Genomic DNA, 57,671 nt, shown 5'->3' on the forward strand with positions numbered 1-57,671 from the left:
CCCCGTTCTCGCGCGTGCCACCGACCGGCAACATCGCCGAGGTCTGGAACAGCGCCGCCAGCCGCAACCCCTACCAGCGCATCACCCTCGACCGTGCCCCGGACATCGACCCGACCGGCCCGACCGTCGGCACCTACGCGCAGTGGGCGCGGTTCGTCGAGGAGGTCGCCGAATGGCTGCACGAGGCCGGGGTCCGGCCGTGGGACCGGGTGGCGGTGCTCAAGGCCAACCACTTCGACGTCGCCCTGCTCGGCTGTGCCGCCGCCCGGCTTGGCGCGGTGCCCGCGCTGCTGGCCTGGACGCACCCGCCGGAGTTCGCCCAGCCGATGCTGCGCCGGCTGGAGCGCCCGTTCCTGATCGCCGACCAGGAACGGCTCAAGCTCGCCGGGATGGACCCCGAGGCGGTCGCCGCGCTGACCAGGCGCACGATCGTCGTCGACGGCGCCGGTGACCGCGCCGACCTGGTGTCGCTGGACGACCTCAAGGGCGCCGGGCGGGCCCCGTTCCGGCCGCGCGCCGACGACGAGCCGATGGTCGTCACGCACACCTCCGGCACCACCGGCGTGCCGAAGCTGGTGATGCACTCGGCCGAGTCGGCGCTGGCGCTGAGCCTGGTCGAGGCCGAGCGCTGGCCGCTGATCGGGCTGCGCGGCTCCGACGTTCTCGCCTACTGCGACCCGTTCTGCCACCAGCGCACCACCACCGGCATGATCGCCATGGCGACCGTGGCGCCCCGGATGACGATGCTGTCCGACCCGGACTCGCCCAAGGTCGCCGAGCTGCTGGCCGCCGACCCGCCGACCGCGGTGGAGACGCTGCCCAACATCTACCTGCACTGGGAGCCGCTGGCCCGCGATCCCCGCCGGCTGTTCCGCAACGTGCGGCTCTACGTCAACTCCTTCGACGCCATCCACACCCGCACCATCCGGACGTTCCTGGACGCCTCGTCGCGCCGGATGCCGGTGTGGTGGCAGTCGTGGAGCCAGAGCGAGGCCGGCGCGATGGTGATCCGCCCGTACCTCAGGGCGTCGGTGCGCCGGCGCGGTGTCCGCCCGCCGGTCACCCAGGTCCTCGGCTGGCCGGTGCCCGGCCTGTGCCGGGCGCGCGCGGTCGACCCGGACACCGGCCAGCCGGTCGCGCCGGGCGAGGTCGGCGTGGTGGAGATCAGCCAGCCCGGCCGCTGCCTGGGCTACGTCGGCGAGCAGCACCGCCACGACGCCAAGTGCCGGGGCTGGTGGTGGAACACCGGCGACCTCGGCACGGTCAGCCGGCTGGGCGCGATCCGCCTGGTGGACCGGGAGATCGACCGCATCGAGGGCGGCAGCGCGCTGGAGCTGGAGGACGTGCTGCTCGACCGTCTGCCGCAGGCCACGGAGATCGTCATCCTGCCGCGCGGCGGTGACCTGCCGGTGCCGGTGCTGAGCACCCAGGACGACCAGCCGCTCGACCAGCTGGCCTGGGCCCGCGCGGTCCGCGACCTGCCCCCGCTGGCCGACCCGGTGCACATCGACTGGCTGGACTGGGAGCGCACGGCCACCTGGAAGATCCGCCGCGTGGCGATGCGCGAGCGGCTGTTCGACGGAGCACGGGCCATCGGCACCGGCCGCTGGACCTGACGGCACGGCATCAAGGAGGACGGATGGACTGGCCTCGGCGGCGAGCGGTCGTCCCGCGCGTTCCGGACGGGCGCGGCGACGCCCCCGCCGAGGCCGGCCCACCACCGCCTTCCGTGCCACCGCCTTCCGTGCCGCCGCCGTCGGTGCCGCCGCCCAGGGATCCGCTGGCCGACCGGTCGCTGCTGGGCCGGATCGGGTCGTGGGTGTTCCGGCGGCGGCTGTGGGTGCTGGCCGGTGTGGTGGCCACCATGGCGCTGGCGGTGCCCTTCGGCGCGGACGTCACCGACCGGCTCACCGAGGGCGGCATCACCGCCGAGGACGCCGAGGCGACCCGCGCCGACGACCTGCTCAACCGCGAGTTCGGCACCGGCACGCCCCAACTGGTGTTCGTGGTGCACACCGAGGACACCGTCGAGTCGCCGGCGGCGACGGCGTTCGGCGCCGACCTCACCAGGCGGCTGGCCGGCGAACCGGGTGTGGTGGGGGCCGAGTCCTACTGGACGACCGGCGGGTCCGAGCCGTTGCGCTCGGAGGACGGCCGCTCGGCCATGGTCCTGCTCCGCCTGGCCGGCGACGAGGACCAGATCGGTGACACCGCGCAACGGCTGGTGCCGACCGTGGTCGGCGAGCGGGACGGGTTCCGCGTCGAGGCGACCGGGTCGGCGCAGGTGCGCAACGAGGTCAACGACCAGAGCGAACGGGACCTGATCAAGGCCGAGCTGATCGCCGCGCCGCTGTCGTTCCTGATCCTGCTGTGGGTCTTCCGCAGTCTGATCGCGGCGCTCACCCCGGTGGCGGTGGGGCTGTTCGCGGTCGTGGGGTCGCTGGTGGTGCTCAAGATCGTCAACGAGTTCGTGCCGGTGTCGGTGTTCGCGGTCAACATCACCACCGCGCTGGGGTTCGGTCTCGCCGTCGACTACAGCCTGTTCACCGTGACCCGTTTCCGCGAGGAGCTGGCGGCCGGTGCGGACGTGCGGCGGGCGATCGCCACCACCACCCGCACCGCCGGCCGCACGATCGTGTTCTCCGCGGTGACCGTCGCGGTGTCGATGTCGGCGTTGTTGTTGTTCCCCCTGGACTTCCTGCGGTCGTTCGCCTACTCCGGGATCGCCGTGGTACTGCTGGCGGCGTTCGGCGCGATCGTGGTGCTCTCGGCGCTGCTGGCCGTGGTCGGCCGGGGCATCGACCGGTGGAGCCCACAACGGTTGTTCCGCCGTCGGGACAAGGTCGCGGGTCACGGTTTCTGGCACCGGTGGACGCTGGTCGTGATGCGCCGGCCGTGGGCGTTCTTCGTCAGCACGGCGGCGGTGCTGCTGGTGATGGGCGTGCCGCTGCTGGGCATCCAGTTCGGTGAGAGCGACGACCGGGTCCTGCCGCCGTCCGCGCCCGCGCACGTCGCCGCCGAGCACCTGCGGGCCGAGTTCGCGACCCGCGAGGACACGCCGCTGAGTGTGGTGCTGCCCGACGTCGCCCCGGCCGCCGTCGGTGACTACCCGCTGCGGCTGTCGGGTCTGCCCGGGGTCATCCGGGTCGACGCGGCCAGCGGGTCGTTCGCCGGCGGTGAGCAGGTCGCGCCGGCCACCGAGCTGTCGCGGCGGTTCGTCGCCCCGACCGGGACGTGGGTGTCGGTGGTGACCGTCGACGAGCCGTACTCACCGGCGACCGCCGACCTGCTGGCGAAGGTGCGGGCGACCCCGGCGCCGGGCGAGGTCCTGGTCGGTGGCCAGGCCGCGCAGCTGGCGGACGCGAAGACCGGGATCGGGGAGGTGCTGCCGGAGGTGCTGGCGTTCATCGCGGTGGCGACGTTCGTGCTGCTGTTCCTGTTCACCGGGAGCCTGGTGATCCCACTACAGGCGATCGTGCTCAACCTGCTCAGTCTCAGTGCCGCGTTCGGGGCGATGGTGTTCATCTTCCAGGACGGCCACCTGCGGTCGCTGGTCGGCGATTTCACGGTGACCGACACGATCAACATCCGGATGCCGATCCTGATGTTCTGTGTGGCGTTCGGCGTGTCGATGGACTACCAGCTGTTCATGTTGTCGCGGATCAAGGAGCACTACCTGGCCACCGGTGACCATCGGGCGTCGGTCGCGTGGGGTCTTGAGCGTGTCGGGCGGCTGGTGACGGCGGCGGCCGTGCTGGTGGCGGTGGTGCTGTTCGCGTTCGCCACCTCGGGGCTGACGCCGGTGAAGCTGCTGGGAGTGGGCCTGGCGATCGCGGTGATCGTCGACGCGACGCTGGTCCGGGGGGCGCTCATGCCGGCGGCGTTGCGGCTGACCGGGCGGGCGACGTGGTGGCTGCCGGGCTGGTTGCGGCGGGTCCACGACCGGGTTGGCCTGAACGAGGCACGCTCGTAACCGGCCCGCCTCACCCCGTTCCTGGACAAAGATCGTTCCCGTAGGTGAAGCTGTTTCGGTCATCCTTCGTAGTCTGTTGCTTGTTCACAGTGTGGGAGGCCGTTCCGTGGGACGAAGCGATCTGAGTCGCCGTGGTTTTCTGGGCTTGGCCGGCGCCGGGGTGCTGGTCGGCGCGTTACCCGTGGCCGGGGCGTCGACCGCGTCGGCCTGGTCACGTCCGGCGTTCGCCGCCAACCCGTTCGCCCTGGGCGTCGCCTCGGGTGACCCGCGACCGGACGGGGTGGTGTTGTGGACGCGGCTGGCGCCGGACCCGGTCGCCGAGGACGGCACGGGCGGCATGCCCGACCGGCGGGTTCCGGTCGGCTGGCAGATCGCCGAGGACCCGGGCTTCCGCCGGGTGGTGCGCGGCGGCACCGAGCACGCGGTACCGGAGCTGGCGCACTCGGTGCACGTCGAGGTCGGTGGCCTGCGTCCGGGCCGCGACTACTGGTACCGCTTCCGGGTGGGCAACGAGGTCAGCGGGACCGGCCGGACGCGGACCGCGCCGGCGAGGGCGTCGAACCCGTCGGAGCTGTCGTTCGGTTTCGTCAGCTGCCAGAACTATCCCGAGGGCTACTTCACCGCGTTCCGCCACCTGGCCGAGGAGGACCTGGACGTCGTCATCCACCTCGGGGACTACATCTACGAGGGCGCGGGCCAGGGCACGATCGGCCGGGGGCATCTGCCCAACGCCGAGATCTTCTCGCTGACCGACTACCGCATCCGCTACGGCCAGTACAAGAGTGACGGGGACCTGCGCGCGGCCCACGCGGCGGCGCCGTGGGTGGTGGTGCTGGACGACCACGAGGTGGACAACAACTGGGCGGCCGACCTCGACGGCCAGGACAACGGCGGCGAGGCGTTCCTGGCCCGCCGCGCGGCCGCGTTCCAGGCGTACTACGAGAACATGCCGCTGCGCCGGGCGTCGATGCCCGCCGGCCCAGACATGCGCCTCTACCGCAGGTTGTCGTACGGGAACCTGGCCCAGTTCGACGTGGTCGACACCCGCCAGTACCGAGCCAACCAGGCCTGCGGCGACGGCCAGCAGATCGGCTGCGAGGACCGCCTCGACCCCACCCGCACCATGTTCGGCGCCGACCAGGAACGCTGGCTCCTCAATGGACTGACCAACTCCACCGCGACCTGGAACATCATGGCGAACCAGATCTTCGTCATGCAGGGCGATTCCGCCGCCGGCCCGGACCAGGCCTTCGGAATGGACACCTGGGACGGTTACGCCGGCGCCCGCCAACGCCTCTTCACCGAAATCCAGAACCGCGACGTGGACAATTTCGTCGTGATCACCGGCGACGCCCACCGCAGCGTCGCGGCCGACCTGAAAGCCGATTTCGACGACCCGGACTCGGTGACGGTCGGAACGGAGTTCCTCGGCACCTCGGTCAGCTCAGGCGGCGACGGCGAGGACCACGACAGCTGGGGCAGGACCTGGCTGGCGGAGAACCCACACATGAAGTTCCACAACTCCCAGCGCGGCTACGCCCGCTGCCGCGTAACCCCCACCCGGTGGACGACCGACTATCGCGTGGTGTCCCATGTCCGAACACCGGACGCCCCGATCACCACGAGGGCCAGCATTCACGTGGAGGCGGGCAGGCCGGGAATTCAACAGGTGGACCAGTAATAAAAGCGGCTCCCCGTGGTCGAGGTTCCGGTAACCTCGACCACGCCTGGGGAGGTGTCGCCATGGATTTCGAGGTCGACCCGGAGAACTTACGCACGGTCGGCTCCGCCATCACGGAAACCGGACTGACCGCGGCCGCGGATCTCGGTCGCGACCGCGCGCTCATCGAACCCGCCGGTGATTCGCCGTGGGGTTCGTCCCTCGGCGCCAACGCGGTGATCAGCGCGTTCTACGGGCAGTTGACCGAACTGACCGGCGTGGCACTCGACCTCGCCAGCAGCGGCATGGGCCACAGCGGCTCCGGCCTGCTGGCGATGGGTGAGTCCTACGAGCACGCGGACGAGACCGCCCACGACGGCTTCCAGCGCATCGAAGGCGAGTTCCGGGGCCTGACGTGACCGTGACGCTGCCCCCGGAACTCGCCGATCTCCTCGGCAGAACCGGACACCGCTGGCCGGACGGCAACGAGGACCACCTCCTCACCATGGCCGACGGCTGGCGTGCCCTGGGCGCCACACTCGACTCGACCCGCACCAGCCACCGCACCTCGGCCAGCGCCGTCCTCGACCACAACAACGGCCCCGCCGTCTCCGCCTACGGCGAATGGACCCGCAAGTACGACGACCTGCTGTTGCGGCTGGTGGAACTGTGCGCCCGGGTGGAGGCGTTGCTGCTGGCGATCGCCCGCTCGCTGCTCGCCGCGAAGAAGGCCATCCTCGACGCGCTGAAGAACCTCGCCCGCGCGATCGAGCAAGCGAAACGCGGCATCAGGAACGTGCCCGTCATCGGCCCCGGCATCGCGGAGATCCTGGAGGAGGTCATCCAGCCGCTCGTCGAGGCCGCCCGGACGGTGATCGGCGAGATCCTGGAGAAACTCAGCGCCCTGGTGGTCGAGGTGGTGGTGCCCCGGCTCACCGCGTTCATCGAGCAGGTCAAGACCCTGATCCAGGACCTGCGCAAGCTGATCAAGGACGAGTCCGGCGCCGACTGGCCAACCCCACCGTCGAACGACCCGAACCCGGAGAACCGACCAACTGGCAAGCCGGCGACATGGAGAAGCAAGGACGATCCTTCCACCAAGCGGGGACGCAAGCTGGAGAATGAGGCGGCGGTGACTCTTGCCCAGGCCGGCTACGACGTTGAACAGGGCCCGACGGTGCCGGGCACAAAGAAGCCCGACTACAGGATCGAGGGCAAGATATTCGACTGCGCGTCTCCGACCAGCCCGGACGCCTACAGCATCTGGTCGAACATCAAGAAGAAGAAGGTCGAGCGGGGGCAAGCGGACCGTATGATCATCAATATTGACGACCCGGCTGCGGAGGTCAGTGTTGAGGAACTGCGCAGGCAGTTCCAGCAGCATCCGATCGCCGGACTGAAAGAGGTCAAGGTGATCGGGCGCGGTGGTGCTGTCATTGACATCTATCCGTAGTGGACCAGCGGGCAACGTGAACGGAGGCGCATGGCGATCGAGTACGGGTTCGAACTGGGCGAACCAGCCACGGTTGATCGGGTCGTCGGCACGCTGGCCCGGACCGCTACCGCGTTCGGGATGTCGGAGCCGGACGATGTCGGGTTCGGTGGACCTGGTACGGAGCTGCGTGGCGGAATGCTGGTGTCAGTGGCCGGGTCGACACCGGCACCGCTCCCGGACCCGGTGGAACGGACGTTCGGCATCGTAGGTGTCCTGGATGTGTTGTTCCGCTTCGACAGGGACAGCGACTCGACAGCACAACGCCTCGACATGATGCGGTTGGTTGTGGCGGTGCTTGCCGACGTTCCGGGGGATGCCGTACTGGAGTTCGCCGGTGAGATCGTGTGGTTGGTGCGGCAGGGTGGACTGCTCAGGATCACGTCGGCCGAGGGTTACTGGACGCCGGAGTTGCGGGCGCTGCTTCCGGCGCACGAGTGCGCCGTGTTGCCGAATCTGTAGGAGGGCTGGCGTGGCACGTTTCGGTTTCACCGCGCCCGAGGACGACACCGAGGGCGAGCCCGACACGGCGGAGCGGGCCGCTGGTGTCGGGGTGGCGGTGGACGCGCGGATCCGGGCGGTGGTCGGCGTGGACGGGAGGCTGCGCGAGTTGGCCATCGATCCCGGGTTGCTGGGCCGGCCGGGCGACGCCGCCGCGCTGGCCGGCGCGATCATCGACGCGGTCAACGCTGCCATGGACGATCTCGTGCGGCAGGCCGTTCCCGGGACCGACGGGATCGCCGCGGTCGGGGTCGGCTTCGAGCGGGCGCTCGACGGGGTGCGGGCGGACCTGGAGCGCGCGGAACAGCGTATCGCCGATCGGTGAGTGGGGGCGCACCGCTCGTTGCTCCCTCGAACGACTGGCCGGCCTCCCCGGTCGGACACGGAACGTCGCGCACATGGCCGGATACGGTGAATCGGGAACCGGTGCGCGGGCTCGGGCGGTCACTCCATCGGGAAACTGTGTCGCATGTGGACCAGTGAATCCGTCGTGATCATCCACACTGGACACGCGCGGGCGTTCAGGGTTCACTCGGGTGGGTTGTTTCCCCTGTGTCGCAGCGATTTCCTGTTCGCCGGACCTGGTGGACGACGGCCGTGAGCACCTGCGGCACGCATCCTCCGGTCCTATGGTCGCCCTGTTGGCGGGGTATCGGCGGGAGGCGGATCATGGGGCAGGGCACAGGTAGCGGACGACTACGGCGTTTTCTCGGCCAGGGGCCGTTGCTCACCGGCGTCGCGCTCGCGTTGACGTTGGTGGTGCTGGTGGTGGTCGGCACCCAGCGGGACGACGTCGACGCCGAACGTGGCGCCACGATGTCGGACAATGACAAACAGTCCAAGTCGGACGGTGAAGTGGTCGAGGAGGACACCGCGCAGCCGGCCTGGATGCACAAGTTGGCACCGGGGGAGAAGCCGCCGCAGTTCGTGTTGTTCTCCTTCGACGGTGGCGGTTCGCACGACCACTGGAAGCGGGTGCTGCCGATCGCCGAGCGGACGGGGGCGGCGTTCACCGTCTTCCTGTCGGGGATCTACCTGCTCTCCGACGAGCAGCGTGAGCAGTACACCGGCCCGGGGCACAGCCCTGGGCGTGCCTCGATCGGTTTCGGCGGCACCCCGCAGGACGTGCGGACGCTCGTGGACGACCTGAACAAGGCCTCCGCCCTCGGGATCGAGGTCGGCACGCACTACAACGGGCACTTCTGTCAGGGCAGCGAACCCAGCGCGAACCGGTGGACCGCCGACGCCTGGAACGACGAGCTGAACCAGTTCTTCCGGTTCGTCACCAACGCCACCGGGCACGGCCTCAAGGTCGACCCGGCCACCATCAAGGGCGGGCGCACCCCCTGCCTGGAGGGCGACTTCGACATCGTCCTCCCCACCCTCGCCAAGCGGGGCATGACCTACGACTCCAGCCAGGTCTCCGACGGTGTCGCCTGGCCCGTGCAGAAGCACGGGGTGTGGGAGTTCGCCATGCCTGAGGTCAAGGTGCCAGCGCTGGGGCGCAAGGTGATCATGATGGACTACAACCTCTGGTACTCGTTCAACGGTGCACGCAACGAGCCGGCGCAGGCGGCAAAGTTCCGTGAGGACACCCTGGCGACGTACCGGGCCGCGCACCTTGCCGCGCTGCATGGCAACCGTGCGCCGCTGGTGGTCGGCAACCACTTCAACGAGTGGTCCGGCGGCGGGTTCAGCGACGCGGTGGAGACCTTCATGTCCGAGGTCTGCACCTCCAAGGACACCGTCTGCGCCACCTACTCCCAGGTCATCGAGTGGATGGCCCTGCAGGACAAGAAGACCATGGACGATCTTCGTGCCCTGCCCAACGCCCAGGTGTCCTGACCACACCGCACCAGCGCCGGCGGCCCCCGCGACAGGGGACCGCCGGCGTTGGCGTCACCAGGTCGAGTTGGTCAAACCGGTACCGATGAGGATGTCGTCGAAACCGTCCCCGTCGGCGTCGTCGGTGTAGGTCATCGTGATCCGGCCGAACGGGTCGACCGCCAACGCTGGCTGGGTCTGCCGGCCGGCCGTCACCGTGTTCGCCCGGATCCTCGGCTGACGGTCGGCGGTCGTGCCGTCCGGGTTGATGCCCTGGACGTACACGTCCTCGCCCTCGGTCCAGTACACCACCGCGTGCCGCTGGTCGCTCAGACCGGCCTGCGGATCACTTCCCGGCACGAACGCCTCCGCCGGGGCGGACCCGGTCGCGGTGAACGAGCGCACCGCCGTCTGCGGCGAACCGAGGTGGTCGGTCACCCACGCGGCGACGAAGTCACCGTTGAAGTTGGCCGCCACCGTCACGTTCGTCTGCTGCCCGCCGGTCGCCTGGTTCGCCACCCGCTTGGCCAGCTTCGCCCCACCGCTGGGCGTGAAGCTGGCCAGACCGATGTTGTAGTAGCCGTTGGCGTCACCGTCCTCGTCCCACACGACGATCGCGTTGCCGGCCGCGCCCATCGCGACGTCCGGGTGCCGGTTGGTGCCGCCCGCCGCGTGCACCCGCACCTCGTAGGCCTTGGACGTGATCGAGTTGAAGCCCGACAGCCGCACGGTCGGCTCCGCGTCGGTCTGCTCGTCCTCGAACACGACCGCGAAGCCGTTGCCGTCCGGGTCGACCGCGATCTCCGGGTTCACCTGCTGGCCGGCGGCGGTCGCGTTGGCCGTGGCCGACCCGGTCTCGGTGCCGGCGGCGTTGTAAGTCTTGACCTTGATCTGGTAGTAGCCGTTGCCGTCCGGGTCGTCGGCCCAGACCACGGCCACCCGGCCGTCCGGCCAGACCGCGACGTCGGGCTGGACGTGGCGCCAGTTGCCGGTGCCGCCGGGGGTCACCTTCTTCTCGAACAGCGACGTGCCGTCCTTGTACAGCCGGACGTAGACCTCGCTGTGGATGCTGTCGTCGGGGTTGGTGGCGTCCCGGTCGTCCTCCCACACGATCGCGGTGTGGCCGCCGCGCGAGGACGCGACCGAGGAGTTGTCCTGGTCACCGGTGGTCGTGGTGTTCGCCGGCGCCCAGGTGAGCGTGCCGTCGGCGGACGCCGCCGGTGCCTGCGCGAGGACCAGTCCGAGCGTGCTCAACAGCGACAGCGCCGTCAGGATTGTGCGTCTCATGGCGTCCGTTCAGGGGTTCTGGAGGCCGGGGGCGCCGGCCTGGATGACGTAGCTCTTGGCGGTCTTGACCGGGTAGTCGCGCACGGTGACCTTGTCCACCACACGGAAGTCCACGGTCATCTGGGTGGGCCGGGTGACCGTGCGGACGTAACCGCGCAGGTTCTTGTTGAACTTCACGTGCGGGTTGACGCTGGAGGTCCCGTCGTCGGCCGCGTTGCCGTCGCCGCCGGAGGTGATCGACGTGGTGACCAGTTCGGTGCCGATGACCTTGTCCTGGCTGGTGTAGTTGTTCATGATGTTGGCGGCCCAGTGCTTGTGCACGTCACCGGTGAGCACGACGGTGCTGGTGTTGCCGCTGGCCTGCCAGCCGTCCTGGAGCCGCTTGCGGTTGGCGGTGTAGCCGTCCCAGGCGTCCATGCTGCGGTTGCCGGCGGAGGTCAGCCGCTGGGCGAAGAACACCTGCTGGCCGATCAGGTCCCAGGTCGCCAGGCGCTGGCCGAGGCCGGCGAGCAGCCAGTCCTGCTGCGCGGTGCCGGTGAGGCTGCGCGCCGGGTCGTCGGCCTCCGGGCAGTTCTTGCTGCCGTCGCCGCAGGCCTGGTCGCTGCGGTACTGGCGGGTGTCGAGCATGTGGAAGGTCGCCAGGCTGCCCCAGCGCAACCGTCGGTAGAGCTGGAGGTTCTCGCCGCTGGGCGCCTGCGGGGAGCGCAGCGGCATGTGCTCGTAGTAGGCCTGGTAGGCCGCCGCCCGGCGGGCGCGGAAGTCGCCGGTCGGGGTGTCGTTCTCGCGCACGAGACCGGCGTAGTTGTTCTCCACCTCGTGGTCGTCCCAGATCACGACCCAGGGCGCGACCTGGTGCGCGGCCTGGAGGTCGAGGTCGTTGCGGTACTGGGCGTGCCGGACCCGGTAGTCGGCCAGGCTGGTGATCTCCTTGGTCGGCAGGTGGTCACGCACGCCGGTGGCGCCGCTCTCGTAGATGTAGTCGCCCAGGTGCAGGATCAGGTCGGGGTTCTCCTCGGCCATCCGCCGGTAGGCGGTGTAGTAGCCGGAGGCGTAGTGGGCGCAGGAGGCGAACAGCATCGTCAGCGCGGGGCTGGTGCCCACGGCCGGAGCGGTCCTGGTGCGGCCGACGGGGGAGAGCTGGCCGTTGGCCCGGAAGCGGTACCAGTAGGGCCGGCCGGCGGGCAGGCCGGCGACCTCGACGTGCACGCTGTGCGCGGAGGCGCGCACGGCGCTGACCCGGCCCGAGGCGACGACCGTGCCGAAGTACTCGTCGGCGGCGACCTGCCACTCGACGTCGACCGGGGTGTCGGGCATGCCGCCGAGCCCGTCGAGGGCCAGCGGGTTGGTGGCCAGGCGGGTCCACAGGACGAACCCGTCGGCGGTCGGTTCGCCGGACGCGACACCGAGGGTGAACGGATAGGACGCGTCGGCGCCGCTGGCGGATCTGAAGGTCAGGAGTCCCGCCCCGGTTCCGGCGAGACTGCCCAGCAAAAAGGTTCTTCTGCGCAGGGACATGCACGTTGTTGTACGACACCAGATTGCACGACAGCCATTAATCTGGTGAAAATCTGACAAAGAGGCGGCGAAGGACGTAGCGACGGTCCCCCGTTGGATGTAACAGTGCGGGAACGACGCACCCGAGTGGACGACTCCCGGGACGTCGTCGCGGTGTTAGGTTGGGCCGACGGCCAGTCACGCGGGGTGGTGATCGGTTCTTGGGGCAGGCGCGCGGAATCACCAGGTACGCACCACAGTTGACCGCCGTGCTGTTCGTGGTCGTCGCGCTGCTGCTGCCGCTCGCGCTGGTCACCGCCTCCTTCGCCCAGGGCGTCGGGGAACCGTTGGGGGAGGAGACCTGGCCGGCCGCGGTCCGCACGGTCGTACTGGCGGTGGGCGTTGCCGCCGTCTCGCTGCCGGTCGCGATCGTCATCGCCAGCACGCTGAGCCGGCGGGCGGCCTGGGTACGAGCCATGGGAATCCTGCTCTGCGGCGCGCCGCTGGTGCTCAACCTGCTGGTGGTCATCCTGTCCTGGCAGGTGATGCTCGAACAGGACGGGCTGGTCGGCCAGGTCTGGACGGCGCTGCTGCCCGGCGAGCCGCCGGCGATCCTGTTCACCCCGCTGGCCAGTGTGCTGGCCATGGCCTACGTCGTCGTGCCGGTGATGGTGCTGATCCTGCTGTTCAGCTTCCGGCGGATCGACCCGAGGACCCGCGAGGCCGCCCGGCTGCTCGGCGCCTCGCCCTGGCAGCGGTTCGTGCTCGTCGAACTGGGCAGCGTCACACCGTCGCTGATCGCCGCGTTCGTCATGGGCTACGCGATCTGCCTCAACCTCTACCTCGTCCCGGAGTACCTGAGCGGGCCGGACCTGACGATGCTCGGGTTGCTCGCCCACCAGGACGTGGTCAAGAGCTTCCGGATCGACCAGGCGGCCGCGCGGTCGGGCGTGCTGCTGCTGGTGGCGATCGTGCCGGTGTGCCTGGCGTCGGTGCTCGAGTGGAAGCAGCAGCGGCGGTGAGCGGGCGCTGGACCGGCCGGGTCGGGGCCACGCTCGCCCTGGCCTACGTGGCGGTGCCGCTGGCGCTGGTGGTGTGGATCGGCACCGGAACGGCGCGGTCGATCTCGCTGCCGGCCGGGGTGCCCGGCGTCGAGCCGGTCCGCCGGCTGCTGGCCGACCCTGGCTGGTTCGACGCCCTGGTCCGCAGCCTGGTGCTGGCCGGCTACGTCGCGGTGGTGGCGGTGGTGGTCGGCTCGCTGGGCGCCTACGCCAGCCTGCGCCGGGGACCGGTGGTGCGGGCGGTGGTGCTCGGCGTGCTGCTGGCGCCGGCGGTCGTGCCGACCGTGGTGTACGCGTTGGGCCTGGTACTGGTGTCCACCGAGGTGCCGGTCGACCCGGCCTACCTGCTGGTCGTCGGGCACGCGGTGCTGGCGACCCCGTTGGCGTTGCTGGTGATGCGGGTCGGTGTGGCGAGCCTGCGGCCGGAACAGGTCGAGTCGGCGCGGCTGCTCGGGGCCTCGCGCACGCTGACCCTCGCGACCGTGGTGGTGCCCCACCTGCTGCCCTTCGGGCTGGTCGCGGCGGCGCTGGCGGCGTCGGTCTCGCTCGCTGAACCGGTCCTGGCGATCTTCCTGCTCAACGACAGCACGGCGACCCTGCCGCAGAAATCGTTCCAGGGACTACGTTTCAGCTTCGACCCGCTCATCTTCACCGCGGCGACGGTGATCATCCTGATGGTCGGTGCCGTGGTGGCGACCGGCGCGGCCCTGCTGCTGATCCGGTCGAGAACGGCCGGTGGACCGAGGAACGGAGACCGCACGACGTGAACGACAAACCCCCGCTGATCGCGATCTCGGGCATCGACGGAGCCGGCAAGTCCACCCAGGCGCGGCGGGTGGTCGAGGCGCTCACCCCGGCCTACCCCGGGATCCGGGGGGTCAAGACCGAGTTCTACGGCATGTACGGGGTGTTCGAGCTGGCCCGCACGCTCACCGGCGACGCCCGGGGCTACCACCCGCTGATCCCCGCCACGCTGCGCGAGTTCGTGATCGCCTGCGACGCGCTGACCTTCTCCGAGCGGGTGCTGCGCCCGGCGGCCGAGCAGGGCGTCGCGCTGGTCTGGGACCGCAGCCCGCTGTGCTACGAGGTCTACGGCCACTGCTACGGCGCCGACATGACCTGGCCGATGAAGGCCCTGGCCCAGGTGCGCCGGCCGGACCTGATCGTGCTCGTCGACCTCGACGCGGAGCTGGCCGTCAAGCGGCTGGCCGAGCGGGCCGAGCAGCCGCACCAGAGCGACGAGGACCTCGACCTGCTCTCCCGGGTCCGCGCCAGATACCTGGAGCGGGCGAGCCGGCGCGACGACGTCGAGATCGTCGACGGCGACCGGTCCACCGAGGAGGTGACGACCGCGATCCTGGACGTGGTGGCCGCGCGCCTGGGCGAGTGAGCTCAGCCCACGGCGTGTGCGCCGGCCGGCGGCCAGCGCAGGCCGACCCGGTCACCCACCGCCGGTGTGCCGGCGGTCGCCGGTACGTGCACGCGGACCCGCTCGCCCAGCGCGCAGTTCACCAGCACGTCGACGGCCGCGCCGGCGTACTCGGTGGCCACGACCGTCGCCGGCAGGCCGCCGTCGGCGATCTCCAGGTGGTGCGGGCGCAGCGCCAGCCGGCAGCGGTCACCGGCGGCGAACTCCGCCGACGCGGTCACCGTCAGCTCGCCGGCGCCGGGGACCCGGCAGCGCAGTCTGCCGGCGCCGGTCGCGAGCACCTCGGCGTCGACCAGGGTCACCCGGCCGAGGAACCCGGCCACGAACGCGTTCGCCGGTCTCTCGAACAGCTCCCTTGGCGCTCCGGACTGCACGATCCGGCCGTCGGCCAGCACGGCCAGCCGGTCCGCCCAGCGCAGCGCGAAGCCGACGTCGTGGGTCACGATCACCACCGGCACGTCGGAGCTGGCCCGCACCTTCTCCAGCCACCGCGCGAAGTGGTCGACCAGGTGCGGGTCCAGCGAGGCGAACGGCTCGTCGAGCAGCAGCACCAGCGGCTCGCTGAGCAGGATCCGCAGGATCGCCACCCGCTGCCGTTCGCCGCCGCTGAGTGCTGCGGGGAACCGGTTGGCGTGCTGGCCGAGACCCGCCTCGGCCAGCGCCGCCTCGGCCCGGCGTCGCCTTTGCGCGCGTGGAACACCCTTGGCCAGCAACGGGAACGCCACGTTGGCCAGGACCCGCATCCGGGGGAACAGGCCGAGGTCCTGGAACAGCAGGCCCACCCGGACCGTGCCGGCCGACGGCCCGACGCCGTGGTCGCCCGAGCGCGGCATCCGCAGACTGCCGGCGGCCGGTTGCTCCAGACCGGCCAGCACCCGCAGCAGCGTGGTCTTCCCGGCGCCGCTCGGCCCGACGATGGCGATCCGTTCGTTGCTGGAGATCCGCACGGTGACGTCGTCGAGGATCGTGCGCTGTCCACGGTGGAACGACAGTCGCTCGGCGACCAGCACCGGATCGGTCATCGCGCCGACCGGCCCTCGTCCCACAGGACCGGGCACAGCAGGGGATCGCGGTAGTCCGGACGGTCGTCGCCGGTGCGCGCGCACCGGCGGTCGTTCTGGTGGACGTAGAGCGGGCCGGTGTCGTCGTCGCGGGGGAAGTAGGCGTTGTGCTCGGGCTGGAGCTCGATGATCAGCGTCTGGCGGAAACCGTCCGTGCGGTTGAGATCGCTGCCGTGGAAGATCCGGTGGTCGTGGAAGCTGACCTGGCCGCGTTTCACCTCGACCGGCCGGCGTTCCAGCGTGAACCCGGAGTCCACGATGTCGGCCAGCAGCCGTTCGCCCTCCCCGGACCGGAAGGTGCGCTTGAACCGCAGTTGCCGCACCGGGCCCTCGTCCGGCCAGCGGTGGCTGCCAGGGGCCATCGCGATCGGACCCATCTCGGCGGGACAGTCGTGCAGCGCCACCCAGGCGGTGATCATCCGGTCGGCCGTGCAGTTGCGCAGGTAGGCCTGGTCGGCGTGCCAGCCGACCTTGCCCCGGTCGCCCTCCAGGTTGGGCGGTTTGACCAGCAACGTGCTGGTGTACAGGCGAACCTGGGAGGTGCGCAGCAGTCGGGCGGCGGTCGCGGCGATCATCGGGTGGCCGGCGAGCCTGGCCAGACCGGCGCTCTGCTGGATGACCAGGTCGTTCTCCCGCATGCCGGTGCCGCCGCCGGGACGCCAGTCGTAGGGCGGTTTCGGGGTGATCGGGCGGCCGATGACGCTCGGGTGCTCCGGCGGCACCGGCGCGTCGCGTTCGCCCCGGTGGTACCGCTCGACGGCGGCCACCGCGAGGTCGAGCTCGTCGGGCGGCAGGATGACCGGCGAGACCCACCAGCCGTCGCGGTCGTAGTCCGCGACGTCGGCGTCGGTCGGCAGGAGGCCGGTGGCCACCGGCCGGTCCGGGACGAGGTCGTGCGGGAAGTCCGGCATTGTCGTCAGCCTCTCAGCCATTCCGTCCAGCGAGTGAGCTGTTCGTCGTCGTGTTCACCCCACCATTCCCAGTCGTAGCTCAACTGTTGGGACTTCTGCGGCTCGACGCTGGCCATCCTGGCGCGGTACCGGGGTTCGAGCAGTGCGACGGCCTGCTCGGTCACCGGGCCGTTGCCGGTCCGGCGGGCCATCTCCGCCTGGTGGCGCGGGCCGAGCGCGAAGCGCAGCAGGTCCAGCGCGCCCTCCCGGTTGGGGGCGTTCGCCGGGATCATCCAGTAGTCCCTGGTGTAGATCCCCTGGTTCCACCCGACCTCAAGGGGTTCGCCCTTGTCCACCAGGCCGTAGGCGTCGCCGCCGTAGAACATCGCGACGTCGACCTGGTCCTCGGTGAAGTAGCGCGCGCCCTGCGCGCCGCTCTCGTACCAGAGGACCTTGTCCTTGATCCGGTCCAGCGACGCGTACGCCTGGTCGATCTTCTTGTCGGTCAACGGGTACAGCTCGCCCGGGGCGACGCCGTCGGCCAGCAGCGCGGCCTCCAGCACGTAGTTGGGCCGGGCGCCGAACAGCGCGACCCGGCGGGGGTGGGCGATCGCGTGGTCCCAGACCTGCTTCCAGGTGGTCGGGCCGCCGCCGGGGAACGCGTCGTGGTTGTGGACGATGTTCATGGACCAGTACAGGATTCCGACGCCGTGGCTGGCCAGGGCGTCGGCGAAGATGCCGGTGTCGGAGTAGGTGGCGGGGTCGATGGGCGCCCACAGGTTCTCCCGCTGGCCCCTGGTCAGCCAGGACGCGTCGCCGTGCACCAGGTCGATCTCGCCGGTCGGTCTGGCGGCCTGGGCCTTGACCTTCGCGTACATGTTCTCGGCGTCGCTGAGTTGGACGACCTCGGTGCCGGTCTGTTCGGTGTAGGGCTCGAAGAGCACCTGCGACTGTGCCTGTTGGAAGACCCCGCCCCAGGAGTCGACGACGACCCGCCGGCTCGCGTCGCCGGTGCTGCCGGAGCTGAGGGCGCCGCAACCCGGGAGGAGGAGGGTGACCGTGGCCAGCAGGGCCACGAGCCGGATCCGTCGACACCCCAGGTTGTCGAAGGTCAATAGTCCTCCCAGGACGAACGGGCGCAGCCGGCGTCGGACCATCTGGCCCGATGCTACAGGTGGACGTGCGGTAACGGAACAGAATCGCGGTGTGGCCGGCGGGGTCCTGACCGGACAAGTGGTGTAGACCACTACCAATTGGTGTGGACCATTTGTTACTGTGTGCGCTGGTGCTCTGATCTGGTATAAAGCAGGCCGGAAGGCCCGAACTCACACGTGGAGTGGTTGTGCCCTACATCGAGGAAGAGATCGCGAGCCAGCCCCAGATGTGGCGGCAGGCGGCCGCGTTGCTCTCGTCCGGTTCCGTCGCTGGGCTGCCCGAGCCCGGTGAGCGGATCGCCGTGATCGGTTGTGGCACCTCCCAGTTCATGGCCCAGACCTACGCCCGGCTGCGCGAGGAGACCGGCAAGGGCGAGTCGGACGCGTTCCAGGCCTCGGAGTTCCCGCTGGCCCGGCGCTACGACCGCGTCCTGGCCATCACCAGGACCGGCACCACCACCGAGGTCGTCCGCACGCTGGACGCCATCGGCGACAGCACGCCGACCACCGTGTTCACCGCCGAGCCGACCAGCGACGTCGTCGGCCTGGCCAAGCACGCGGTGATCCTCGACTTCGCCAACGAGCGGTCGGTCGTGCAGACCCGCTTCGCCACCAGCACCATCGCCCTGCTGCGCGCGCACCTCGGCCAGGACGTCGAGGCGCTGGCCGCCGACGCGGAGGCCGCGCTGGCACTGCCCGTGCCGCGGGAGGCCTTCGACACCAGGCAGTTCACGTTCCTGGGCACCGGCTGGACGGTGGGCCTGGCCCACGAGGCCGCGCACAAGCTGCGCGAGTCCACCCAGTCCTGGACCGAGTCCTACGCGGGCATGGAGTACCGCCACGGCGCCAACTGCGTGGCCGACGAGCGCACGCTGGCCTGGACCTTCGGCGAGCCGGCCCCGAACCTGGTCGAGGACGTGCGGGCCACCGGCGCCACCGTGGAGGTCGGCGAGCGGGACGCGCTGGTCGAGCTGGTGCGGGTGCACCAGCTGGCGGTCGAACTGGCGGCGGCCAAGGGGTTGGACGTGGACAACCCGCGCAACCTGACCCGCTCGGTCATCCTGACCTGAGCCGGAACTCAGTCCGTCCGCAGGTTCGCCACCACCGACCACAGCGCCGCCGCCGAGGCGAACGTCTCGGCGCGGAGCTGGTCGTCGGGGATCCGCACCCCGTACAGCTCCTCGACGTCGAGCAGCAGGCCCACGGTCGACATCGAGTCGAGGCCGAGGTCGGGCAGCGAGGTACTGGCGGTGAGCGGACTGCCGTCGGACAGCAGCGGCAGGTAGGTCCGCAGCAGCTTGTCGAACTCCGCCGGCCACTCGGTCATGTCCGCTCCAGGGGGTCGAGGGGTGTGCGGCGCAGTTCCAGGCGCGAGGCGTCCAGCACCGTCCCGCCGCGCAGCACGATCTCGGCGGCCGCCGGGCGGCCGAGGAAGCCGATCAGGCTCGCGGTCAGCCCGTAGGCGCCGACGTTGGGGATCACCACCAGCTCACCGCGACGGTAGGTCCCGGTCGCGCTGTCCCGGGACAACAGGTCGGCCGGAGTACACAGTGGACCGACGATGGTGACGCCGTTGCCGGTGGCCGGCGTGCCGGTGGCGGCGACCGGGACGGCGGCCATGGGCAGCAGCCGGCCGAGGCCGGCCAGGCCGCCGAGGTGGTTGATCCCGCTGTCCAGCACGACGAACGTGCGGTCCCGGCTGTGCTTGACGTCGGCGACCGTGGCGACCAGCCGCCCGCAGGTGCCGGTCAGGTAGCGCCCGGACTCGAAGGCCACCACCGGTTTCCCGGCGCGCCAGCCGGGGAAGTGCTGGTCCAGGCCGGATTCGAGCAGCGGACGCAGCTCGGCGTAGTCCGGCCGCGAGCCGGGGTTGGCGTAGGGCGCGGCGAACCCGCCGCCCAGGTCGAGCACCGCCGGGTCGAGGCCGGTCTCCGCGCGCAGCCTGGCGGCCTGCTCCAGGTTGGCCAGCGCCTCGGCGGCGATCGTGGTGGCGTCGCGGGCGTTGCTCAGCGAGAAGAAGTGCAGGCCGGTGACCCGCCCGCCCGGCCGGGGCGCGAACCGGTCCGGGTGCGCGGCGACCTCGTCGGCGTCCAGGCCGAACTGGGACGCCACCCCGGTCATCCGCAGGCCGCTGCCGCCGTGCGCCCGGTGGGCGTTCACCCGGACCAGACAGTCCACAGTGGAGTCCAGGGCGTCGGCGGTGGCGGTGACCCGCTGGTAGTCGGCGACCGACTCCACCGAGAAACCCCGCACCCCGGCACCGACGGCCGCCGCGATCTCCTCGCCGGACTTGCCGGGACCGGTGTAGAGGCACTGGTCACCGGTGAAACCGGCGGCCAGCGCCGCCGCCAGCTCGCCGGTCGAGCTGATCTCGGCACGGGCGCCGGCCAGCCGCAGCGCGCCGGCCAGCACCGGGTGCGGGTTGGCCTTGAGCGAGTAGTACAGCAGCGCGCCCTCGGGCAGCGCGCCGCGCAGGGCGGTCACCGCCGCGTCCACCTCGTCGAGTTCGTACAGGTAGCACGGCGTGCCGAAGCGCCGGACCAGGTCGGGCAGGCCGGTCACCGCAGACCGGCGCGGGCCGCCGCGGCGAACCGGGGCTCCGGCGCGGGCAGCAGCGACAGCGGCCCGGCCGAACGCAGCCGCTCGCGCATGTCGCCGGTCCACGACAGGTACCGGCCGTTCTCCGCGCACGCGCTGTGCAGCCAGCCCTGGTCGCGGTAGTCCTCCAGACCGAGCCCGGCGACGATGTCACTGCCGAACAGCGCGTCGACGTGGTGGCCGACCCAGGCGACCGGGGGAGCGATCGCGTGCCGCTCGACCAGCGCGGCCAGGCTGGCGACCCCGGCGGCGTCCAACCCGTTCCACAGCCGCCAGATGTCGCCGTACTGGAGGAGCCGGTTGCCGTTCATCGTGCGCTCGAACCAGGACTCGCGGAACAGGTGGGTCACCGCGAAGACCACGTCGTAGGGCTCGGTGAGCGCCGGCAGGTCCACCGACCCGTCCGGGACCGGCACCTCGACCCGGCGCACCTCGGCCAGTACCTCGTCCATCGGGATGTGCCAGGCGGCGCCGAACCAGGTGATGTCGAAGCAGATGTCCACGACGAAACAGGGCCGCGCCTGGCCGGTCAGCGGCCGGTGGAAGTGCGGCAGGTGGTCGGGGAACAGCCGGTACATCGCCAGGTCCCGCCGGGAGCGCGGGACCAGGCTGTCGGACAGGTACTGGAAGTCCAGGTTGGGCAGGTAGTCCAACTCGGCCATCGTCGCCTCGGCGCGCGCGGCGTTCTCCGGGTGGATCATCACGTCGATGTCGTCGAACACGCGCCCGCCCGACCCGTGGTAGAGCGAGGACTGGAACACCACGCCCTTCGTGCACACCGCCGGCACCCCGTTGCCGGCCAGCGCCTCCACCACCCGGGCGGCCTCGGCGGCGGCCGTGGCGCCCAGGTGCCGGTTCACCTGTCTGGCCTCGACCAGAATGCGGCGGAACGGTGGCGGAACAAGGCGCATACCGTCCGATTCGATGACGAAATCGGCGAGTCGCGGCAGCATCCGTTGGGTTGCCGCGAGAACCGTCAGCTGATTCCAGTCGATACCGGTCAACAGCGAGTCGATGTCCGTTTCCGGATCACCCGCCGACGAGTCGTGGACGCAGGTGTATTCGAGAAGGTGCCAGGCTTCGGCGGCCCCGGTGGTCACGCAGACCGAGGTTTCCAGCCACCACAACCGGTGTCAAGACCGGCCGTGGTCACGGGAATTCCAGTGTTCCCCGGCGCCGGCCCAGTCCGACGAGGGCGGCCAGCAGCGACGCGCCGATACCGAGCCAGCCGACACCGACCAGTACCAGCAGGCCGGCATTCGACAGAATGGTGAACGTGATTTCTTCTCGGCTCAGCCGGTGAAGTGCGTCCAGGCCGTAGGTCGCGGGCAGCAGGTGCGCCACGAATCGCACGCCGGCCGGCCAGAAGTCCACCGGAACCACCGCGCCGGAGATCGCCGTCGTGATCGCCGTGACGACCGCGCCGACCAGATTTCTCAGCTCGATGAAACCGAGTACCAGCATCGAGACGGCGAACCCGAACAGATACGTGGCCAGACAGGTGAGCACCAGGACCGCCCAGGCGAGCAACGCCGTCCCCACCGTCCAGCCCACCCCGAACACCGGACCGAGCGCGAACAGCGCGATCGACGAGGTCGCCAGCGCGCTGGGGATCCACTGCACGCTGCGGCCGAGGAACACCGGCACCATGCTGACCGGGGCGACCACCAGCAGCGGCAGCGTGCCGGCCTGACGTTCCCAGGCCGTCGACGCGCACACCAGCAGGACCTCGGTCACCATGACCGTCACCGCCCCGCCGACCAGCAGGAACCGTTGCTGGGCCGGTGACTCCAGCAGCGTGCCGATCAGCGCGTAGAACGCCACCTGCGCGAGCACCCGCACCAGCCAGCCGAACACCCAGCTCGCTGGCGTGTAGATGACCACGAGGTCGGCGAACGCGTTGGCCGCACTGGCCCGCCCGACCCGCCACCACGTGCTCACCACGTGTTCATCCTCAGCCTCCGAGGGCGATCGATCCGGTGCGCCGTGCCCGGCGCAGCACGACCGACAGCAGCCACCAGCTCAGCGCCGCCCCGGCAGCGCCGAGACCCAGCACCATCCCCACCCGCAGCACCGGGGAGTCCGGGGCGGCCGGGCGGAGGCTGTCGCGCAGCAGGTCCGCGCTCCACGACAGGAACACCACGGTGCTCACCGGGCGCAGGAACGCCGGCAGCAGCGCGACCGGCACCAGCACCCCGCCCAGGACGTAGAACGGGAAACTCAGCGAGTTCTGGAAGATCCGCGCCGACCGGGACAGCACGAACAGCGAGGTCATCACTCCGGCGTGGCCGCTCATCGCCAGCACGGTCGCCAGCAGCGTCACCGCGAACAGGCCCGGGTGCGCGACACGCAGCGGTACCCCGAACACCACCGTCGCCACCAGCCAGGACTCCACCAGCCCGAGCAGGCTCACCACGGTGACCACCAGCACCCGGCCGGTGAACAGCGGCCAGAGCCGGGCCGGGGTGGCCACCAGCACCTCGAAGGTCCCGGTGGCCCGCTCGGCGTCGATCATGTCGCCGGCGATCAGCAGGGACATGCCCCACAACGCGATCAGCGCCGGCGCGAGCACCGCGTTCACCGCCAGGTCGGGGCGGCCGTTGTGCTCGACGACCGCGAGGAACACCACCGTCAGCAGCGGGGTGGTGGCCAGGGCGATCAGGTCGCCGGGGGAGCGGCGCAGCAGCCGCAGCTGGTAGGCCGCGCCGGTGAGCAGCAGGCGCATCAGTCGACCCTCATGCCCCGCTGCCCACCCATCAGGTGCAGGTAGATCTCCTCCAGGCTCGGCTCGCTGTTGCGGATCCTGGTCACCTCCGCGTCGACCAGGGCGCGCAGGACGGCGGTCGCGGCGGGCCGGTCGGTCGCGTGGAAGCGGACGTACCCGTCGGGCAGGTCCTCGACCCGCTCGACCCCGGCGATGGTGCTCACCCGCGCCCGCGTCGGCTCCGTCACACCGAGCGCGTCGATGCGTTCGTACCGGGACACCAGCGCGGACAGCGTGGCCGGGTCGGCGTCCAGGATCGTGCCGTTGTCGATGAACGAGACCCGGTCACAGACCTGTTCGGCCTCGGCCATGTTGTGCGTGGTGAGCAGGATCGTCCTGCCCTCCGCGCGCAGCTGGCCGACCAGCGCGCGGAACTCGGTGGCGGCCACCGGGTCGAGGCCGTCGGTCGGCTCGTCGAGCAGCAGCAGCTCCGGGTCGGCGATCAGGCCCCTGGCGAGGTGCACGCGCTGCTTCATGCCCCGGGAGAAGGTCTCGACGCGGTCGTGCTGGCGGGTGGTGAGGCCGAACCGTTCGGTCAGCTCGTCGATCCTGGACCTCAGCGCGGTGCCGTGCAGGCCGTACAGCGCGCCCCAGTGCCGCAGGTTCTGCCGGGCGGTGAGCCGGCCGTAGAGCCCCCGGTCGCCGCCGAGGACGATGCCGATCCGCCGGCGGACCGCGCGCGGGTCGGTGACCACGTCCGACCCGCACACGGTGACCGTGCCGGCCGTGGGCAGCAGAATGGTCGCGAGAATTTTGCACAATGTGGTCTTGCCGGCACCGTTCGGGCCGAGCAGGCCGTGGACCTCGCCGTATTCAACAATGAGATTGACGTGATCAAGGGCGATGGTCCCGGTGATCGGGCGACGAGCGAGGAATATTCGGTGGGAAAACGTCCGGGTGAGACCTTCGATCTCGATGCAGGGCGATTCCGTCATTCCCTGTCCCTCCACGGCGGATCGCCTGACCGTCACATGAGGGGTAGGGATTGTCAAGTGTCGCAGGGGCTTGCGGGGTTCGGTGGGCCACTGCTAGCCTGGCGCTCGGGGGGACTGGATAGCTGACCAGTCGTGCTGGCGCTGTTTTCGCGCACCACCCTACCCAATTCCGTTCCCGGTTGCGGGTATTTCGCGGTTGATCCGTTCTCCGGTTTCCCTCGGCCAGTTCCCACTCACTGTCGCCGAAAGGAGAGGAAATGACGCGCAAGCACGTGGCGACCCTGCGGCCGAAGTTGGTCGTGAAGGCCAAGGGCAGGGGAAAGAAATAAGTAGGTGAAACCGGCGCGCGGCCGGGGTACTGACGAGCCGCGCGCCCATTTCGTCGCGCCCGTTCCTCGTCGCGCACGATGGGAGACGCCGTTGTTCGCGGTGCGCCGGCCCAGCGGTGACCTGTCGGTGGTGACCGACAGCGACCTCGGCCTGTCCAGCTTCACCGTCGCCGTGCTGGTCCCGGTCTCCTCGCGCGACGAGCCCGGCGACCGGATCGGCCTGTCCCACCTGCTCGAACACCTCGTCATGTCGGTGCCCGGCGCGGCCGGCGAGCGCCCGTTCTGCGACTGGGTCAGCGAGGTCGGCGGCCAGGCGAACGCCATGACCACCAAGGAGTCCGTGCTCTACTGGGCGCGCACCCCACCGGCCACCGGGTTGGCCTGCGTCGCCCGGCTCGCCAGGGCGGTGGCCGCCCCGGAGATCACCGACGAGCTGTGCGCGGCCGAACGCCGGGTCGTGCTCCAGGAACTCCTCAGCGCCGCCGCCGACCCGGAGGACGTGGCCACCGAACGCTTCTACGCCACCCTGTTCGCCGGGCACCCGCTCGCCCGCCCGGTCGGCGGCACCGCCGCCTCGTTCCCCGAACCGTCGGCCGCCGAGGTCCTCGCCTGGCACCACGCCAACCTCGACGCCGTGTCGCCGGTCGTGTCCCTGGTCGGCCCGCGCGCGCTGCTCGACGACGCCGTCGACGTGCTCGCCGCCTCCGGTCTCGCCCGCACGGTCACCGGCGTCCGCCGCCCCCGCGACCCGGCCCCGCCGCCCCGGCCGCGTCCGGATCGGATCGACCTCACCCAGGACTACGTGCACTTGGCCGCCGGCGGTCTCGGGGTGTCCCGCGCGGATCCGCTGTGGGGCGCCTACGAGGTGCTGACGGCGATGGTCGGCGGCATCCCCGGCTCGCTGCTCTACGACCGGCTGCGCAACGACCTCGGCGCGGTGTACCAACTCGTCTCGGTGCACTCGACGTTGTCGGACACCGGCGCCTGGCGGGTCTCGGTCGGCACCACGCCCGAGGAGTCGGTCGCCGTGCGGTCGGTGATCCGGCGAACGTTGGCCGACGTCGCCGCGCGCCGGGTCCCGCCGGCCGCCTTCACCTCGGCCGTCGACCAGTGCCTTGGCGCGAACCTGCTCGACAACGAGGACCCGGTCGAGCGGGCCTACCTCAACGCGCGCGAGGGCCTCGACGGTGAGTCGCCGGTGGAACGCGACGAGAAAGCGTTGCGGCGCACCGAATCCGGCCAGGTCGCCGAGGCGGCGGCCCGGGTGCTCGCCAGCTACACGGTGGTCGGCTCGTGAGATCCCGGGTGGACGCGCTGGTCGCGCTGGGCGTCCCGGCCGACCAGGCGGAGGTGTTCGTCGACGAGGACATGGTCCTCGACCTGGCCGGCCACACGCTGCTGGTGTCGGTGCACGACGAGGACATGACCGGCCGGGCGCGCGGATTCGTCGCCCTGGGCGCGGAATCACTGCTCGGTGACCCGGCCGCGTTGACCGCGCTGCGCGCCGAACTCACCGCCAGGGCCGGCGGGCCCACCACCGTCGTGGTCCGTCTCGGACCCGGCCACGAACCGCCAGAGCCCCTGGGCGCCCGGCTGATCAGCCGCTACCTGACCGCCGGCCAGGACGTGCGGCTCACCGACCCGGCGGGGGAGTGGACGGTGCGCCGCTACCGGGCGGCCGACCGTGACGCGGTGGCCGAACTGCTGCTGGCCGCTCTCCGCGAGGGCTACCGGATTCTCGGTGACGGCCCGGTCGAGGGCCTGCCGGAGGCCTACGTGGCGTCGCTGCTGGACCGGGAGGGCGACGAGGTCACCGTGTTCACCGCCCACCACGGCGAGGTGTTCACCGGCCACGCGACGCTGATGTACGAGGAGGACGACCTCACCGGCACCCCGCAACTGGAGCTGTTCGACCTGTTCGTGCTGGGCGAGTGGCGGGGCACCGAGGCCGGCCGGCTGCTGACCACCTCGGCGATCCGGCACGCCCGCGAGGCGGGCCTGCCGCTGCGCGGGCACGTCGCCGGGGACGACGACAACGCCGTCACCGTCGCCGCCAGGCTGTGTGCCGCCGGCTGGCTGGCGGCCGAGAGCTACTGGGAACTGCCGTGACCGTGACCGCCGAGCACGTCAGCGCCCTGGCCGAGTCGTGGCTGCCGGCCGAACCCGACTCGGCCTTCGAGATCCTGACGGCCCTGCGCGGGCGCGCGCCGTCGTTCGTGCCGACCTGGCTCAGTGCCCTGGCCACCCGGGGCCCGCTGCCCGAGGACCTGGCCGGCGAGCTGCGTCGTGTCCGGGAGCGCACCGCGTGGCTGCGCACCGTGCGCGACGCCGTCCTCGCCCACGTTCCCGGTTCCTACGCGGTGAAGGGGCATGCCGTGGCCGACCGGTACCCGGCGCCGCTGGTGCGGTCGATGGCCGACCTCGACGTCGTCGTGCCCGACCTGCCGGGTGCCTGGTCGCTGGCCGAGTACCTCGCCGCCGAACACGGCGCCTCGATCCACGCCGTGGTCACCTATCCGACCGCCGGGTGCGCGGTGATGACCCTGGTCGCCTTTCCCGAGGCGACCTTCGACCCGCCGCTGGCCGTCGACGTGTACACCTTCGGATTCCCCGGGGACGCCGGCAATGTTCCGTCCCGGAAAGCATACGGCCGCGTCCCGGACGCCGGTCCGGCCGAACATCTGACAATGATCGCCGCCGAGGGACTGGAAGGCGATTTCGGCCCCAAGGACATCCTCGACGCCGCCGTTCTGGTCACCGGCGAGGACGGCGAGGACGAATTCGCCCTGGCCCGCCGCTACGCCCACGAACTGCGCCTGGTTCCCGAACTCGCGGCGCTGCTCGACCTGGCCGCCGGGCACGGCCTGCCGGTCCCCGAGTTCGCCAGCGTCCCCGCCGCCGAGGCCCGTGCCGCGCGGGCCGCGCGCACCGCCCGGCGGCTGGCCGAGGGCCTTCGCCACCCGGCCGTGGTGACGTTGCAGACCCTCCAGCGTGGCGAGGCCTACCCCACCCGCCTGCGCACCGCCCGCCGGCTGGCGTGGCGGCTGGTCGACGGGGTGTTGCCGCCGCGTTCGCCGGTCAGGACACACCTGCTGCGCTTCGGCGTGCCGGTGCGGGTCACCGGCCGCTACCCCGGTGACCTGCTCACCTCGCCACACGGCGAGTTCCTGCTGGTCAACTCGGCGCGGATCACCCGCAGGGTGCTGCATCCGGCCCTGGAACCGCTGCTGTAGTCGATCATGTGACGGCGGGCTCGCCAGGTGCCGCACCTGGGCCGTATGAGAGTCTGAACCTCCACGAGCGACCGACCGCGACAGATCCTCAGGAGGCTTGGATGTGTGGGATCGTTGTGGCTCTGCCCGTCTACTCGGACCAGGGTGAGCTGCTGGCCGAGACCCTCGCCGGGGCGCTGCCGACGCTGCCGGAGACCGTGTTCGACGCGGGCCCGGACGAGCTGGGCGAGCAGCTCGCAGCGCTGACCGAGCGCCTCGTCGCGGCCCTGGACCTCTACGGCACCTCGGCCGCCGCGCAGACGCTGTCGGGCGCGCCCGAGCGGGTGAACGCCGAGGTCACGCGGCTGGCCGAGTCCGTCGCGCGGCTGGAGGCCCAGCTCGACGCGCGCACCGCCGACTGGGGCGCCGACGCCGTCGAGCAGGTGCAGGGCCAGGTCCGGCAGGTCCGCGACCAGGTGTGGGCGCTGCGCCACGACCGGATGGACGCCGCCGTGCGCGCCCGGGACCTGGCCGCCGGGGGCTGGACCGCCCACTCGGTGACCTCCTACACCGCCCTGAGCGCGGTGCTCGACGGCATCGACCGGCTGGAGGTGCGCGGCCGCGACTCCGCCGGTGTCACCGTCTGGGTCGAGCTGGACGCCACGGACCGGGCCACGGCCGCCGTCGGGGCGCTCGACCGGCAGGACCCGCAGTTCCGCGACCGCTCGGTGGTGCCCACCACGCACGGCGCCTGCTTCGCCTACAAGCACGCCGCCATCATCGGCCGCCTCGGCGACAACACCCGCCACCTGCGCGAGTCCATCAGCGCCGACACCGACCTGCACCGCGTACTGGCCCTGCCCTCGGCCACGGTCACCGTGCTCGCGCACACCCGCTGGGCCAGCGTCGGGCGCACCAGCGAGGCCAACGCGCACCCCGTCGACAGCCGCGACGTCACCGGCGAGCAGGCCGGCCGGTACTCCATCGCCGTGGCCAACGGCGACGTCGACAACTACGTGGCGTTGCAGAGCGGCTGCGGGTACGTGCCCGACGAGGCCGGCATCACCACCGACGCCAAGCTCATCCCGCTGCTGCTGTCCCGCGAGCTGGCCGCCGGGCGCTCGTCGCACGAGGCGATGGTCGCCGCGCTGTCGCTGTGCGAGGGCTCGATAGCGATCGGCGCGCAGTGCGACGGCGAGCCGGGCGAGGTGCTGCTGGCCGCCAAGGGCAGCGGCCAGTCGCTCTACGTCGGCTTCGCGCCCACCGGGTACTTCGTGGCCAGCGAGGCCTACGGCCTGGTCGGCGTGACCTCGTGGTTCACCAAGGTCGACGGCGGGCTCTGGCCGGAGGCCGGCGCGCCGGGCACGGTCGTGCGGCTGACCCGTGCCGGACTGGGCGACCAGGCGGCGCTGGAGCGCTGGGACGGCGACGGCACCCCGCGTCCGCTCGCCGGCCAGGAGGTGCGGCTGGCCGAGGTGACCACCCACGACCTCGCCCTCGGTGACTTCGAGCACTACCTGCAGAAGGAGATCTTCGAGGCGGCCTCGTCGTTCCGCAAGACGCTGCGTGGCCGGATCACCACCGACGACGCCGGGCGCCCGGCGGTGCGCCTGCCGGACTCGTCGGTGCCCGAGGAGCTGCGCGGTCGGCTGCTCGCCGGCAAGATTCACCAGATCGTGGTGCTCGGTCAGGGCACGGCGGCGGTCGCCTGCCAGGGCATCGCGCACACCATGCAGTCGATGATCGGCGACGACCTGCCGGTCAGGGCCTACCCGGCGACCGAGTTCTCCGCGTGGTGGCTGCGTGAGGACATGTCCGACTCGTGCGTGGTGGCGGTCAGCCAGTCCGGCTCGACCACCGACACCAACCGGGCCGTCGACCTCGTCCGGGAGCGCGGCGCGCTGGTCGTGTCGATCATCAACCGGCGCGACAGCGACCTGGCGGAGAAGAGCGACGGCATCCTCTACACCTCCGACGGCCGCGACGTGGAGCTGTCGGTCGCGTCGACCAAGGCGTTCTACGCCCAGGTCGCGGCCGGCGCGCTGCTGGGCGCGGAGCTGGCCAAGGAACTGGGCCGGCTGACCCCGGCGCGCGAGGAGTCGCTGCTGCGCGGCCTGCAGCGGATCCCCGGTCAGCTGGAGGCGCTGCAGAAGGTCAACGAGCAGGTGGCCAAGACCGCCGACGAGGTCGCCGCCGCCTACCCGTACTGGGCGGTCGTCGGGTCGGGGCCCAACCGGGTGGCCGCCGCCGAGATCCGGATCAAGCTCTCCGAGCTGTGCTACAAGACGATCTCCGCCGACGCCGTCGAGGACAAGAAGCACATCGACCTGTCGGCCGAGGCGCTGGTCGTGGTGTGTGTCGCCGGGGCGCCGCCCGCGCAGGTCAGTGACCTGATCAAGGAGGTGGAGATCCTCAACGCGCACCGCAACCGGGCGGTGGTGGTGTGTGACGAGGGCACCGAGTACCTCTGGCCGACCGACGCGCTGGTCCCGGTGCCCCGGGCGCACCCGGAGCTGGCGTGGATCATGGCCACCGCCGCCGGGCACCTGTTCGCCTACCACGCCGCCCGGGCCATCGACGCGACCGCCGACGACGTGCGGCTGGCGCTGGCCGGTCTGGAGGCGGCCGTCGACCGGGGCGCCACCGCCGCGCAGCGGCTGCCGATCGAGGTCGTCCGGCTGGTGCAGCAGGTGCTCGCCGCCGCCGCCAGGGGCGAGGTGCGGGGCGTGCTCAGCAGCCAGACCGCCGTGGCGCTGGCGGGTCTGGCCTACCAGGCCGACCCGGTGCAGCCGGCGCAGGCGCGGGCGGTGCTGACGGCCGCGCTCGACGAGCTGGCCCGGCCGATCGACACGGTCAAGCACCAGGCCAAGACGGTCACCGTCGGCACCTCGCGCGGCGACTCCGACCTCTACGACAACGACATCATCCGCGCGCTGAGCGACGCCGGCACCGATCCGGCCGACCTGACCTTCCCGGTGCTGGACGTCATCCGGGCGCACGCGCGGGTCGTCGACCGGCCGACGGGCGTGACCCGCTACCGGCTCGGCCAGGAGGCCGGCACCGACATGGTGACCGTGGTGACCAAGACCGGTGTCGCCGAGGGTCTGACGAGCCGGGCCGACGCGGGCGCCGCGCTGACCGGGTCCAAGCGCCGGGTGGCCGAGATCCGGGTGCCGCAGCTGGTGCGTGGGCGCGCCGACGACCGGATCGTGCTGATCGTGCCGGAGCACCTGGCCGGTGACGTGGCCGCGCTGTCGGTGGTGCACGTCGCGCTGCGCGAGTCCTGCCCGCTGCCGGACCTGCGGGCGGCCATGGACTCCGTGGGCGACCGGATGGCGGAGATCATCGCGGCGGTGTCGGAGACCCGGCCGGGCTTCCAGCCCGAGCAGCTCCAGGTCCTGCCGACCGCCGCGGTCCTGCTCGACGATCTGGAGTCGCTCACCAGGGCACTTCCCGCCTGAGTAAAAGAAAACAAGGAATCGTACCCGAGGCGCATTGCGTGATCAATGCGCCGATCGGGGTCGGCTCGTCCTGGACAACCGCTGGACACCTGGGTTATCTTCGTCGTTGGGTCTTATTCAAAACACTCCGGTTTCGCGACCGGACGCCGACCTGTTTTGAATAATGCTCATTTCCGCGAATTGCGGACGACGTGGGGGTCGGCGACGCAACATCGGGCTGGAATAACGCAGACAATTCAGCCGCCCTGCCAGTGAGGAGCTGTTGCGCGTGTCTGTCGCTGCTGCCGAAACCTCCACCGACCAACTGGTGACCGTCCTGGTCGTGCCGCCGCTCATCCACGCCGGCGTGGCCTTCACCTCCGTGGCGGGCCCGGAGCACATCGGGGTCGCCTACCTGGCCGCGTCGTTGCGGCGTGAGGGAATCCGCACGGTGATCCTCAACTTCGACCTCGACACCTACCTGAAGGTGATGAAACACGAGGGATTCGTTGAGGTACAACCGGATCCGGTCGACATGGCGGATCGGATCCTGGCCGAGGACCCGGCCTTCGTCGGGATCACCGTCACCGGTCCGACGCTCACCACGTCACTGGAACTGTCCGCCGAACTGAAACGCCGCCGGCCGGAACTGCATGTCTGTTTCGGTGGGCACCAGGCCACTTCTGCCGCGCTTCCGCTCATGCTGGAGGAAACCACGATCGACTCGATCGGCCTGGGCGACTGCGACTTCACGCTGCCCTCGTTCGTGCGCGGCGTGATCGCCGGCGAGGATCTGGCCGGATTCGAGGGCTTCTACTACCGCAATGACGACGGATCCCTCGGCGGTGGCTGGAAAACCGGTGCGCGCAAGGGAGATCTGATCCGGATCGAACCGAACCCCGCGCACAAACCGGCCGACTCGGACAAGTACGCGTTGTGGGACCTGCCGCACCCGGCCCGCGACGACCTCATGACCATCCGCCAGCACACCGGCGCCAACGAGGCGAGGCTGAGCACCAGCCGGGGCTGTATGGACTTCTGCACGTTCTGCGCCACGTCGGACCGCGCCGGGTTCCGCCGGCACACGCTGCGCCCGCCGCAGGACGTCGTCGACGAGATCACCCTGTTGAACGAGCGGTTCGGCATCGACCACTTCTGGTTGGTGGACGACAACTTCGTCAGCCGGTCGGAGGCCTCGCAGGTGCGCGCCGCCGAGATCTGCGAGGCGATCCTCGCGAGCCCGCTGCGCACCACGATGCGTGCCTACTTCCGCGCCGACGCCTTCGACGGCCGGTCGGACCTGCTGGGGCTGATGTTCCGCGCCGGGGTGACGATGGGGCTGATCGGCGTCGAGTCGGCGACCCCCCGGCGGCTCAAGTACTTCGGCAAGCACTGCACCTCCGACCAGGTCCGCTCGACGATCAGGGCGATCCGCGAGATCGGGATGGGCCTGCAGATCGGCTACATCTTCTTCGACCCGATGACGTCCTTCCCCGACATGCGGGAGGACACCAACTTCCTGATGGAGATCGACGAGGCGTACAACCTGTTCAACTTCGTGCAGAGCATGGACGTCTACCCGGCCACCCCCTACCGGCGGATGATCCAGAACAAGGGCCTCGGCCACTTCGACCACCCGTACCGGGGCGGTTTCCGGCTCTACGAGTACGACGACCCGCGCATCCAGCCGCTGGCCGAGGCGATCGACGAGGAGTACTCGCCGCCGCTGATGGCCATCGACCGGTCGCTGATGCGGCTGCGCGCGTTCAACCTTCCCCGGCTGCGCTGGCTGGCCGAGGGCGGCGTGCTCAACTCCACCGAGGAGGACCTGTGGAGCCGGTCCAACCGGCTGGCCGAGGAACTGTTCGGGGTGCTCGCCAAACGGCACACCGAGTGGATGCACAACGCCATCGACAACGCGGAGAACGACTTCGACCGCGCGGCCTTCAACCACACGGTGACCGCGTTGCAGGTCGCCCGGCGCGGTGAGCTGCGCCAGCTGGAGCGGATCGCGAAGGAGGTCGACGCCGTCGCGACCAGGGTGCACGCCCACCTCAACGGCCACAAGCCCACGGCCAACATGGAACGAGAGGACGCATCGTGGCCAATCGGGTGATGCTGCCACTGGTCGACCACCACGATCCCGACGTCGACACCCCGGAGAACTACGTCGGGGTGCGGCACGTGCGCCGAGGCGGCCACCCCCGGTTCACCCTCGTCCTGCCGCGCACCGAGTCGATGCGTTCCAGCGCGGTGTCCATGGCCGGCGCCGAACACCTGGGTCTCGGCTCGATCGCCGCGTGCCTGCGTGAGCGCGGCCACCCGGTGACCCAGCTGAACTTCCAGCTGAGCACGTTCTTCAACGCCTGGGACGGCCTGGCCGACCCGCGCTCGTCCTACGAGGCGCCGGCGATCGCGGCGGAGATCCTGGCCACCGAACCGGACGTGGTCGGCATCTGCGTCACCTCGATGACCCTGCTGGAGAGCATCAAGGTCTGCGAGATCATCCGGGCCGAGCGGCCGGACTGCGTGCTCGGTTTCGGTGGCCCGCACGCGATCCTGTGCGCCAAGGAGCTGATGGCGACCTTCGACGTGCTGGACTTCATCGGCATGAACGACGGCGAGCGGGCCATGTCGCTGCTGGGGGACGCGCTGCGCCGGGGCGTGTTCCCCTGTGCCATCCCCGAACTGGTGACCCGCGCGCCCGACGAGCGCGACCGGCTGGTGTACGAGAACTACCGCAAGATGCCCAAGGGTGTGCTCGACCTGCCGGTGCCGGCCCGCGACGACCTGCTGTGGATGCTGCTGCGCGCGCCGATCACCGAGAGCCGGATCACCACCAGTCGGGGCTGCAACTACGACTGCACGTTCTGCATCGACGCCATGCGCTACGACCGCATGTGGTACGCCAGATCGGCCGAGCAGACCGCCGAGGAGATGGAGATGCTCCACCGGCGGCTGGGCATCGACCACTTCTGGATGTCCGACGACAACTTCGTCACCGGTGCCCCGTCCTCGCGCCGGCGCGCCCGGGAGATCGCCGACGAGCTGGCGGCGCGGAACCTGGACGTCACCTACCGGGTGCGGTTCCGCTCGGACACCTTCAACCCCGACCCCGACCTGTTGGCGCGCCTGGCCGAGAGCGGGCTGGTGTCGGCGTTCGTCGGGCTGGAGGCGGGCAGCGCCGAGCAGCTCGACCGGTTCAAGAAGCGCACCACGGTCGAGCAGCACAAGACGTGCGTGCGGGAGATGCGGGAGCTGGGCGTCGCGTTGCAGTGCGGGTTCATCATGTTCGAGCCCTACGCGAACTTCGACGACCTGGAGGCGTCGGCGACGTTCCTGCACGAGATCGACGAGATGTACCTGGAGAGCAACTTCACCCACAGCCTCGACGTGTTCCCCGGCACCGAGATCGCCGTGGACATGGACCGCGACGGCCTGCTGCACCCCGGGTTCAACGCCACCTCGCCCTACGACGCCTACGACTTCGCCGACCCGAACCTGGGGTGGCTGGCCAGGGCGATCGAGACCTCGCACGGCGGCGACACCATCACCCGCGACAAGTGGCTCTACCGGTACCGGACGAACCTGCTGCCCCGCGCCTACCGCAAGCTGGGCCACCACCGGTCGCTGGACGAGTGGAAACGGCGCGAGCTGGAGATCATCCGCCGGCTCAACGACGCCAACATGACGTTCTTCATGTCGGCCATCGGCGAGGCCCGCCGGGGCGAGTGCGGCCAGCGCTACCGCGACTTCCAGGACACGGCCTGGGTCGTGCAGCGGGAGGGCTCGACGGCGCTGCGCGAGCTGTACGGCGAGATCAGCACGGCGCTGCGGGACCGGCGACCGCCGCGCCGCCGGCCGCCGGTGGTGCCGGTGCGGCCGGCCGACCTGCCACCGGAGGTGGCCGCGCACCTGGCCGAGGCGGAGGCCGCGCTCGCCGGGTACGGCCCGTTCACCCGTACCGAGCTGACCGGCGGCAACCTCAACCACTCGATCATGCTCACCGGCCCGGAACGCACCTTCGCCTTCCGCAACCGCTCGGACCGCTCCCGCGCGGACATCGAGGACTACCTGGCCGAGCTGTACACCGCCGCCGGCATGGCCGGTCTCGGCGGCTCGTTCCGGCTGCGCACCATGCCGGAGGAGATCGCGGCCATCGCCAGGGCCCGCGCGGCCGGCGTGCGCACCCCGGAGGTGCTGGCGCACGGCGAACGGTGGCTGGTCCGCGCGCACATCCCCGGCGAACCGCTGGGCGACGCGCTCACCTCGGGCACCGCCGGTCCGGCGACCGTGCTGCGCCTGTTGTTCCAGCTGATGCAGGCCCACGAGGGCGGGGTGGTGCTCGGCGACCGTTGGGGCTACAACGAGATCGTCGACGAGCAGGGACACCTGCACTTCATCGACTTCGACGTCGAGTGGGTGCCGGCGCGTCCTGGCCAGGACGCGGGGCTGCGGGACATGGAGATGGCCGTCGCCCTGTTCGGCGCGGTGCTCTTCGCCGGCGCGCAGCGGGAGAACCTGGTGACCGCGCTGCGCGAGTACGGGATCCCGCTGCTGGCCGAGTGGGGCTACCGGACCACGCGCGTGGCCGACGTGCTGGGCGGCTACTGCGAGTTCTACGGCGAGCCGGGCAAACGCCAGTCGGCGCTCTCGCTCGACCACGACACCTACGCCGCCGCGCTGGCGTTCATCCGGGAGCTGATCGGCCTGCTGCGCAGCGACACGCCGCTCACCACGGCCACGGGGTGCGTCCGATGACCAGCCGATGCCCGTGACAGCGGCCCTGCACCCCCGTCCACCGGTGCTGCGGCGCTTCGGTCAGACCGGGCTGACCGTCGCCGAGGTCGGCCTGAGCATGCCCGACCACCGCCCCGAGCTGGTCGGGGCCGCGCAGCGGCTGGGCATGCGGTTCCTGTGCCTGCCGGCGCCGGTGCCGGCCGGGGTGCTCGCCGAGGCCGGCGGGGACACCCTGCTGGCCACCTCCGGCGCGTTCCGCTCGGCCGGCCGCTGGGCCGCGCCCGACCCGCCCGGCGACCGGGGATGGGACCTGCTGATCGTCGACCCGGTGGGGGACCGGGGTTTTCTCACCGACTTTCTCACGGCTGCCCGGTCGGCCATGGACGCCGGCCGGTTCGGCGCGCTCGCCGCGCGGGCGCACGACCGGGCCGGTGTGGCCCGGGTGGTCGAGGCCGGCGCGTTCGCCGCGGTGGAGCTGGCCTTCGGCCCGCACCACCAGGACCTGCTGCTGGAGAGCCTGCCGCTGCTGCGGGAATGGGCCGGCGCGGTGATCGTGCGACTGGTCCCGTCGGCCGGCGGTCCCCGGACCGGCCGGTGGTTACGCGCCGAGGCCGGCGGCCGGACCCTCACCCAGCTCACCGTGCAGGCCGCGCTGCTGTCCGACGTGGTCTCGGTCGTCGTCGGGCACCCCGGCGACGAGACCGACCTGCGGGAGCTGGTCGCCTGCTCGCGGGACCTGCCGCCGCTCACCCCCGCCGACACCGCCGCGCTCGACCGGGCGCTGAGCGCAGACGGGGCACCGTCCCACCTCGCCGAGCTGCACCGGCGGCGGCCGGCCTCACCCCGCACGGCACGCCGGCTCGACGACGCGTGGACGCTGGGGCCGCTGCGGGTGGGCAACCGGATCGTCCGCTCCGGCGCCACCGAACGCGCCGTGGACGAGGAGTGCCTGCCGACCGGCGCGATGGTCTCGCTGCACCGGGACCTGGCCGCCGGGGGCGCCGGCATGGTGATCACCGGCTACCTCGCGGTCACCCGGGACACCAGGGCCAGCCGCAGCCACGGCGTGTTGCGCCCCGGCCCGGCCGTCGACGCCTGGGCCGGCCTGCTGACCACCTGCCGCCGGGCGGCCGACGGCGACGTCGTGTTCTGCGCCCAGCTCGGCCACGGCGGCGTGCTGTCCACCGGCTCGTTCGACGAGCGGGACGTCGTGGCGAGCTTCACCGAGGCGGCCAGCGCCGCCGAGGCCGCCGGGTTCGACGCCGTCCAGTTGCACGGCGCGCACGGCTACCTGCTGGGCCAGCTGCTCGCCGAGCAACCGCCGCTGCGCACCGGCGCCACCGGTCGCCACCACGGCCTGGACCTGGTGCGCCGGGTGATCGGCGCGGTCCGGGCCGAGATCGGCGACCGGCTGGCGTTGCTGCTCAAGCTCAACTGCTCGGACTTCGTCACCGCCGGCTACGACCAGCGGGACTCGCTGGTCGCCGTCCGGGCGCTGGCCGACACCGGGATCGACGGCGTCGAGTGGAGCGGTTGGGTGCCCGCGGCGCCGGCCGCCCGCACCCCCTCGCGGCTGGGGGAGGTCGAGGTCCGCTCCGAGGGGTTCTTCGTCCCGTTCGCCGCGCGGACCAAGGCGGAGAACCCGCACCTGGCGGTCGGCACCTGCGGCGGGTTCCGCAGCGCCGACGGCATGACCAGGGCGGTCGCCGACCACGGCCTGGACTTCGTCTCCCTCGCCCGGCCACTGGTCGCCGAGCCCGACCTGCCGCGCAAGATGCTCGGCGGCCAGGCGCGGGCCCGGTGCGACGGCTGCAACGAGTGCCTTGCCAAGCACGTCCGTCCCCTGCACTGCCCGCGAGCACTGGTGCTGACACCGATAGGAGAAGCCGGGTCATGAAGCGGATCGCCCTTGTGCTGCCCTCCAGCGACGAAAAACGGTCCTCGGCCATCTCCCAGGCCGGTGCCGAACACCTCGGACTCGGCTACATCGCCGCCTACCTGCGCCAGCACGGCTACCACGTCGACGTGTTCAACATGCAGGTGGACAACTACCTGTCCTACTGGGAGCTCGCCGAGGACGGCCCGGCCAAGTCGGTCGAGGAGACCGTGGCGCAGATCCTGCGCGGCGAGCCGGACCTGGTCGGCATGTCGATCACCGGCATCACCATCAACCAGGCGCTGCGGATGAGCTACCGGATGAAGGAGCTGCGCCCGGAACTGCCGATCATCTGGGGCGGCCACCAGGCCTTCTACAGCGCCCGCGACCTGATGGAACGCGAACCGTGTGTGGACGCCGTGGTCGCCAGCGACGGCGAGATCACCATGGTGCGGGTGATGGAGGCGCTGTCCTCGGGCGGTGACCTCGCCTCGATCACCGGCCTGTACCTGCGCACGCCCGAGGGCCGGATGCGCTACACCGGTCCTCCGCCGGAGCCAGCGCTCGACGAGCTGCCCGAGCCGGCCCGCGACACCCTGGAGGAGATGATCGCGCGCGGCCTGCACGTCACCGACGCGCGGATCACCACCAGCCGGGGCTGCCCGTTCAAGTGCACGTTCTGCGTCGACCCGTCGCTGGGCTACCGGGTGAAGTGGCGGGCGCGCAGCGCGGAGCTGGTGGTGGCCGAGATGAAGAACCTGGTCGACCGGTACGGCATCGAGTTCTTCTGGTTCAGCGAGGACAACTTCATCCCGTCCACCCGCCGTGGCCGCGAGCGGGCCTCCCGGATCGCCGACCTGATCATGGAGTCCGGGATGCGGATCGGCTACCGGGCACTGATGCGCGCCGACGCCATCGTCGGTGAGCGGGCGCTGATCGAGAAGATGATGGACAGCGGCCTGAGCTGTGTCTACATCGGCGTCGAGTCCGGTTCGCCGCGCCGGCTGGAGTACTTCAAGAAGCAGGAGTCGCCCGAGGAGTACCGCGAGGTACTGGAGATGCTCGCCCAGACCCGGGTGGGCCTGCAGATCGGGTTCATCATGTTCGACCCGCTGACCACCTGGGAGGACCTGCGCATCGACGGCCGGTTCCTGCACTCCATCGGCCAGATGTACCTGTACTCCAACTACTGCCAGACGCTGGACGTGTTCCCCGGCACCGAGATGTCCATGATGCTCATCCAGCGCAGGCTGCTGGCCGCCGACTTCAGCTACGACTCGCCCTACGACGAGTACGACTGGGAGATCCCGGCGATCGGTTCGCTGGGCCGGGCCTACATGAAGGGCTACACCGAGGAGCAGATCGAGGCGGACAAGCTGTTCCAGCGGTTCGCGGTGGTCGACGTGCCGGGGATCTGGCGGCAGGTCCGCGGCGGCGAGCGGCCGGAGAGCGTGGCGCTGCGCGTGCAGGAGATCGCCGACCGCCACCTCGGCGAGCTCAACGACGCCGGCCTGCGGTTCTTCGAGGACAGCCTCGACCTGGCGTCGTCGGCCTGGGACCAGGACTCTTTCGACGCCCGCCGTAAGCAGCACCTGGAACGCACGCTGGAGATCAGGGACCGGATGTGGGAGGACCTGCGTGAGCTGCCCTCGGACATGCTCGACGAGATCACCTGTCTGCGCGGCGCGAAGGTCGGCGCCCGGTCCGAGTTCTGCTAGCGGGCCGGCATGCCGCTGATCGACGAGCTGAGCACGACCGAGGTCACCGACCTGCGCGCGCGGCGCGACCCGACGGCCGTGCTGGTCACGGGTTCCTGCGAGCAGCACGGCGCGCACCTGCCGCTGGACACCGACACCTACCTGGCCACCCAGGTGGCGACGGCGGCGTGCACGGTGACCGGGGACGTGCTGCTCCCGTCGCTGCCGTTCGGGTACAACGAGAAGGAGCTGGGTTTCGCCGGCACGGTGTCGGTGCCCGCGCGCCAGTACCTCGACCTGGTCGTCGGGATCGGGGAGTCGCTGCGCCGCTCGGGCTGGCGGCGGCTGGTGATCGTCAACGGGCACGGCTGGAACAACGACCTGCTGCGGGTGGCGACCCACGTGCTCAACGAGACCGCCGGCCTGACGGCGGCGTGCTGCTCGTACTGGAGCCTGTGTGCCGACGAGGTGGCCGAACTGCGGGAGTCGCCGGTGCCGGGCGGGATGGCGCACGCGTGCGAGTTCGAGACCTCGCTGATGCTGCACCTGCGACCCGACAGCGTCCGCACGGACCTGGTGGTGGACGAGATCAGCTACCGGCGGCTGCCCTCGACCCACCACGACCTGCTGCGCAAGTCGGCCGTCTGTCTGCCGGAGGATTTCGCCGTGCTGAGCACCAGCGGGGTCATCGGCTCGCCGTCGCTGGCCACGGCGGACAAGGGAAAACTGTGGTTCGACGCCGCGTCACGCCGGCTCGGCGAGTTCCTCGTCGCCTTTCGTGAGGAATTCCCCGGGTCCGAGTTGGAGAGGACACCATGACCTGGGTGATCACCCGGTTGTGCCGGGACTGTCTCGACCTGACGTGCCTTGAGGTGTGTCCGGTGAACTGCATTGTCGAGCGTACGGGTGAACCGTCGCCGGAATGGCCCAACCAGCTCTACATCGTGCCCAACGAGTGCATCGACTGCGGCGCGTGTGAGCCGGAATGCCCGTACGAGGCCATTTTCGAGGAGGAGTCGGTGCCGCCCGAGGTGTCCGACGACATCGCGCTCAACTATCGCGTCGAGGACCATCGCGACGAGTTCGCCACGCCTCCTGGTTCGAGTGACGGCACGGTTCCCTCGCCGGAGGAAGTCGTGGCGAACAAGGTGAAATGGGGTGTTCCGGAGAACTACTGACACGGTGTTTGACAAGCTCCGGTCGGGTCCGGTAGTCATGGTGCAGGTCGTGTGCGAGCGCGCGCCGATCCGGGGACGACGCGGGGGTTTCCGTATGTCACGAAGTCCGATGTAGACAATCGTGCTGGTAACCTCGGAGCCGCGCACGATCCTGTCGGCGTTGGCCTCCCGCGACCCCGACGGTCCGGCTCTGGTCGACGCCGCCGGCACGGTCAGCCGTGCCGAACTGGCCGCCCTGGCCACGACCACCGCCGCCTGGCTGACCCGCCGGGGCGTGCGTCCCGGCGACCGGGTCCTGGTGCGGGCCGGCGCCCACCGCACGACCGTCGCCGCGCTGTTCGGCTGCCTGCGGGCCGGCGCGGTGTTCGTCCCCTACGCCACCGACACCACCGGCTACCAACTCGCGCACCTGGTGGCCGACGCCGACCCGGCGCTGCTGCTCACCGACGACCCCTCCGATCTGGACAACGTTCCCGGCGTCGGAGCCGTTCCCGGTGCCCTGGTCGACGAACTCCGTGCCGCGGAGCCTGTTTCCGAGGCGCCCGACCCGCCGGTCGGGCCCGATGACCTGGCGCTGCTGCTGTACACCTCGGGCAGTACCGCGCGACCCAAGGCGGTGGCCTGCACCCATGGCCAGGTCGCGTTCGCCGCGCGGGCCGTGGCGGCCAGGGTGCGCTACCGCGCCGAGGACGTCGTGCTGTGCCGGCTGCCGCTGTCGTTCGACTACGGCCTCTACCAGACGTTCCTGACCTTCCAGGCCGGCGGGACGCTGGTACTGGCCGACGCCACCCGCGACGCCCGGTTCCTGGTGGACCTCGCGGCCACCGGCGTGACCGTGCTGCCGCTGGTGCCCTCGCTCGCGACCATGCTGCTGCGGCTGGCCACCCGCCGCGCCACGCCCGCGCTGACCTCGCCGCGCCTGGTGACCAGCACCGGCGAACACCTTCCGGCGGCGACGATCGCCGGGCTGCGGCGGGTGTTCCCGCGCGCCGGCGTGCAGATCATGTTCGGTACCACCGAGTGCAAGCGGATCACCGTGCACGAGGTGGACGGTGACCGGGACCGCCCCGGCTCGGTCGGCCGCCCGCTGCCCGGCACCAGCGTGCACATCCTCGACGACCAGGGCCGGGAGGTGCCGGCCGGCCGGTCGGGGCAGATCGCCGTGCGCGGCCCGCACCTGATGGCCGGCTACTGGCGCGCGCCCGAGCAGACGGCGGCGCGCTACCGCCGCGACGCCGGCGGCGGGCGGACGCTGCTCACCGGCGACCACGGCCACCTCGACGCCGAGGGCTACCTGTACTTCGACGGCCGCCGCGACCACCTGTTCAAGCTGCGCGGTGTCCGCACGTCCACGGTGGAGATCGAGGACGCGGCCGGCCGCGTCCCCGGCGTCGACCAGGCCGTGGTCCTGCCACCGGACCAGAACCGGGAGGCGGTGCTGGTGGTGGTCGCCTCCGCCGGGCCGGAGCAGGTCCTGGCCGGGTTGCGCGCGTTGCTCGGCCCGGCCCGCACCCCGGCCACCTGCCGGGTCGTCGCGGCGATGCCGTTGACCGCCAACGGCAAGGTCGACCGGCGGGCACTGGGCCGGCTCGTGGACGGTGGTCGGTCGTGAGCACGGACACGAGTGCCCGGGTGGCCGCCGTGCTGCCGGTGCTGCACGCGCACGCCGGGGAGATCGACGAGCACGCCACGTTCCCCACCGCCGGACTCGACGCCCTGGCGCGCCAGGGCCTGCTCGGGCTGCTGGTCCCGGCCGAGCACGGCGGCCTCGGCGGCGACCTCACCGACCTGGTGGCGGTCGCCGCAGACCTGGCCGCCGGCTGCATGTCGACCGCGCTGGTGTGGGCGATGCACTGCCAGCAGACCGACTCCCTGGTCCGGTTCGCCACCCCGTGGCTGGCCGGCCACGTGCTGCCCAGGATCGCCGCCGGCGAGGTCTACCTGGCATCGGTCACCACCGAGCCCGGCAAGGGCGGGCACCTGCTGACCGGGGTCGCGCCGCTGGAACGGACCGGCGACCTGCTGCGGCTGGACCGCGACGCCCCGGTCGTCACCGGCGGCCTGCACGCCACCGGGTTCCTGATCACCATGCGCGCCTCGGACGAGGCGACCGCCAACCAGCTCAGCCTGGTCTACGCCGACCGCGACCAGCTCGACCTGACCCGCGCCACGGACTGGGACACCCTGGGCATGCGCGGCACCGAGAGCGTCGGGCTGAGGATCTCCGGGGCGGTCCCGGCGCACCAGGTCGTCGGCGAGCCGGGCGGGTTCCGCACGGTGGCGGTGGAGAGCATGGGGCCGGTCGGACACCTGGCGTGGGCGGCGTGCTGGCTGGGCACCGCGCGCGGCGCGTTCGCCGACCTGGTGTCCTGGCTGCGGTCGGACAGGCGTTCCCGGAGCATCGACCTGTCCTCGGACCTGGTGGCCGAGCGGCTGGCCCGCATCCGGATGGACCTCGAACTCGTCTCCGGCTACCTGCACCGGGTCACCGGCGAGATCACCGCCCTGCGCGCGGCGGGGGAGTCCCTGTCCGGGACCGACACCCAGATCCACCTCAACACCCTGAAGGTCACCTCGGCCGAGCTGACCTTCCGCGCGGTCGACCGCATGGTCGGGCTGGCCGGCCTGACCGCCGGGTATCGCCGCGACTCGCCGCTGGCCCTGGAACGCCGCTTCCGCGACCTGCGTTCCGCCAGCCTCAACTACGCCGACGACCGGCTGCTCACCTCGACCGGCGCGCTGACCGTGCTGGACCGCGCCGTGCGGCTCGCATGACCGACGGGAGAGGGCCGATGCCGGCTCGGCTGACGGAGTTCCTGGCGCGCCGGCGCCGGCTGCTGGCGCTGCTGGTCCACGCCGGCCCCGGCCCGCTCGCGGGGCTGCTGGCCGCCCACCTGGTGACCGCCCTGGCCGCGGCCGCCACGTCGGTGGCCACCGGCTGGCTGCTCACCGGCGCCCTGGCGAGCTCCGCGGTCGGCGAGATCCTGCTGCCGCTGGGGCTGGTGGCGGTGCTGGTGCTCGCCGGCCAGTGCGTCGAGATCGCCAGGGAACCGCTGGACCTGTTGGCGGCACGCCGGATCGACGGCGCGCTGCGGTCGGCGGTCCGGGACCGGGTGGCGCGGCCGAGCGGGATCGCGCACCTGGAGGACCTCGACCACGCCACCGACGTCGCGCGGGTGTCGGAACTGGGTGGCTGGCGGACCAGGACCCCGGGCACCGGTGCGGTCGGCCAGCTCCTGCTGCTGGGCCGGTTGACCAGCGCGGTGCTGTGCGCGGTGGTCCTGGCCTGGTTCGCGCCGCTGCTGGCGGTGTGGCTGCTCGCCGTCACCCTGGTGATGCGGGCCGGTATCCGCCGGCACTGGGTGCGGCTGAGCCGGACCTGGGACGAGCACGCCGGCGCCCGGCGGCGGGCGGAGTACTGGGCCGACACGCTCACCGAGTCGCCCGCCGGCAAGGAGGTGCGGCTGTTCGGCCTCGGTCCCTGGCTGACCGAGCGGTACCGCGAGCAGGCGCGCGGCTGGCTGACCGAGATCTGGCGCGACCGCCGGGGAATCCTGCGCCGCCAGTGGTGGACGTTCCTGCTGGCACTGGCCGCCGGGTTCGCCGCCCTGTACGTGCCGGGCGCGGCGCTGGCCGCCGGGACAGTGGACTTCGGCGGGCTGATCACGATGGTGCTCGCCGCGTGGGGCGTGTTCGCGGCCGGCGCCATGGGCCACGAGGCCTTCGACATCGAGTACGCCCTCGGCGCGCTGCGTGCCCTGGACCGGCTCGACCGGCACGTCGCCGTGCGGGCCGGCGGCGACCGGCCGGCGCCGGACTCCCCGGTGCGCCTGCGGTTCGAGCGTGTCGGGTTCCACTACCCCGGCGGTGACCGGCCGGTGCTCGACGGGCTGGACCTGGACATCGGCCCGGCGGAGGTACTGGCGGTCGTCGGCCGCAACGGCGCCGGCAAGACCACGATGATCAAGCTGTTGACCGGGTTGCACGAGCCGACCGGCGGGCGGATCACCCTCGACGGCACCGACCTCGCCGACGTCGACCTGACGTCCTGGCGTCGCCGGGTCACGGCCGTGTTCCAGGACTTCGTGCACTACCCGCTGACCGTGCGGGAGAACGTCGCGCTCGGCGCGCCCGAGGCCGGCGCGGACGACGGTCCGATCCTGGCGGCGGTGGCCGCCGCCGGGGCCACCGGCCTCGTCGACCGGCTGCCCGACGGCCTGGACACCCTGCTCACCCGCGAACACTCCGGCGGGGTCGACCTGTCCGGCGGGCAGTGGCAGCGGATCGCGATCGCCCGGGCGCTGTTCGCGGTGGCCAACGGCCGGCAGGTGCTGATCCTGGACGAGCCGACCGCGCACCTGGACGTCCGCGCCGAGGCGGAGTTCTACGACCGGGTCATCTCGGCGGTGTCCGGGGTGACCGTCGTCCTGATCTCCCACCGGCTCTCGACCGTGCGCCGCGCCGACCGGATCGTCGTGCTGGACAACGGCCGGGTCAGCGAGTCGGGAAACCACGGCGAGCTGATGGACCACGGCGGCGAGTACGCCGGGCTGTACCGGTTGCAGGCCGGGCGGTTCGCCGAGGACACCGAGGGGGCGGCGTGAGGCGCGGCGGGGTGATCGGCGGGATGCTGCGGCTGGCGTACACGGCCGACCCCAGGGCGACGGTGACCGCGCTGGTACTGGCGTCGGTCAACGCCTTCGCCGTCGCCGGGACGGGGCTGAGCGTGCGGGCGGTGGCCAACTCGACCGGGTCCGGCGGGCTGGTGCTGGCGGCGGGGATCGGCGCGCTGGCCTACGGGCTGATCGCCGCGGTGGGGCGGGTGCAGCACAACCTCCAGGTCGACCTCAAGGAGCGGGTGGACATCGTGCTCTCCGCGCGCCTGTTCACCCTGACCTCGCGGATCCCGACGCTCCAGCACCTGGAGCGCACGGAGTTCCTCGACCGGCTGCGCCAGCTGCGCACCAGCACCGAGACCCTGGCCGGCGCCTGCTGGGCGGCGGCCGCCGCGGTGTCCTCACTGGTCAGCCTGGGGCTGAGCGTGTGGCTGCTGGCCAGCGTGCACCCGGCGCTGGGCCTGTTGGTGCTGCTGGCGGTGCCGCCGCTGGTGTTCTCCCGGCGCGCCACGGCGATCCTCGGCCGGGCCAGGGACGCGACCGCCGACGCCGACCGGCGCGAGGACCACCTGCACCGGCTGGGCACCCGGGCCGAGGCGGCGAAGGAACTGCGGATCAGCGGCAGCGACCGGACCGTCGACGCGCGGGCCGGCGCCTACTGGGACACCGTCACCGCCGGCCTGGTCCGGGGTCAGCGCCGGGCCGCGCTGTGGAAAGCCGCCGGCTGGGCCTGTTTCGCCGTCGGTTACCTGGCGGCGCTGGCGTTCGTCGCGTACCTGGTCGCCCGGGGCGGCGCCGGTGCGGGCGACCTGCTGATGGTGGCCAGCCTGTCCGGCTACCTGCGCGCCCAGCTCCAGGACACGGTCTCCGGCGCGACCGAGCTGGCCGAGGGCCGGCACACCATGGGCCACCTGCGCTGGCTGGAGCGGCACGGGGCCGACGCCCGGCACCCCGGCACCGAGCGGCCGCCGGACCGGCTGGCCGACGGGATCACGGTGCGCGGCGTCGACTTCACCTACCCGGGCACCGACGTGCCGGTGATGTCCGGCGTGGACCTGCACCTGCCGGCCGGCGCGGCGGTGGCGGTCGTCGGGACCAACGGCGCCGGCAAGACCACCTTGGTGAAGCTGCTGACCGGCATGTACGAACCGACGGCCGGCGAGATCCTGGTCGACGGTGTTCCGTTGCGGCGACTGGACCTCGACCGGTGGCGGAGCCGGGTCAGCGCCGCGTTCCAGGACTTCAGCAGGTTCCAGGTACGCGCCGGGCACGCGGTCGGAATCGGCGACCTGCCGCGCGCACACGACCGGGAGGCGGTCGCCTCGGCGATCGAGCGGGCCGACGCCGGTCCGGTCATCGACCGCCTTCCCTCCGGTGTGGACAGCCAGCTCGGGTCGGTGTTCGGCGGCGCGGAGCTGTCCCACGGCCAGTGGCAGCGGCTGGCGCTCGGCCGGGCGGTGATGCGCCGAGACCCGCTGCTCGCGGTGCTCGACGAGCCGACCGCCGCGCTCGACCCCCAGGCCGAGCACGACCTCTACGAGCGGTTCGTCGGCGCCGGCCGCGACGGGCGGGCCGCCACCGGCGCGATCACCCTGCTGGTGTCCCACCGGTTCTCCACGGTGCGGATGGCCGACCTGATCGTCGTGCTGTCCCACGGGCGGGTCGTCGAGCACGGCACGCACGCCGAGCTGATGGCGCTGGGCGGCCAGTACGCCGACCTGTACGGCACCCAGAGCGCCGCGTACGCCACCGGCCGGGACGGCTCGTGATCTCCGGCCCGCTGTGCTTCGGCCAGCGCTCGATCTGGCGGTCGATCCGGACCAACCCGCTGGTCGACGGCATCCGCTCGCAGCTCACCAGCCTGGAGCCGCTCCCGGTCGGGACCACCGGGGAACGGGTCCGCGCGGCGGTGGAGGCGTTGTGGCGCCGGCACGAGAGCCTGCGCACGACGTTCGACACCACCGGCGAGGACGTGGCCCAGGTCGTCCACCCCCGGGCCCGCGACGTCCTGGAGGTCGTCGCCGCCGGCGATCGGGACGAGGCCGCAGCTCGCGCGCGGGAGCTGTTCGCGACGCCGCTGCGGCTCACCGGGGAGTTCGGCTGGCGGGTCCGGCTGATCACCGTGCCGCACGGCCCGCCGTCGCTGGCGGTCGCGGTGCACCACATCCTGGCCGACGGGTGGGCGCTGCGCCGGCTGCTGGCCGAGCTCACCGCCCTGTCCACCGACCCGGCGCCGCTCTCCCCGTCACCGGTGGCGCTGGCCCGCGACCAGCACTCCGAGGCGTGGTCCGACCGGCGCGCGTCCGCGCGGACCTACTGGACGCGGCTGACCGACGAGTTCGGCGTGGCCGCCGAGGACCACCTGGCGGAGGAGCGGATCAGCGGCTCGGTCGACCTGGGCGGCGTGAGCGGTGTGGTCGCCGACCTGGTGCGCCGCCACCGGGTCGGCGCGCAGACGGTCGTGCTCGCGCTGTTCGCCCTCGGCGTCCGGGCGAGCACCGGCCGGGAGCGGATCCTGGTGCACCTGATGGTCGCCAACCGGCTGCGGCCCCAGTGGCGCGAGTACGTGACGTCGCTGAACCAGATCATCCCGGCCGGGATCGTGGTCGACGACGCCGACACGTTCGCCGGGCTGCTGCGCCAGGTCGAGTCCGCCGGGATGGCGGCGCTGCGCAACGGCTGCCACGACGTCGACGAGGCCGCCGCGATCACCGGGCGCCCACCGGGCTCGGTCGTCGACCACGTGCTCAACTACATGCTCCCCGCCTGGCCGGACCTGCCGGCCGATCCCGGCCCCGCGCCGGTGACCGTGACCGCCTCGACCCGCCCGGCGATCGCCGGGATCTACGGGGTGCTCACCCGGGGCGAGCGGCCGGTGCTGGACCTGCACGTCGACGCCCGGCGCTACCCCGAGCCCCGGTTGCGCGGCTTCCTGCGCGGCACCGAGAGGTCCCTGCGACTGCTCGCGACCCGGCCACAGGCCCGGGTCGGCGACCTGACCGGCCTGTACTGAGGTGATGCCGGTGCTGCCCCTGTCCTTCGCGCAGCGCCGGCTGTGGTTCCTGGACCGTCTCGCCGGGCCGTCGGCCACCTACAACCTGCCGCTGGCGCTGCGCCTGACCGGCGCGCTGGACGTGCCGGCCCTGCGCGCCGCGCTGGGCGACGTGCTCACCCGGCACGAGGCGCTGCGCACGGTCTTCCCCGACCGCGACGGCGAACCCCACCAACAGGTCCTGCCGCCCGACCCGCGCCTGACGGTCCGCCCGCTGCCGTCCGCCGACGTGCCGGCCGCCGCCGCGGAGCCGTTCGACGTGACGGCCGAACCGCCGCTGCGCGCGACCCTGTTCACCGGCGACGCCGAGGCGCTGCTGCTGGTGGTGGTGCACCACATCGCCGCCGACGGCGTCTCGCTGGGGCTGCTGGTCCGCGACCTGGCGACCGCCTACCGGGCCAGGGCCGGGCACGGCGGGCCGCCGGCCTGGGCCGAACTGCCGGTCCAGTACGCGGACTACACGCTGTGGCAACGGGAACTCGTCGACAGCGTCCGTGACGACCAGCTCGCCCACTGGCGCTCGACGCTGCGTGGTCTCCCCGAGATCATCACCGTGCCACCCGACCGGCCCCGGCCGGCGATGGCCAGCCACCGGGGCGCGCTGGTCCCGGTCGACCTCGGCGCCCGCCGGCACCGCGACCTGGCCGCCCTGGCGCGCCGGCACGACTGCACGGTGTTCATGGTGCTGCACGCGGCCCTGGTGGTGCTGCTCACCCGGCACGGCGCCGGCACCGACGTCCCGGTCGGCACGGTCGTCGCCGGGCGCACCGAGGCGGACCTGGAGGACCTGGTCGGGCTGTTCGTCAACACGCTGGTCCTGCGCACCGACACCGGCGGCGACCCCACCTTCGGTGAGCTGCTCGGGCGGGTCCGGCGGGTGAACCTGGCGGCGCTGGCCCACCAGGACCTGCCCTTCGACGTCCTGGTCGAGGCGCTGAACCCGCCGCGCCGCCTGGCCAGCCACCCGCTGTTCCAGGTGATGCTGGCGCTCGAACGGCACGACCCGTCGCCGCCCGACCTCGGGCCGGTCACGGCCGTGCGCCGGGACCTGGACGTGCCGGCCGCCAAGGTCGACCTGACCTTCCAGCTGCGCGAACACCGCGACGGTGTGGACGGTTTCCTGGAGTACGCCACCGACCTCTACGACGAGCCGACCGCCCGGGCGGTCGTGGACCGGTTCGTGCGGGTGCTGGACGCGGTCGTGGCTGACCCGGACCGCCGCGTCGGCCGGATCGGCCTGATCTCGGCCGCCGAACGCCGCCGGGTGCTCGTCGACTGGAACACCACCGGCCGCGACGTCCGGCCGGGGCTGCTGCACGAGGCGGGCGGCCACCAGGGGATCGCCGTGGTGGCCGGCGACCGCCGGCTGACCCGCGCCGACCTGGACCGTCGCGCGGACGCGTTGGCCCACCGGCTGGTCGAGGCCGGGGTGCGGCCCGGGGCGGTCGTCGGGGTGGCCCTGCCCCGGTCGCCGGAGTTCGTGATCGCGGTGCACGCCGTCCTGCGGGCGGGCGGCGCGTACCTTCCGCTCCCGCCCGACCACCCGCCCCAGCGCCTCGCGTACCTGGTCAGCGACGCCCGCCCGCGCTGCGTGGTGGGCGACCCCGCCCCGTTCCACGACGAGGTGACCGTCGTCGGCGTCGACGAGACCGCCGTCGCGCCCGGTGACCTGCCGCGACTCACACCGCACCATCCCGCCTACGTCCTGTACACCTCCGGGTCCACCGGCCGGCCCAAGGGTGTCGTGGTCTCCCACGGCGCGGTGGACAACCGGCTGCGCTGGGCGCAGGCCGAGCTGCCACTTGGACCGGCGGACCGGGTGCTGCACAAGACCCCGGCCGGGTTCGACGTCTCGGTGTGGGAGCTGTTCTGGCCGTGGCGCGCCGGCGCGACGCTGGTGCTCGCCGAGCCGGGCGCGGAGTGGGACCCGGCGCTGATCGCCGGGGAGATCGCGCGGCACGGCGTCACCGCCGCGCACTTCGTCCCGTCGATGCTGCGGGCGTTACTCGCTGAACCGCCGGTCGCCGCGCCGGCCCTGCGCCGGGTGCTCAGCAGCGGCGAGGCCCTGGCCGCCGACACCGCCGGGGCGTTCCATCGCCGCTACCCCGGGGTGGAGCTGGTGAACCTCTACGGCCCGACCGAGGCGGCCATCGACGTCACCGCACATCGTTGCGTACCAGGCGATCCACTGCCCGTCCCGATCGGACGTCCGGTGTGGAACACCCAGGTCCGGGTGCTGGACGACGGGCTGGCGCCGTGCCCGGTCGGCGTGCCGGGCGAGCTGTACCTGGCCGGCGCGCAGCTCGCCGAGGGCTACCTCGGACGCCCGGCGCTGACCGCCGGCCGGTTCGTCGCCGACCCGTACGGGCCGGGGCGTCTGTACCGCACCGGCGACGTCGTGCGCTGGCGCCGCGACGGCGAGCTGGAGTTCCTCGGCCGGGCCGACGACCAGGTCAAGCTGCGCGGCCACCGGCTCGAACTCGGCGAGATCGAGAGCCTCCTGCTGGCCGACGACTCGGTCGCCGACGCCCGCGCCACCGTCCACGACGGGCAGTTCCTCGCCGCCTACGTCACGCCGGCCCCCGGCCACCGGCCCGACCCGGTGGCCCTGCGCGGTGTCCTCACCGCGCGCCTGCCAGCCGCGGTCGTCCCGCCGGTGACCGTCCTGCCGAGTCTTCCGTTGGGCCCCAACGGAAAACTCGACCGGTCCGGGCTGCCGCCGCCGGCCGCCGCCCCCGCCGGCCGGCCGCCGGGCACCCCACGCGAGCGGGCCGTCGCCGCGCTGTTCGAACAGGTGCTCGGCGTCACCGGCGTCGGCCTGGACGACGACTTCTTCGCCCTGGGTGGCCATTCCCTGCTCCTGGTGCCCCTCGCCCGGCGCCTGCGGACGCGGTTCGGTGTCGACGTCGCGGTGCACGAGCTGTTCCTCGCCCCGACCGTCGCGGCGCTCGACCGCCGCCTGGCCGGGGCCGGTCATGACCCCGACGGGCACGCGCCGCTGCTCACGCTGCGCCCCGGCGGCGAGCGCCCGCCGCTGGTGTTCGTGCATCCCGCCACCGGGCTGAGCTGGTGCTACTCCCGGGTCCTTGACCACATCGACCCCGACCGGCCGGTGTACGGGCTCCAGGCGCGGACCGCGCACCCGCCCGGCTCGGTCGCCGAGATGGCGCAGGACTACCTGGCCATCGTTCGCGAGATCCAGCCCAGCGGGCCCTACCACCTGCTCGGCTGGTCGTTCGGCGGCAACGTCGCGCACACCATGGCCGCCCGGCTGCGCGCGGCCGGCGAGCAGGTGGCGCTGCTGGTCCTGTTCGACAGCCACCCCACCCTCGTTCGCCGGTCGCCCCCCGAGCGGGAGCTGCTGGCGACCGCGCTGGAGAACCTGCTCGGCCGCCCACCGGACCGGGTCGCCACCGACGCCGGCATGCTCGATGCCCTGCGGCGGGCGTACCCGCCGCTGGCCGACGCCACCGACGACCAGGTCCTGGCCGTGGTGCGGGCCGGCGCGCACCACGTGCGGTTGCAGGCCGGCGCCACCCCGGAGACCTTCGACGGGGACCTGACGGTGGTCGTCGCCGAACGCGACGGGCCGGGGGAGCGGTGGGACCCGTTCGTCACCGGTCAGACCACCGTCGTCGGGGTCGACGCCGGCCACCACGACCTGTTCTCCACGGCGGCCCCGGCGACCGGCGCCGCCCTGTCCGCGATCCTGCGCACCCCGGGGAAGGTTCGATGACCAGCCTGTTCGACGCGTTCCAGGCGCAGGCGCGGCGCACCCCCGACGGGATCGCCGTCGAGTGCGCCGGCGAGCTGACCACCTACGCCGCGCTGGCCGCGCGGGCCGACGCGCTGGCCGCGCGGCTGGTCCGCTCCGGCGCCGGTCCGGACACCCTGGTCGCGCTGTCCCTGCCCCGGTCGACCGATCTGGTGGTGGCGCTGCTCGCGGTGACCGGCGCCGGCGCCGCCTACGTCCCGCTCGACCCGGCCCACCCGGCCGCCCGCAACCGGTTGATCCTCGACCAGGCCAGGCCGGTGACCGTGCTCGACCGGGTGCCGCCCGACGGTCCCACCGGGTTCGTCGCCGTGCCGCCGGCCGAGGAGACCCTGGCCTACGTGCTGTTCACCTCGGGCTCCACCGGCGTGCCCAAGGGCGTCGCGGTCACCCACGGCAACCTCGGCGCGCTGCTGCGGGGCTTCGCCGAACGGCTTCCACTGTCCACACAGGACCAGATGCTGGCGGTGACCACCGTCGGGTTCGACATCGCCGGGCTGGAGCTGTTCGGCCCGCTGCTCGCCGGCGCGCGGGTCGTGCTCGCCACCGCCGACGAACAGCGCGACCCGGTGCGCCTGGCCAGGATCCTGCGGCGGGGCGACATCACCGTCGCCCAGGCGACACCCCCGCTGTGGCAGGCGATCCTGGAGACCGGCGAGGCCGACCTGCGCGGCGTGCGGGTCGTGACCGGCGGCGAGGCGCTGCGGGAGAAGCTGGCCGCCGGCCTGCTGGCCGGCGCGCACACGGTGATCAACGGCTACGGCCCGACCGAGGCCACGGTCTACGCCACCGCCGCGACCGTGCACACCGCCGGGGACGCCGTCTCCATCGGCACCCCGGTCCCCGGCACCACCGCCCACGTCCTGGACGACGCCCTGCGCCCGACCGACACCGGCGAGCTGTACCTCGGCGGCGCCGGCATCGCCCGGGGTTACCTCGGCCGCCCCGACCTGACCGCGCAGCGGTTCGTCGCCGACCCGTTCGGCCCGCCGGGCGCGCGCCTGTACCGCACCGGCGACCTCGTCCGCCGCCGAGCCGGCGGCGACCTGGAGTACCTCGGGCGCACCGACTCCCAGGTCAAGATCCGCGGCTTCCGGGTCGAGCCGGGGGAGGTGGAGGCCGTCGCGAGCACCCTGCCCGGTGTCCGCGCCGCCGCGGTCGTCGCCCACGAGGACGACCTCGGCGGGCGGCGGCTGGTGCTGCACGCCGTCCTCGACGGTGACACCGGTGACCTGCGCGCCCGGCTCGCCACGCTGCTGCCCGACCACCTGGTGCCCTCGGCCGTGGTCGGCCACGACCGGCTCCCGCTCACCCCGACCGGCAAGATCGACCGGGCCGCGCTGCCCGCACCCGACTTCGGCCGCCCGGCCGGCGACGCGCTCCCGTCCGGCGTGCGCGAGGAGGCGTTGGGCGCGCTGTTCGCCGAGGTCCTCGGCGTCGACCGGGTCGGAGCCGAGGACGGATTCCTCGACCTGGGCGGGCATTCGCTGATGGCGACCCGGCTGCTCGGCCGGCTGCGCGCCGACCTCGGCCTGGAGCTGACGGTCGGCGAGTTCTTCGCCGCGCCGACCGTGCGCGCGGTCGCCCGGCGCGCCAGGCCAGCGCCGCCGCTGCCGGCACCGGTCCGGCACCCCGACCGGGACCGCGTGCCGCTGTCGCACTCCCAGCGCCGGTTGTGGTTCCTCAACCAGTTGGAGGAGCGGGGCGCGACCTACACCATCCCGCTGACCCTGCACCTGCGCGGACCGCTGGACGTCGACGCGCTGCGCGCCGCGCTGGCCGACGTGGTCGAACGCCACGAGAGCCTGCGGACGGTGTTCCCGCAGTCCGAGTCCGGCGAGCCGTGGCAGCGGGTGCTGTCCGGGGTGGTCCCGGCGCTCCCCGTCGTACACGGCGACACCGCCTTCCCGCGCGAGGGCGTCGACCTGGCCACGCAGATCCCGTTCCGCGCCGAACTCGTCGTCCTCGGCCGCGACGACCACCTGCTGCACCTGGCCCTGCACCACATCGCCGGCGACGGCTGGTCGCTGACCCCGCTGGTCACCGACCTGCTGGCCGCCTACGCCGCCCGCCGGTCGGGCAACCCGCCGGACCTCGCGCCGCTTCCCGTGCGGTACACCGACGTCACCCTGTGGCAGCGCGACCGCGACCACACGGCCGGCCTCGACCACTGGCGCGCGGTGCTCGCCGGGCTGCCCGAACAGCTCGACCTGCCCTACGACCGGCCGCGCCCCGCCCGCGCCTCCTACCGGGGCGACACGGTCACCGTCACCGTCGACGCCGCCACCCACGACGCGCTGGCCGCCCTCGCCCGCGCCGAGGGCGCGACGGTGTTCATGGCGGTGCACGCCGTGCTCGCCGCCCTGCTGACCCGCCTGGGCGCCGGCACCGACATTCCCGTCGGTACCCCGGTCGCCGGGCGCGACGACGACGCGCTCGCCGGCCTCGTCGGGTTCTTCGTCAACACCGTCGTCCTGCGCGCCGACACCTCCGGCGACCCCGCGTTCCGCGCGCTGCTGGCGCGGGTGCGCGAGGTCGACCTTGACGCGTTGCGCCACCGGCAGGTGCCGTTCGAGCTGCTGGTGGAGGCGCTGAACCCGGCCCGGTCGCTGGCCCGCCACCCGCTGTTCCAGGTGCTGCTGGTCGCCCAGCACCCCGGGACGCCGTTCGCGGCGCCCGGCCTGGAGGTGCGGGCGAGCGAGCCGTCGCTGGGCGTGGCCAAGTTCGACCTGTCGTTCAGCCTGACCGAGAACCCGGGCGCGGGGATCGAGGTGGTGGTGGAGTTCGCCACCGACGTGTTCGACCGCGCCACCGCCGAGCGGATCGCCGGCTACTTCCTTCGCCTGCTGCGGGCCGCCGTCGCCGAACCCGACCGGCCCGTCGGCGCCCTGGACATGATGACCGCCGCCGAGCGCCGCCAGGTGCTCGCCGGGTGGAACGCCACCACCCACCCGGTGCTCGACCGGACCCTGCCCGACCTGCTGGCCGCGCAGGCCGCCAGGACCCCCGACGCGGTCGCCGTGCGGTACGAGGACGAGTCGGTCAGCTACGCCGACCTGGACGCGCGGTCCAACCGGATGGCCCGGCTGCTCGCCGGCCGGGGCGTCGGGCCGGAGACGGTCGTCGCGCTGGCCGCGCCGCGCTCGGTGGCCATGCTGGTCGGGATGCTCGGCGTGGTGAAGGCCGGCGCGGCCTACCTGCCGGTCGACCCCGACTACCCCGACGAGCGGGTCGCGTTCATGCTCGCCGACAGCGACCCGGTCGGCGTGCTCACCACCGCCGGCGGAACTCTGCTGCTCGACGGCCAACCTTGTGACCTGGCGACCCACTCACCCGCTCCGGTCACCGACGCCGACCGGGTTCGGCCGCTGCGCCCCGACCACCCGGTGTACGTGATCTACACCTCCGGCTCCACCGGCCGTCCCAAGGGCGTCGTGCTGCCCGCCCGGGCCATGGTCAACCTGCTGGCCTGGCACGCGACGGTCATGGGCGGCGGGGTCGGTGTCACGACCGCCCAGTTCGCGTCGCTGAGCTTCGACGCCGCCGCGCAGGAGATCTTCTCCGCGCTGACCTCCGGCAAGACGCTCGCCGTGCCGCGCGAGGACGTCCGCAAGGACACCCAGCGGCTGGTGCGGTGGCTGGCCGGGCTGCGGGTCAACGAGCTGTTCGCGCCGACGCCGGTGGTGGAGGGCATCGGCGAGGCCGCGCGGGAGCTGGGCCTTGACCTGCCCGACCTGACCGACATCGCCCAGGCCGGCGAGGCGCTGACCTTCCACCGCGCGGTCCGCGACTTCTGCGCCGCCCGGCGGGTGCACAACTACTACGGCCCGACCGAGACCCACGTCGTCACCGGCCTGACCGTCGCGGCCGAGACGGTCGAACGCGGTGACACCCCGTCGATCGGCGGCCCGATCTGGAACACCCGCTGCTACGTCCTGGATCCCGCGCTGCGCCCGGTCCCCGTCGGGGTGTCCGGCGAGCTGTACCTGGCGGGGCGGCAGAACGCGCGGGGCTACCTGCGGCGCCCCGGTCTCACCGCGCAGCGGTTCGTCGCCGACCCGTACGCCGGGCCGGGGGAGCTGATGTACCGCACCGGCGACCTGGCCCGCTGGCGCCCCGACGGCACCCTGGACTTCCTCGGCCGCCGCGACTTCCAGGTCAAGATCCGTGGTTTCCGGGTGGAGCTGGGCGAGATCGAGGTGGCGTTGTCCCGCCGGCCCGAGGTCGCCCGGGTGGTGGTCGTGGCCCGCGAGGACCGCCCCGGCGACCGCCGCCTGGTCGCCTACGTCGTGCCGGCCGGCGTCCGTCCCGACCCCACCGCCCTGCGCCGGGCCGTGGCCACCGTGCTCCCCGAGTACATGGTCCCCGCCGCGGTCGTCGTGCTGGACACGTTCCCGTTGACCCCCAACGGAAAGCTCGACCGCGCGGCGCTGCCCGCCCCGGACTACACCCAGGTCTCCCGGGCCGTGCCGCCCTCGGGCGAGCGTGAGCACACCCTCGCCAGGCTCTTCGCTGACATCCTCGGCGTCCCGGCCGTCGGCGCCGACGACAACTTCTTCGAGCTGGGCGGCCACTCCCTGCTGGCGACCCGGCTGATCAACCGGATCCGCACCGAGACCCGGTGCGAGGTCACCATCATCGACCTGTTCGACAGCCCCACCGTCCAGGGCATCGCCCAGCGCCTGCGCGAACCGGCCCGCCCCCGCCCCACGCTGCGGCGCCGCCGCTGAGGTCCTCAGCCGCGGTCGCGCGTGGCCGCCCGACGGCGCAGGGCAGGCAGGGCCAACGACCCGATCAGCGCCAACGCCACCACCACCCACAGCACGATGGTGATCCCGCCGGAGAACAGGATCGACGGGTCGCCCTCGGACAGGGTCAGGGCCCGGCGCAGCTGCTCCTCGGCGATCGGGCCGAGGATCAGACCGACGACCGCCGGGGCGACCGGGATGCCGCCCAGGCGCATCAGCAGGCCCAGCAGACCCAACGCGGCCAGCACCAGCAGGTCCACCGCCGTGCCGCCGGCCGCGAACGTGCCCAGGGTGGCGAACACCAGCACCCCGGCGTAGAGGCCGTAGGAGGGGATCGTCAGCAGCCTCGCCCAGACCTTGGCCAGCGGCAGGTTCAGCAACAGCAGCATCACGTTGCCGATGTAGAGGCTCGCGATCAGCGTCCACACCAGCGGTCCGGACTCGCTGAACAGCTGCGGACCCGGTTGCAGGCCGTAGGACTGGAACGCGGTGAGGATCACCGCGGCCGTCGCGGAGGTCGGCAGGCCGATCGTCAGCAGCGGGACCAGGACACCGGCCGCGGCGGCGTTGTTGGCCGCCTCCGGCCCGGCGACGCCCTCGATCGCGCCGTGGCCGAACTCCTCGGGGTGCTTGCTGAGCTTCTTCTCCGTGGCGTAGCTGAGAAAGGTCGGGACCTCGGCACCGCCGGCCGGCAGGCTGCCGATCGGGAAACCCAGCGCCGTGCCGCGCAGCCACGCCGGCCACGAGCGGCGCAGGTCCGACCTGGACAGCACCGCCCGCTCGCGCAGCGGCGCCACGGTGGTGTGCCCGGTGCCGGTCAGCAGGTGGCCGAACGCCTCGCTCAGCGCGAACAGCGCGATCACGACGATCACCACGTCGACCCCGTCG

Annotated in this window: 41 protein-coding genes (2 of these 41 running past the window's edge); 29 read left to right on the plus strand and 12 right to left on the minus strand. The window is 72.3% G+C overall.

The features are described from left to right. The 8 genes from BLA60_RS01930 to BLA60_RS01965 all read left to right on the plus strand — a co-directional run. Positions 1 to 1,616 carry the 3' portion of a class I adenylate-forming enzyme family protein gene (locus BLA60_RS01930; RefSeq protein WP_075130910.1) on the plus strand. Its footprint begins 70 nt before the window's first position, so only the last 1,616 of its 1,686 coding nucleotides appear in the window; the start codon falls outside the window, past its left edge; the stop codon is at positions 1,614 to 1,616. 23 nt (positions 1,617 to 1,639) lie between these two features. Further along, positions 1,640 to 3,973: an MMPL family transporter gene (locus BLA60_RS01935; protein ID WP_084734538.1), complete on the plus strand. Its 2,334-nt coding sequence runs from the start codon at positions 1,640 to 1,642 to the stop codon at positions 3,971 to 3,973. Between the two features lie 106 nt (positions 3,974 to 4,079). Further along, positions 4,080 to 5,654, plus strand: a complete 1,575-nt coding sequence (locus tag BLA60_RS01940; RefSeq protein ID WP_075130911.1) for an alkaline phosphatase D family protein — start codon at positions 4,080 to 4,082, stop codon at positions 5,652 to 5,654. 62 nt (positions 5,655 to 5,716) lie between these two features. Next, on the plus strand, positions 5,717 to 6,052 hold the full coding sequence (locus tag BLA60_RS01945) for a hypothetical protein (protein ID WP_075130912.1): 336 nt from the start codon (positions 5,717 to 5,719) through the stop codon (positions 6,050 to 6,052). Continuing rightward, a complete protein-coding gene (locus BLA60_RS01950; RefSeq protein ID WP_075130913.1) occupies positions 6,049 to 7,086 on the plus strand; it encodes a CdiA C-terminal domain-containing protein in 1,038 nt (345 codons plus the stop codon). Before BLA60_RS01945 ends, BLA60_RS01950 begins: the two co-directional genes overlap by 4 nt. A gap of 30 nt (positions 7,087 to 7,116) precedes the next feature. After that, positions 7,117 to 7,587, plus strand: coding sequence for a SitI3 family protein (locus BLA60_RS01955; protein WP_075130914.1), 471 nt, complete (start codon positions 7,117 to 7,119; stop codon positions 7,585 to 7,587). A gap of 10 nt (positions 7,588 to 7,597) precedes the next feature. Further along, entirely contained in the window at positions 7,598 to 7,951 is a 354-nt protein-coding gene (locus BLA60_RS01960; RefSeq protein WP_075130915.1) for a YbaB/EbfC family nucleoid-associated protein, read from the plus strand. Positions 7,952 to 8,295: 344 nt separating this feature from the next. Beyond that, positions 8,296 to 9,471: a polysaccharide deacetylase family protein gene (locus BLA60_RS01965; protein WP_075130916.1), complete on the plus strand. Its 1,176-nt coding sequence runs from the start codon at positions 8,296 to 8,298 to the stop codon at positions 9,469 to 9,471. Positions 9,472 to 9,525: 54 nt separating this feature from the next. Here the strand turns inward: BLA60_RS01965 and BLA60_RS01970 are convergent, their stop codons facing one another. Both BLA60_RS01970 and BLA60_RS01975 read right to left on the minus strand, forming a co-directional pair. Continuing rightward, entirely contained in the window at positions 9,526 to 10,737 is a 1,212-nt protein-coding gene (locus BLA60_RS01970; RefSeq protein WP_075130917.1) for a hypothetical protein, read from the minus strand. 9 nt (positions 10,738 to 10,746) lie between these two features. After that, complete coding sequence (locus BLA60_RS01975) at positions 10,747 to 12,252, minus strand: alkaline phosphatase D family protein (protein WP_075130918.1); 1,506 nt, start codon at positions 12,250 to 12,252, stop codon at positions 10,747 to 10,749. Between the two features lie 248 nt (positions 12,253 to 12,500). Between BLA60_RS01975 and BLA60_RS01980 the strand changes: the two genes are divergently transcribed. From BLA60_RS01980 to BLA60_RS01990, 3 genes are read left to right on the plus strand one after another with little or no spacing between them, the layout of a single operon-like run. Continuing rightward, on the plus strand, positions 12,501 to 13,253 hold the full coding sequence (locus BLA60_RS01980) for an ABC transporter permease (protein WP_245811820.1): 753 nt from the start codon (positions 12,501 to 12,503) through the stop codon (positions 13,251 to 13,253). Further along, positions 13,250 to 14,059 (plus strand): ABC transporter permease, encoded by an 810-nt coding sequence (locus tag BLA60_RS01985; RefSeq protein ID WP_075130920.1) that lies wholly within the window; start codon positions 13,250 to 13,252, stop codon positions 14,057 to 14,059. The genes BLA60_RS01980 and BLA60_RS01985 overlap by 4 nt, the downstream gene beginning before the upstream one ends. After that, on the plus strand, positions 14,056 to 14,682 hold the full coding sequence (locus tag BLA60_RS01990) for a dTMP kinase (protein ID WP_162292885.1): 627 nt from the start codon (positions 14,056 to 14,058) through the stop codon (positions 14,680 to 14,682). Before BLA60_RS01985 ends, BLA60_RS01990 begins: the two co-directional genes overlap by 4 nt. Before the next feature lie 2 nt (positions 14,683 to 14,684). Here BLA60_RS01990 and BLA60_RS01995 read toward each other — a convergent pair whose 3' ends face one another. Genes BLA60_RS01995 through BLA60_RS02005 form a run of 3 tightly spaced genes read right to left on the minus strand, consistent with a single transcriptional unit; the run spans position 14,685 to position 17,829 of the window. Continuing rightward, positions 14,685 to 15,743, minus strand: coding sequence for an ABC transporter ATP-binding protein (locus BLA60_RS01995; RefSeq protein WP_075130921.1), 1,059 nt, complete (start codon positions 15,741 to 15,743; stop codon positions 14,685 to 14,687). After that, entirely contained in the window at positions 15,740 to 16,714 is a 975-nt protein-coding gene (locus BLA60_RS02000; RefSeq protein WP_084734541.1) for a phytanoyl-CoA dioxygenase family protein, read from the minus strand. The genes BLA60_RS01995 and BLA60_RS02000 overlap by 4 nt, the downstream gene beginning before the upstream one ends. Then, entirely contained in the window at positions 16,699 to 17,829 is a 1,131-nt protein-coding gene (locus BLA60_RS02005) for an extracellular solute-binding protein (RefSeq protein WP_084734542.1), read from the minus strand. The genes BLA60_RS02000 and BLA60_RS02005 overlap by 16 nt, the downstream gene beginning before the upstream one ends. 179 nt (positions 17,830 to 18,008) lie before the next feature. Here BLA60_RS02005 and BLA60_RS02010 point away from each other — a divergent pair, with 179 nt between their 5' ends. Further along, on the plus strand, positions 18,009 to 18,896 hold the full coding sequence (locus BLA60_RS02010) for an SIS domain-containing protein (RefSeq protein ID WP_245811786.1): 888 nt from the start codon (positions 18,009 to 18,011) through the stop codon (positions 18,894 to 18,896). An 8-nt stretch (positions 18,897 to 18,904) separates the two neighbouring features. Here BLA60_RS02010 and BLA60_RS44515 read toward each other — a convergent pair whose 3' ends face one another. Genes BLA60_RS44515 through BLA60_RS02040 form a run of 6 tightly spaced genes read right to left on the minus strand, consistent with a single transcriptional unit; the run spans position 18,905 to position 24,123 of the window. Continuing rightward, positions 18,905 to 19,153, minus strand: a complete 249-nt coding sequence (locus tag BLA60_RS44515) for a phosphopantetheine-binding protein (RefSeq protein WP_075130925.1) — start codon at positions 19,151 to 19,153, stop codon at positions 18,905 to 18,907. Next, positions 19,150 to 20,388 carry a type III PLP-dependent enzyme domain-containing protein gene (locus BLA60_RS02020; protein WP_075130926.1) on the minus strand — a complete coding sequence of 413 codons (1,239 nt, stop codon included), beginning with the start codon at positions 20,386 to 20,388 and terminating at the stop codon, positions 19,150 to 19,152. The genes BLA60_RS44515 and BLA60_RS02020 overlap by 4 nt, the downstream gene beginning before the upstream one ends. Beyond that, positions 20,385 to 21,524: a nucleotidyltransferase family protein gene (locus BLA60_RS02025; RefSeq protein WP_075130927.1), complete on the minus strand. Its 1,140-nt coding sequence runs from the start codon at positions 21,522 to 21,524 to the stop codon at positions 20,385 to 20,387. Before BLA60_RS02025 ends, BLA60_RS02020 begins: the two co-directional genes overlap by 4 nt. A 49-nt stretch (positions 21,525 to 21,573) precedes the next feature. Then, positions 21,574 to 22,368 carry an ABC transporter permease gene (locus tag BLA60_RS02030; RefSeq protein ID WP_075130928.1) on the minus strand — a complete coding sequence of 265 codons (795 nt, stop codon included), beginning with the start codon at positions 22,366 to 22,368 and terminating at the stop codon, positions 21,574 to 21,576. Between the two features lie 10 nt (positions 22,369 to 22,378). Then, the gene (locus tag BLA60_RS02035; protein WP_075130929.1) at positions 22,379 to 23,149 is read right to left on the minus strand and encodes an ABC transporter permease; all 771 of its coding nucleotides are present in this window, start codon (positions 23,147 to 23,149) and stop codon (positions 22,379 to 22,381) included. Further along, the gene (locus BLA60_RS02040; RefSeq protein ID WP_075130930.1) at positions 23,149 to 24,123 is read right to left on the minus strand and encodes an ABC transporter ATP-binding protein; all 975 of its coding nucleotides are present in this window, start codon (positions 24,121 to 24,123) and stop codon (positions 23,149 to 23,151) included. The genes BLA60_RS02035 and BLA60_RS02040 overlap by 1 nt, the downstream gene beginning before the upstream one ends. A 429-nt stretch (positions 24,124 to 24,552) precedes the next feature. Here BLA60_RS02040 and BLA60_RS02045 point away from each other — a divergent pair, with 429 nt between their 5' ends. From BLA60_RS02045 to BLA60_RS02125, 17 genes are all read left to right on the plus strand, one after another. Next, positions 24,553 to 25,749, plus strand: coding sequence for a M16 family metallopeptidase (locus BLA60_RS02045; RefSeq protein WP_245811821.1), 1,197 nt, complete (start codon positions 24,553 to 24,555; stop codon positions 25,747 to 25,749). Beyond that, entirely contained in the window at positions 25,746 to 26,561 is an 816-nt protein-coding gene (locus tag BLA60_RS02050; RefSeq protein ID WP_154814055.1) for a GNAT family N-acetyltransferase, read from the plus strand. The genes BLA60_RS02045 and BLA60_RS02050 overlap by 4 nt, the downstream gene beginning before the upstream one ends. Then, positions 26,558 to 27,685, plus strand: coding sequence for a hypothetical protein (locus BLA60_RS02055; protein ID WP_075130933.1), 1,128 nt, complete (start codon positions 26,558 to 26,560; stop codon positions 27,683 to 27,685). Before BLA60_RS02050 ends, BLA60_RS02055 begins: the two co-directional genes overlap by 4 nt. A 101-nt stretch (positions 27,686 to 27,786) precedes the next feature. Next, positions 27,787 to 31,125: an SIS domain-containing protein gene (locus BLA60_RS02060; protein ID WP_154814056.1), complete on the plus strand. Its 3,339-nt coding sequence runs from the start codon at positions 27,787 to 27,789 to the stop codon at positions 31,123 to 31,125. Between the two features lie 268 nt (positions 31,126 to 31,393). Then, positions 31,394 to 33,220: a B12-binding domain-containing radical SAM protein gene (locus BLA60_RS02065; RefSeq protein ID WP_154814057.1), complete on the plus strand. Its 1,827-nt coding sequence runs from the start codon at positions 31,394 to 31,396 to the stop codon at positions 33,218 to 33,220. Continuing rightward, on the plus strand, positions 33,205 to 35,865 hold the full coding sequence (locus tag BLA60_RS02070; RefSeq protein ID WP_075130936.1) for a B12-binding domain-containing radical SAM protein: 2,661 nt from the start codon (positions 33,205 to 33,207) through the stop codon (positions 35,863 to 35,865). Before BLA60_RS02065 ends, BLA60_RS02070 begins: the two co-directional genes overlap by 16 nt. Positions 35,866 to 35,872: 7 nt before the next feature. Continuing rightward, positions 35,873 to 37,741 carry an oxidoreductase gene (locus BLA60_RS02075; protein ID WP_075130937.1) on the plus strand — a complete coding sequence of 623 codons (1,869 nt, stop codon included), beginning with the start codon at positions 35,873 to 35,875 and terminating at the stop codon, positions 37,739 to 37,741. After that, positions 37,738 to 39,438, plus strand: a complete 1,701-nt coding sequence (locus BLA60_RS02080) for a B12-binding domain-containing radical SAM protein (protein WP_075130938.1) — start codon at positions 37,738 to 37,740, stop codon at positions 39,436 to 39,438. Before BLA60_RS02075 ends, BLA60_RS02080 begins: the two co-directional genes overlap by 4 nt. 9 nt (positions 39,439 to 39,447) lie before the next feature. Then, a complete protein-coding gene (locus BLA60_RS02085) occupies positions 39,448 to 40,236 on the plus strand; it encodes a creatininase family protein (protein WP_075130939.1) in 789 nt (262 codons plus the stop codon). After that, a complete protein-coding gene (locus BLA60_RS02090) occupies positions 40,233 to 40,595 on the plus strand; it encodes a 4Fe-4S dicluster domain-containing protein (protein ID WP_075130940.1) in 363 nt (120 codons plus the stop codon). Before BLA60_RS02085 ends, BLA60_RS02090 begins: the two co-directional genes overlap by 4 nt. A gap of 121 nt (positions 40,596 to 40,716) precedes the next feature. Further along, on the plus strand, positions 40,717 to 42,207 hold the full coding sequence (locus BLA60_RS02095) for a class I adenylate-forming enzyme family protein (RefSeq protein WP_211288560.1): 1,491 nt from the start codon (positions 40,717 to 40,719) through the stop codon (positions 42,205 to 42,207). Beyond that, positions 42,204 to 43,370, plus strand: a complete 1,167-nt coding sequence (locus BLA60_RS02100) for an acyl-CoA dehydrogenase family protein (protein WP_075130941.1) — start codon at positions 42,204 to 42,206, stop codon at positions 43,368 to 43,370. The genes BLA60_RS02095 and BLA60_RS02100 overlap by 4 nt, the downstream gene beginning before the upstream one ends. A 17-nt stretch (positions 43,371 to 43,387) precedes the next feature. Beyond that, the gene (locus BLA60_RS46115; RefSeq protein ID WP_075130942.1) at positions 43,388 to 45,199 is read left to right on the plus strand and encodes an ABC transporter ATP-binding protein; all 1,812 of its coding nucleotides are present in this window, start codon (positions 43,388 to 43,390) and stop codon (positions 45,197 to 45,199) included. Next, positions 45,196 to 46,980 (plus strand): ABC transporter ATP-binding protein, encoded by a 1,785-nt coding sequence (locus tag BLA60_RS02110; RefSeq protein WP_084734545.1) that lies wholly within the window; start codon positions 45,196 to 45,198, stop codon positions 46,978 to 46,980. Before BLA60_RS46115 ends, BLA60_RS02110 begins: the two co-directional genes overlap by 4 nt. Next, a complete protein-coding gene (locus BLA60_RS02115; protein WP_075130943.1) occupies positions 46,977 to 48,224 on the plus strand; it encodes a condensation domain-containing protein in 1,248 nt (415 codons plus the stop codon). The genes BLA60_RS02110 and BLA60_RS02115 overlap by 4 nt, the downstream gene beginning before the upstream one ends. 4 nt (positions 48,225 to 48,228) lie before the next feature. Beyond that, entirely contained in the window at positions 48,229 to 51,999 is a 3,771-nt protein-coding gene (locus tag BLA60_RS02120) for a non-ribosomal peptide synthetase (protein WP_075130944.1), read from the plus strand. Next, positions 51,996 to 56,765, plus strand: coding sequence for a non-ribosomal peptide synthetase (locus BLA60_RS02125; RefSeq protein WP_075130945.1), 4,770 nt, complete (start codon positions 51,996 to 51,998; stop codon positions 56,763 to 56,765). Before BLA60_RS02120 ends, BLA60_RS02125 begins: the two co-directional genes overlap by 4 nt. 5 nt (positions 56,766 to 56,770) lie before the next feature. On the opposite strand, the gene BLA60_RS02130 is transcribed toward BLA60_RS02125, so the two are convergent. Then, a protein-coding gene (locus BLA60_RS02130; protein WP_075130946.1) for a tripartite tricarboxylate transporter permease crosses the window boundary here: on the minus strand, positions 56,771 to 57,671 show its 3' portion. It continues 602 nt past the right edge of the window; 901 of the gene's 1,503 nt are visible here — the last part of the coding sequence; its start codon lies beyond the right edge, outside the window — the gene reads right to left on this strand; the stop codon is at positions 56,771 to 56,773.

The organism is Actinophytocola xinjiangensis (assembly GCF_001921215.1).
GTDB lineage: Bacteria > Actinomycetota > Actinomycetes > Mycobacteriales > Pseudonocardiaceae > Actinophytocola > Actinophytocola xinjiangensis.

What these genes read in the sequence shown, in the direction of transcription:
- BLA60_RS01935 (WP_084734538.1), top strand. Translation starts at nt 1,640, where the DNA reads ATGGACTGGCCTCGGCGGCGAGCGGTCGTCCCGCGCGTTCCGGACGGG.
- BLA60_RS01945 (WP_075130912.1), top strand. Translation starts at nt 5,717, where the DNA reads ATGGATTTCGAGGTCGACCCGGAGAACTTACGCACGGTCGGCTCCGCC.
- BLA60_RS01955 (WP_075130914.1), top strand. Translation starts at nt 7,117, where the DNA reads ATGGCGATCGAGTACGGGTTCGAACTGGGCGAACCAGCCACGGTTGAT.
- BLA60_RS01965 (WP_075130916.1), top strand. Translation starts at nt 8,296, where the DNA reads ATGGGGCAGGGCACAGGTAGCGGACGACTACGGCGTTTTCTCGGCCAG.
- BLA60_RS01970 (WP_075130917.1), bottom strand. Translation starts at nt 10,737, where the DNA reads ATGAGACGCACAATCCTGACGGCGCTGTCGCTGTTGAGCACGCTCGGA.
- BLA60_RS01975 (WP_075130918.1), bottom strand. Translation starts at nt 12,252, where the DNA reads ATGTCCCTGCGCAGAAGAACCTTTTTGCTGGGCAGTCTCGCCGGAACC.
- BLA60_RS01995 (WP_075130921.1), bottom strand. Translation starts at nt 15,743, where the DNA reads ATGACCGATCCGGTGCTGGTCGCCGAGCGACTGTCGTTCCACCGTGGA.
- BLA60_RS02000 (WP_084734541.1), bottom strand. Translation starts at nt 16,714, where the DNA reads ATGGCTGAGAGGCTGACGACAATGCCGGACTTCCCGCACGACCTCGTC.
- BLA60_RS02005 (WP_084734542.1), bottom strand. Translation starts at nt 17,829, where the DNA reads ATGGTCCGACGCCGGCTGCGCCCGTTCGTCCTGGGAGGACTATTGACC.
- BLA60_RS44515 (WP_075130925.1), bottom strand. Translation starts at nt 19,153, where the DNA reads ATGACCGAGTGGCCGGCGGAGTTCGACAAGCTGCTGCGGACCTACCTG.
- BLA60_RS02035 (WP_075130929.1), bottom strand. Translation starts at nt 23,149, where the DNA reads ATGCGCCTGCTGCTCACCGGCGCGGCCTACCAGCTGCGGCTGCTGCGC.
- BLA60_RS02040 (WP_075130930.1), bottom strand. Translation starts at nt 24,123, where the DNA reads ATGACGGAATCGCCCTGCATCGAGATCGAAGGTCTCACCCGGACGTTT.
- BLA60_RS02060 (WP_154814056.1), top strand. Translation starts at nt 27,787, where the DNA reads ATGTGTGGGATCGTTGTGGCTCTGCCCGTCTACTCGGACCAGGGTGAG.
- BLA60_RS02075 (WP_075130937.1), top strand. Translation starts at nt 35,873, where the DNA reads ATGCCCGTGACAGCGGCCCTGCACCCCCGTCCACCGGTGCTGCGGCGC.
- BLA60_RS02080 (WP_075130938.1), top strand. Translation starts at nt 37,738, where the DNA reads ATGAAGCGGATCGCCCTTGTGCTGCCCTCCAGCGACGAAAAACGGTCC.
- BLA60_RS02085 (WP_075130939.1), top strand. Translation starts at nt 39,448, where the DNA reads ATGCCGCTGATCGACGAGCTGAGCACGACCGAGGTCACCGACCTGCGC.
- BLA60_RS02090 (WP_075130940.1), top strand. Translation starts at nt 40,233, where the DNA reads ATGACCTGGGTGATCACCCGGTTGTGCCGGGACTGTCTCGACCTGACG.
- BLA60_RS46115 (WP_075130942.1), top strand. Translation starts at nt 43,388, where the DNA reads ATGCCGGCTCGGCTGACGGAGTTCCTGGCGCGCCGGCGCCGGCTGCTG.
- BLA60_RS02120 (WP_075130944.1), top strand. Translation starts at nt 48,229, where the DNA reads ATGCCGGTGCTGCCCCTGTCCTTCGCGCAGCGCCGGCTGTGGTTCCTG.
- BLA60_RS02125 (WP_075130945.1), top strand. Translation starts at nt 51,996, where the DNA reads ATGACCAGCCTGTTCGACGCGTTCCAGGCGCAGGCGCGGCGCACCCCC.